We start from the raw sequence: 55861 nt of genomic DNA on the forward strand, positions 1-55861 counted from the left end.
GTCGCATGCCCCGGTTGTGGGGTGTGGGGCGTGTTTTTCGTGTGTTTTGGGGTATTAGCTCAATTGGTAGAGCACCTGCTTTGCAAGCAGGAGGTCAGGAGTTCGATTCTCCTATACTCCACAAAAAACAACACCACAATTGAGGTGCTGTGCCAACGCTGAATTCTTGGATATTGCCACTAGAGTTAGCATCATGCAGAAGTTATATACCGCAGCCGCAGCCTTTGCCGTCCTTGGTTTGGTGGCCGGCGTCTTCTATCGAGAATTCACTCGAGCTAATGACTTTATGGGAGAAACGCAACTCTCCACACTCCACACGCATTTACTAGTGCTTGGCATGTTTTCCTTCCTCATCCAAATGGCTCTCAATGCCGTGTTTAAATTGGACGAGCATAAGCTGTTCAACGCATTCTTTTGGACCTACACCGTAGGTTTGGTGTGGATGACCACGATGATGGTGGTGAAAGGAGTGTTCCAAGTCCTTAAGGAGGGACAAGAATACCCCGCCGCCCTTGCGGGCGTATCGGGGCTGGGGCATATCATTATGGCTGCAGCGATCTTCATGCTCTTCCGAATTTTGCACAAGCAAGTACGGAAGTTTCAGCTACAAAACTAGCAGGTTCAACGGGGTTGCTTTTACTTCCTCAAGACGATCTAGGTACTTCATAAGGCGATTCCATTCATTTTCTGGGATCGTCTTTTTCGCCTTTTTGATGACGGTATTGTCAGGAGTTCCCCACGCGATTGGCATTGGCGAAATTTCATCCCAACGATCCGTGGAAGAAACCGATCGGCGACCGGTCACAGCCACCGCAGGCACGCGTTCTCCGACAACTCTATCGTGCCCTCGCAGATTGCTGATTGTTCGCGTCGCGAGCGCTGGAACCGGCTGTGTGGCTTCGCCGGCGTTGGCGTCGACAAGCGCCAGCAAAACCATGTCTCTAGCGTTTACCTCAGCGATCACCGCAGGAACGAGTTCATACTTGTCAAACATGTCCTGGGCAGTGCCCATCTGTTTGGGCAAGACAAGGACGAGGAAGAAGCAGAAAAGGGCGAAGGCCAACAGACCAATGGAAACAGCTAGTCCCCACGTCGCGCCGTCGGAAAGCCGAAAAACGAAGAACGCGACAAGTAACAGCACTAATCCGAATACCCCGGAGGATACTTGCAGCCGAAAGGCGTCGCGGGAAAACTCATTGTTCTGTTTGTTATGTTCAGAGTCAATAGTGAAGGAAAACGTGCGCATTGGTTTCTTTCTATGAGTCAATGTCTTCAGCATCAATAATTCGATAGGCGTAGCCCTGCTCTGCGAGGAAGCGCTGGCGATGGGCGGCATATTCTGCATCCAAGCTATCCCTGCTCACTACAGTGTAGAAATGCGCCTGACCTCCATCAGCTTTAGGGCGCAGCAGCCGGCCAAGACGCTGAGCTTCCTCCTGCCGCGAACCAAAAGTACCAGAAATCTGGATGGCAACGGCAGCTTCCGGAAGGTCGATAGAGAAGTTGGCAACTTTAGAGACAACAAGAGTCTGTAGCTTTCCGGTGCGAAATTGATCAAACAGTCGTTGGCGTTGTGCATTCGAGGTCTTTCCTTCCACCACCGGAACGCCTAAAGCCTCGCCTACCTCCTCCAGTTGGTCAACGTACGCACCAATAATGAGAGTCGGCGCGCCTGCATGGCGGGAGAGAAGCTTGCGGATCACACTCATTTTTCCGGCCGCGTTTGAGGCGAGGCGGTAACGCTCCGCAGGCTCCGCAGTCGCGCAGGTCATCCGTTCCGCCTCGGTCATAGTCACGCGCACCTCGGTGCACTCGGCGGCCGCGATGAAGCCCTGGGACTCCAAGTCCTTCCAGGGGGCGTCGTAACGCTTCGGCCCAATGAGGGAAAACACGTCTCCCTCGCGGCCATCCTCACGCACCAAGGTTGCCGTGAGGCCGAGCCGTCGACGTGACTGCAGATCAGATGTCATCCGGAACACTGGGGCGGGAAGAAGATGCACTTCGTCGTAGATGATCAACCCCCAATCGCGAGAATCGAAGAGTTCCAAAGCACGAAACTCACCTTTAGTTTTGCGGGTGACAACCTGATAGGTCGCGATGGTGACTGGGCGGATCTCCTTCTTCTCGCCGGAGTACTCACCGATTTCTTCCTCGGTCAAAGTAGTGCGACGAAGCAGTTCATCCCGCCACTGTCGGCCGGCGACGGTATTGGTGACCAAAATCAAGGTCGTGGCTTGTGCCTTTGACATCGCAGCAGCTCCCACCATGGTCTTGCCAGCGCCACAAGGCAGCACGACGACTCCCGAGCCGCCCTCCCAGAAAGACTCTGCCGCCATTTGCTGATAATCGCGCAGCTGCCAGTCCTCGTGCTTCGTAGACAGCGAAATCGGGTGCGCCTCACCATCGACGTATCCTGCAAGATCTTCAGCGGGCCAGCCAACCTTCAGCAATTCCTGCTTGAGCCGACCCCGCTCGGAAGGATGCACCACAATGCTTTCTGCATCCAGCTGTGCCCCCAACATTGGTTTGATCTTCTTGTGACGTTGCAGCTCCGCCAAAATCGGAGGCTCCGAAGATTCCAAGATCAATCCGTGAGCAGGGTGTTTATGCAGCCGAACACGACCATAACGTGACATCGTTTCTGCGATGTCCACCAACAACGGCTGGGGGACAGGGAAACGAGAATACCGCTCCAGCATGTCCACCACTTGCTCGGCGTCGTGTCCTGCTGCGCGCGCGTTCCATAATGCCAGCGGTGTGATGCGATACGTGTGGATGTGTTCTGGGGCTCGCTCTAGTTCTGCGAAAGGAGCGAGCGCCATGCGAGCTTCGCCGGCCTTAGGGTGGTCAATCTCAAGCAAGATTGTCTTATCTGATTGGACAATCATCGGGCCATCAAAATTCACAGGCGCTCTCCTCGCATGAAAAGGTCAAACCACCATTATTGCACTAAAACCTCGGTGATTCGATGTACCTGAAAGCGGTAGACGCTGCCGGTGGTGGTATCGATCGCGTCGACAAGCCCGGCCGCGACAGTTACTGGGCGCACCACTCGGTGCACAGCAACGCCCTGCTTATCGACGAACCCGAGGGTCACCGTTTTTCCTGCGCGAGCGGCAGCCTGCAAGACACTGAGCGTCTCTGAAGCAGGAGCGCGGGTGCCGGTTGCTACTGCGTCGCGTGCCGTTTCACCACGACGAATAGCGTGCACGGCCGCCTCAATACGGCTGTGATCGAGGCTGGCCTTAGGCTGTGCTTCGGGAGGTTGCGGGACTCGCGCGGGTACGGGAGCGAGGTTCAAGCTCGCGCCCAAGGCATCCTCAGCAGTAGGTTGAAAACCCTTGGCTCGCAAAGCCTTAATAACCGTTATGAGTGGGGCCTGGGCTATGGCCACGGTCGGCGCGATTGCTCGCAAAGCGAGGAGATCACCGACCGCCTCGACCGCCTGAATTATTAGTGCGGGGTCATCGCACCGTAGGTAACTCATTGCTGGTCCACCACGCAGGCTACCGTGCTTGCGGGCGACATCATCGACGAGGTATCCAATCGACTGTGGCAAGGGCGTAAGGGAAAGCTCGGTCAACTGGTGCATGATCTCCGAAGCGGACAGCCCGCTGTCCAAGGCCCTGCGTACTGAGCTCTCGGTGATGCGGTAAACGCTTGCCAGGCCAGAGGATTCCAGCTCCGCAAGCACATCCACGAATTGTTGTACCTTCGGGGTGAGTGGTCCGGGGGCGAGCATCGTCATGTCAGCCTGAACAATCAGTTGTTCGACCGGTGGCGGAACTGTGAGTGTGCCTAAGCGGATGGCACTAGTGAGGACACCACCGGAGACCGCCCCGATCCAGACGGCCTCATCGAGCAGTTCCTGCACAGTGTGTTCCGGTATCGCGGCAGCAGCGAGCGGGTGATGGAAGCTGAGTAGTTCGCGGATGCCCGGCACGGATCCGCCCAAGGGCAGCTGTCCGAGAGAATCGATGAGCAGTTCGCGCCATTCGGGGAGGTGAGTTTCCCGCATATGGCTCGCCAACAAGTGGACCTTTGCGCCATTTTGGCTCGTACCGAGCTGCCAAGGTGCCCACACGCTATCGCGCCAGCCGGCAAGGAGTCCGTGCAGCTGCTCTGCTAGGGAGCTGCCGAGCCATTGGTCAGCTAAGGGGGTAGGTGCGTAGTAATCTCCGCCATCGTCATCATCGGGCAATGGTTCCGGGACCCCTCGGGAGATCAACCCGGCGGACACTCCGAGGCACATCAGACGGGCAACTTCGACCTCACTGATGCTCAGGGCTTTGGCTAGCCGAGACGTCATCCGCACCCCGATCGCACCACCCTTGAGCGTAGACACCGGCGCGGCACCGAGCTCCTGGAGCAGCAATCTTAAAGTGCGGCAAACCTCAAGCCCGGCGGAAGTACCGGATTGGTCCGCCTCATCTTGTAAGACTTGGCCTTGTGAACGGACGCTAGGCACGCTGAGCGGTGGACGAAGCCTGCCACTCAACTGATTGTGTACAGCTTGGGGCAGTTGAACTGTGCCTTCGTCGACGCGATGCAGTAGCCCCTTGGCAATGAGCTGCGGGATCGGACGAGTCGGATCTGCGTCCACCGCGGCATCCTTAGTGACGCCAGTGCCACCGGATTGTGCCAAGGTGACGAGGATCTTCTTGGATCGAGCAGACAGATTGGACAACTGCTCGGCAAGGTCAGCTGGAGTAGCTGCGGCATCAGGAAGTAGCTGCCAGCCAGTAGGAAGTGCGGACATCGCCTCTTGCAGCACGAGGAAATGTTCAGCGCCAAAAATGAGGCCGAAGGATCGGAGCCTATCCAGGGACTCCGCAATTTCCGTGGCAGGTGGGCAGGAATCCCCGTGCTGTTGAGTGCGATCCTCGATCAAGCTCACTACTTCGGGGGCAGTAACAGGGGTAAACTCACCGCCAATCGAAGCCGCCGCCTCCAACGCCAGCAAGTCGATGGTATTGAGCGAACGCAGGGCTCTGCTAATCGACGCCCGCAACTGTAACCGCGCAGCTAGAGAGCTGATTCCGGGCGGTAATGGTAGGACAGTGTCCGGTCGGAGCGACAGCAATTCCGACAGTTGCTCGTCGCTTAAGCTTGCAAGCCACTCGCGGAAACTGGGGATGGTATCGCCCGAGGAAGAAGGTTTTTTCATGATGGCTCAAGTTTAACGTCCCGAGAAGTGACTTTTTAGCTCGAGTTTTGAAACAATAGGTGCATGTCAAAAATCGAGAAGAATAGCTACGTCGATCCGGGCTGGCCTGAGCATCTCCCGGAAACCAGCGGTCACCCTGTTACGGAATTGGTTTCTCGTCTGGCTGGCGCATCCAGCCCTTACGGTGATGACATGCCATTTCCGCTTCCGGCAGAGAAGATCGGCTACGTCCACCCATACACCCGCATTAACAAGTAGTTTTTTGCCAAGGAAGGGCCAGCAGGTTGGTGCTGCTGGCCCTTCCTGCTGCTCGGAGTAACTGCGCTTGGGGAACGAGCCGCGCAATGGACGTCGAAAAGCTAAGCAGCAAAAATCTCCCTAGGGTTTCCTAGGGAGATGCGGGGGATTGCTTAGTGCTGAACTGCCTTTTCCACGCCAACACCGGTGAGAGAGCGTACTTCCATTTCTGCCCGCTTGAGCGGGAAGTTGTCTGGCTTGCCGATCAGGGTGCCGATGATACCGAGTAGGAAGCCCGTGGGGATCGCGATGATCGATGGGTTGGTGAGCGGGAACCATGCGAAGTCTGCCCCCGGGATCATCGCTGTCGGTGCACCGGAGACGGCCGGGGAGAAGATGATCAGGATGATCGACGTCAGCAAGCCACCATAGATGGAGAAGAGTGCGCCGGTGGTGTTGAACTTCTTCCAGTACAGGGAGTACAAAATTGTTGGCAGATTAGCTGCGGCAGCAATACCGAAAGCTAGCGCGACCAAGAAGGCAATGTTCTGCCCCATGGCTCCGATGCCCATGACGATAGCCAATACACCGATGACAATCACGGTGATACGGGAAACACGTACCTGCTCTTCTTCTGTTGCTTTGCCGTCACGAAGGACTGAGTTGTAGATATCGTGTGCTACGGAGGCGGAGGCTGTAATGGCGAGGCCAGCGACCACAGCGAGGATCGTCGCGAAGGCTACAGCAGAGATACAAGCCATGAAGATGGTGCCGCCGACCTTGGATGACAGCAGCAGGACTGCAGAGTTCGCGCCACCGGGAGCATTAGCGATCTGGTCAGCGCCGACGAGAGCGGCTGCACCATAACCCATCACTACCGTCATCAGGAAGAAGACCGCGACGATGCCGGTCGTCCAGACGATGGAGCGGCGGGCTTCTTTAGCAGTAGGGACGGTGTAGAAGCGCATCAGGACGTGCGGCAGGCCAGAGGTACCGAACACTAATGCCATGCCCAAGGAGATAAAGTCCAGCTTGGTGAGGGTGTTCTTGCCATATTTGAGTCCCGGGTTAAGGATGGCATCACCCTTAGGATGATTCGCAACCGCAGTTTCAAGCACGGCATTGAAACCGCCCTTGACTGCAACGAAAGTGAGCAAGGTGATGACGATTGAGCCACCGACGAGCAGCACAGCTTTGATCATCTGGACATACGTGGTGCCCTTCATGCCACCGACGAGGACGTAGACGATCATGAGAATACCAACGATACCGACGACGATTGCCTGCGCACCCTTGCCACTGATGCCGAGCAGCAAAGCCACGAGTCCGCCGGCGCCAGCCATCTGAGCAATCAAGTAAAACAGGGAAATCGCGAGAGTAGAAATAGCTGCGGCCATGCGAACTGGTTTCTGATTCAGGCGGAAAGAAAGCACGTCTGCCATGGTGAACTTGCCCGTATTACGCAGCGGCTCCGCAACAAGCACCATCGCGACTAGTAGCGCGATAAGGAAGGCCACGGAATACAGGAAGCCGTCGTAACCACTCAGTGCGATTGCGCCGGTGACACCGAGGAAGGCCGCGGCGGAGAGGTAGTCACCAGAAATGGCGAGTCCGTTTTGCCAGCCAGAAAAGGAAGCGCCACCGGTGTAAAAGTCAGAGCCCTTCTGAGAGGTGGTGCGAGTCGCACGGACAACGATGGTCATGGTCGCGACAATGAACAGGAGGAAAATGGAAATGTTGAGAATCGGATTGCCGGTAGAGACTTGCTCGCCAGCTGCCAAGATCTGGTTCATTACTACACCTTGCTTTCTGGAGAGGTTCGGGTCATCTGCTCGCGCAGTGCAGCGGTGGCTGGATCGAGCTTGTTGTCTGCGAAGCGGACGTAGAGCCAAGTGACTAGGGCTGCGGTCGCAAACTGGGCCAAGCCGAGGACCATGCCGATGTTGATGGCGCCATATAGCTTCTGGGAAACAAAGTCCACCGCGAAAGTCGCGGTAATGATGTAAAACATGAACCACGCCAGAAACGCGACGGAGATGGGGAAGGCAAACTTCCGGAAAGTGCTGCGGAGTTCGTGGAACTCGGCGGATTCGCTTACCGCGAGAAACTCTTCCGGAGTTGGTGTTGCGGATTTCATATTCACCTCAAGTACTAAATGCGGCGTCTGTCACCTTTGTGAAGATCATGTGAGACGCTACACAAACGCCATGTGAATTGCAGGTAAATTGAGGTCAGGGGTGTAGTTGAGTGTAAATGTTCGTCTTCGCAAAATTGTAAAGATGTGAGGATATGTGAGTTTTGCTAATGGCGAATCCGAAATTCGGGGGCGGTTGGGTGTATAAAAGGTGATGCTGTTCCGGCGAAAAGCGGAGCGAGTTCCAATTTTGGGGTTCAGGGGGAGTCGAGAATTTTGCCCGCAATGGGGGTAGGTTGATTGCTGCCAGTCAAGGCAAAAGGCAATTGAAATGCCAAACGGCGCCTACCTGCTTGCCGAGTCGGGCAAGCAGGTAGGCGCCGTGAAAAGCTCAGCGCGCTACAAAATTAAGAGCTGGTAGCGATCTGGTTGATGTCTGCGCCAAGAATAGAGTTGATGTTGCCCTTGTTGGCTTCGAAGTAAGCCTTGACAGTTGCTGGAACTTCCATTCCGCGAGCTGCAAACTGAGCCTCTACCTGTGCGTAAGCGGCATCTGCAGCGGTCTGTGCGGCAGCAGGAGCCTCAGGTGCAGCCTGCTCGGCTGGAGCATCGAAAGGTACTGCTGCTGGGGTAGCTGCAGCGGTGCGAGGGGTGGCGGGGGAGTTCAGTCCGAGGCTGGCGGAACAAGCTGGCCATGCGCCCCAACCCTGGCTGGCAAGCACGCGCTCGGCAACGGCGATCTGCTGCTCGCGGGTGGCCTGGTATGCGTAAGGGGCAAACTCCTGGCCGCCGTTAGCGCTCCAGGTGGATGGGGAGAACTGCAGGCCGCCGTGGTAGCCATTGCCGGTGTTGATGTTCCAGTTGCCACCGGCTTCGCAGCCTGCCAAACGATCCCAGTCGGAGTCGGTAGCAGCGGAGGCGGTAGGGGCGAGCAGGGTAGCTGCAGCGCCGAAAGCGACGGTGGAGGCAGCGAACTTTGCCTTGAAGGATACGGTCTTAGCAGCGTGACGTGCCATGTTAAAAGTTTTCCTCTCATTTACGCCTGCGAGGTTAGCTGTCGGGTTCAGGCGGAGGATATATGTGCCTGGCCACAGAACGTGGCTTCACCCCAAGGGAAGACCCCAGAAAGTGGTTTCCCCGCCCTTGTCTGCAATGAAGTTATGTACGGATGGTGTTCAAGTTTGCACTGACCATATGCTCGAATATCTTTTCCCAGACAAGGTTAGGCGAAAGAAAAGATAGTAACGAGCGCCGTGCTTGTTATCTAACAGTAATGGTTTGTCACGAAAGAGTCACGTTTTGGTGGTGGATTTATGGTTCTTTGGGCGATGTTGGACTAAAACCCCAGCTCGCCTCGAAAGAATTTTTCTTGTGAACTGTGTCACGGCTCGCGTTTGTGTGGAGCAGGTGTTAACGATGTTTCGTGTGGTGACGGCTAACGGGGGTTGGTTAGTAGTCCGAACTGCGGTTACAACTAGGCTATACTTCAAGCTTTATCCTTATCGCGCGCTACCGAACCAGCGGTGGGTAATGGCACGAGAACCCCACAGAGGCTCCCGAGCGCGAACGAGAATCTTTAGGGAAGGATCGATCATGCCTATTGGCAAAGTGAAGTGGTTCGATGTTGAACGCGGATTTGGTTTCGTCTCCAATCCAGGTGATGAAGACGTCTACGTAAATAAACAGGTATTGCCCAAAGGCGTGACTGAATTACATCCTGGTCAACGAATCGAATTCGACTTCGCCGCTGGACGTCGCGGCCCTCAGGCGCTGCGCGTCAAAGTGCTTGATGATGCCCCAGCACGGAAGCCGCAGCACAAGTACAAGCCAGACGAGCTGCACTCAATGGTCTCGGACATGATCACGTTGTTGGAAAATTCCGTCCAATCCCCGCTGTTAGCGGGGCGTTACCCGGATCGTAAGGAAGGACGCCAGGTGGCGGAAATCCTCCGCGCTGTGGCGAAGGAACTCGACGTTTAGGATTCCTTGGCGTTGATGGACCACACCACTGTGTAGGGAGTTTCCGCCCCAGCGGCGTTGCGTCCAATAAGAACTGTAGATACCTCGACCACAACCAAGCGTGGTCGAGGTTCGCCGTCTAGAGATCCGGGAATCTCCATGTCCTTGGCCTCGTTGGCTTTGAAATAGTGCTGGTCATTAGCAGCCGGATCATCGTAAATCTTCAGCACCGACCAATCGTGATCGTAAATGTCCTTGGGAACTTCGATCCGCAGGGAGCCATCTGCAGGCACGCTGATCTGTGGAATCTTCCCCTCGGGGCACTCGACCCCCGGTTCGCACACCGTATAAGGGAGGACTTCCTGCCCATTAGCCTTGATCGCTACGGCTTCTGGGGCCGGGCCAGGCCGGCTATTCCACCAATTTTGAAAGGCGATGGAGCCCGCGATGACCGCGACCACCGCGATGATCAAAATGAGGAATTGAGTCAAATTGCGTTTGCGCACGTTAGCCATGCTCATCAATGCTAGTTAATCAGCCGGCACAAACCGAACTTCGTAAAGATCGGGCCAGCGCTTCCCGGTAACTAAGAATCGGTCAGTGCCAGGGATGTGGGCAATGCCGTTTAATACGTTGTTCGGGTCTTGTGCTGCGTTGTTCGGCAGGCTGCTGGCGTCGATACGCGCGGTAACCTTGCCGGCAGCGTCCAGCCGGACGATTTCTGATGTGAGAAAACGATTGGCATAGATTTGACCGTCTACGCACTCGAGCTCGTTGAGCTTATCGACGCCAGTTGGAATCTCTCCTTGTACCGCGAAGCTGTCCGGATCCAGCACCTGGAGCGTTGCGGAACCGTTCGACATAATGAGATGGTCATCCATGGCGCACAATCCCCAGCCCTCGCCACTAATTGGGGCTTTGTCGATTACTTCGAGCGAGGTGGCATCACGCTTGTAAGCGACGCCACTTTGCCAGGTAAGTTGCCAGATATGGTCCCCGTATTGGGTGATACCCTCGCCGAATTCGCTGGGTTTTAGGTCCTTCGATGCGAGCTCTCCACCGTCGATGGTGCGACGGTAAATCCGGCTCTCGCCATGCCAGCCGGTTCCCACCAAAAGCTGATTCGGATTTGCGCGGTCTACTTCCAGGCCTTGGGCGAAAGCAGCTGTGCTGCCGGGATGAGTAGCGAGGATCTCGGTTCGAAGCTCTTTCGGCATAGCCACCTCAGGGCTGCTGCTACAGCTCAGGAGGAGGCTACTGAGCCCGATGAATCCGAGCAATTTCACGCCGAATGTGTATCTCATAGAATTCAATTTTGCCCTATCGGACATAATGGGGGAGTGGGAACTTCAAGCAAACGATCAAACGGACCGCTCTTTGATGCCCGTGCAGTGAAGCTAGCCCGGCATGCACTCGCGGATATGGGGGAAGACGCCAGTGGTGTGCACTCGGGGATTTCGGTCCTTAACAAGAACGCTGTGACGCATCATTTCGAAGCCCAGATGCCTGGTTACCGTGGCTGGGAGTGGAACGTGGTGCTGGCATGCGCCGAGGGCTCTCGGTTCGTCACAGTTAACGAGGTCGCCCTCATGCCGGGCCGGGATGCTCTGCGCGCCCCGGAGTGGGTTCCCTATGAGGATCGCGTGCAGCCGGGGGATCTCCAACCCGGTCTGTACATTCCGCCGCGTGTCGACGACGAACGCCTGACGGAGCTCGAAGGCGGACACAAACTCACTTCAGTTGGCTTTCAGGGAGCCCTGGAACGATGGCGCGAAGCCTTTGGGCCAACAACGGAAAGTGCGGAGAAATCCCAGCTTAAGTGTGAGACCTGTGCCTTCTATGTCGCCGCTGCAGATGTCGGAAACTTCTTCGGAGTGTGTTTCAATGAGTTCGCGGCTGACGGACATGTAGTGCATGCAGCTTATGGTTGCGGCGCTCACTCTGAGACCCCTCCGGCCCAAAACCTTGCTGCCACGGAGCACGAAGCGTTCGACGACGAACAGTTCTAGACACGTTCAGCGTGGCGCCAAGCCCAGGAATTAAACTCCTGGGCCAACCGATCGTGACCGCGAGTAGTTCGAGCCCCCGAAAACGCGTTGAGCAGCCAGCACCCCTTCTCCAGATCGGCTAGCTCCAAAAGCCGGTGCTGCGTGGGAATGCCACATTCCCGGAAAAACTCCTGCGCCAACCGCGCCGTCGTCGAAGGCAATGCGCGTGGATGTGCGGAGAACACCGCTGAGTTCTCCTCGAAAACCAGCAGCGCCGAAAACACTCCTTCGACGATGGTGCCACGCGCATCTGCAAGGAGACCTTCGTCGTAGCCCCGCAGTTTGCTCAGCTGCTGGCATTGCGCGAGCCAATCCAAGTCAGGCCCTTTCACAGTAGGGTCTGAGCGTTCATCCAGATGCGGTATGGGATCTATCGTGACAGTCATCGGGACCCGCCGATCGGGACGCAGCGTTACATCCCCCGCAGTTGAGACAAGAGGGAAGCATGCGGCTGCTCCTGCTTGGCGTAGTTGGCGTCGGACCTGTTCCACGTGTTCTTCATCAAGCCCTAGACGTTCGAAGTGGTAGGAGAGGCCGCGCACGTGGCCAGAAATCATACGGAAACTGGTGACGCGCATCAAGACTCCAACAACAGGCGGAAGGGTTGCATCTTCACTAACACTTCGTCGTATTCCTCATCAGGATCGCTCAGCGCAGTAATAGCGCCTCCTGCCCCGTAACTGAGCTGGCTGCCATGTTGCACTACAGTGCGGATCAATATAGCCCAGTCTGCTTCACCGGAGGCGGAAATATACCCCATGCAGCCCGAATAATAGCCACGGGGTTGCTCCTCGAGTTCCGCCAAGATGTCCATGGAGCGCTGTTTTGGTGCACCAGTCATCGACCCGCCAGGAAAGGCCGCTCGCATAGCGTTAAGCGGGTCAGCCTCAAGTTGGCCGACGATCGTAGAGACGAGTTGATGAGCCTGCGAAAAGGTATACACCTGGCAGAGCTCGGCCACGTGGATGCTGCCCGGGGCGCAGCTGCGGGATAGATCATTGCGGAGTAAGTCCACGATCATGAGGTTCTCGGCACGATCCTTCACGCTAGCCTTGAGATCATTGACCAGAGCGGTGTCCTCGGCTGCAGAAGCACCACGCCGACGAGTGCCTTTAATCGGGCTGGCGGTGATGGTGCCGTTGCGGATCGAAAGGAAACGCTCCGGGGAGGAAGACAGGACTGAAACTTCGCCCAGAAACAGGCCCGCCATCGGGGCGGGCGCTATTTCACGAAGCCTCAAATAAAGGGCTAAAGGGTCAACCTCGTAGGAAGCCCGCGCACTGGTAGTCAGACACAACTCATAGGAGTCGCCGGCTGCGATAGCTTCTTGGCACTGAGCTATCAAGCGCCGATAGTCCGCTCGACTGTGACGCATTTCGACCTGTGCCGCAATCCGCGCCGGGCTGGGCGCTGATGTTAGCTCCGGTAGCGCAAAATCATCCTGAGAGATTAGCCAGGCAGCATCGTCAATGAGTTGGTACACCATTTTGGGAACGAGCAAGCTGCCGGAAACGAATTCGCCGCCGTCGATACCCGCAGTGGCTTCATAAGGGAGCACTCCCATCGCGCCGGGTACGAAAGTGACCGGGGCGGGATCAGAATCGCTACTCAGGATTCCGACAGGGATCTGGTGCGGGGAAACCAACTCTGAACCAGCGCCGATAAGATGCATGCCGGAGCCGTCGGAGGAGTCGAGCCAGCACACAACTGGATGCTCCCGGCGCATAGCTGCCACCAAGGCCGCAGGATCAACTACCGCACAGCGGCGTCGTCGCCAGGTCGTGATAACACCGGTGGCGTCGATAAGCTGGCGCATCAGCTGTACCCCATGCTCGGTGCCGATGGATTCGGGATGGAACTGCAGACCCCACTGTGGTTTGTCGGTGCGGCGGAGCGCCATGATGGTGCCATCTTCGGCTCGCGCGAGGACCTCGATCCGGCTGGCTTCGGTTTCGCGGACATCGAGGGAGTGGTAACGAATCACCTGCAGTGGTGAAGGAAGTCCAGCGAAGAATCCGCTGCCGTCGTGGGTGATTTCGCTGCTAAGGCCGTGCTTGGGATGCTGCGCACGATCGACTGTGCACCCCGCCGCCAGAGCAATGGCCTGATGCCCTAGGCAGATGCCGATGACGGGAGTGTCCTCGGCAAGGACGGTACGTGAGGAGCCAATATCGGCAGCCTCAGCAGGGTGGCCCGGGCCGGGGGAGATGATGACGAGGTCGGCTTCCGGGCGTGGCTGGTTGTTGCGAACTACCTCGGGCTGGATACCGACGGCTCGAAAAACCAAATCAGCGAGGATATGAGTGAAGGAATCATGGTTATCAATGATGAGGATTTTGGTCACTATCGGGTGCGTCCCATCTGCGAATAGTTTTGTTAATTGTACCGCCGCGGTTGCTAAAGCCCTGCTCTAGGTGCGATTGTGTAACGGGCACTAATCAACAATTGCGGTGCGAAGCAAACTTGGAGTTCTTATGACGGCAACCGCCACTGCGCCTAAGAGCGCGTTAGACAGATTCTTTTCCATCACGGAGCGTGGCTCCACGCTGGGCACTGAGGTGCGTGCAGGCGTAGTCACCTTCTTCGCGATGGCTTACATCATCATCCTTAATCCGCTGATCATCGGCACTATTGAGGACCACACCGGCCATGCGCTGGGGATTCCTCAGGTCGCGGCTGCCACAGCACTGGCCGCAGGTGCGATGACGCTTCTTTTCGGGCTCGTTGCGCGCTATCCCTTTGGTATTGCCACCGGCTTGGGAATCAACACATTGGTAGCGGTAACCATGGTGGCCGGTGAAGGATTGACCTGGGAAGAGGCCATGGGGCTGGTGGTGATCGACGGCATCATCATCGTTTTGTTGGCCATTTCCGGATTCCGTATCGCCGTGTTCAATGCTATCCCTGATGCTCTCAAAGCAGCCATGGGCGTGGGTATCGGCTTGTTCATCGCAATGATTGGCTTGGTTGATTCTGGCTTCGTACGCCGCATCCCAGATGCGGCGGGTACGACGGTTCCGGTTGGCCTGGGAATTAACGGTTCAATCGCTTCGTGGCCAACCTTCGTGTTCGTCATCGGTTTGATTATCTGCGGCATCATGGTCGCCCGAAATGTTCGTGGCGGACTATTTATCGGCATTGTTCTCACCACGCTGATCGCCATGGTCGTTGAGGCTCTCACCGGGGCTGGCCCGTCCTTCGTCGACGGGAAGCCAGTGCCAACCGGTTGGAACCTAGCTGTACCAAAGTGGCCTTCTTCTCTCGGCGGGATGCCAGACTTGTCCATCGTGGGTGCTGTGGACCTCGTGGGGGCCTTCACTCGCGTCGGTGTCCTGGCGGCTACATTGCTGGTCTTTACACTGGTTTTGGCCAACTTCTTCGATGCCATGGGCACCATGACCGCGTTAGGTAAGCAGGCCGGTCTCACCGATGAACATGGCAATCTGCCTGATATGAAGCAGGCGTTGATTGTGGAAGGCTGTGGCGCGATCATCGGTGGTGGAATGTCCGCTTCCTCCAACACGGTTTACGTAGATTCTGCGGCTGGCATTGCCGACGGCGCCCGCACCGGCCTGGCCAATGTTGTGACCGGTATCCTCTTCTTGCTCGCGATGTTCCTAACTCCGCTGTACTCCGTTGTCCCGATCGAAGCGGCTGCGCCAGTGCTGGTCATCGTCGGTGCACTCATGATGGGACAGATTCGCGAGATTGACTTCAATCGCTTTGATATCGCGCTCCCGGCGTTCCTGACCATCGTTGTTATGCCCTTTACTTACTCCATTGCCAACGGCATCGGCGTTGGATTTATTGCCTACGTGCTGATGGCGCTCGCCTCAGGTAAGGGCAAACAAGTCCACTGGCTACTGTGGCTCATTTCGGCATTGTTCTTGGTGTACTTCGCCATTGACCCTGTCATGTCCTTCTTTAGCTAAGCAACGCCCCTCTTAGCCACCTCGCACAGCCGCCTCGCTCAGTCGTCTCACCTGCTTAAACTGGGTGCGGCGGCTGTGGCTTTCCCGGAGCTCCGGATTCCCTAGCAACACACCTAGCATTTAGAATGAGCCTGCTATGACTAACTTCATCCAGATTGATGACCCCACCGATCCACGACTAGACCCTGTTCGGGATCTCAAGAACTCAGACCAAGGGGGCAAGGGGTTGGTTATCGCGGAAGGGCCGCTCATTGTAAGGCGTTTACTGGAGTCGCGTTACCCAGTTAAGACAATCGTCGGTTTTGATGCGAAGATCCGGAGCTTTCTCGAAGAAGAAGGCGTAGCAGAACTCGTGGCGGAGATCCCCATTTACGTGATCTCTCGGGAAACACTCAAGCAAGTGGCTGGGTTTGATATGCACCGTGGTCTCCTAGCTGCCGCAGAACGCGTGGAACCCGCGAGCGTGCAGGAGGCTCTGGATGGCGCGAAGACCATCGCCATCCTGGAAGGCGTCGGCGATCACGAAAATATCGGTTCGCTCTTTCGGAACGCAGCGGGTATGGAAGTAGATGCCGTACTATTTGGCGCCGCCTGCGCGGATCCCCTCTATCGGAGAGCTGTGCGGGTATCCATGGGGCATGTTCTCCGATTGCCGTTTGCGTATCTGGATGGCACTCCGCGCAACTGGCAGCGCAGCCTGTCTCAGCTCGCGGAAGACGGATGGCATCTGGTGTCGCTCACCCCTAACACGGACACCATGCTGAAGGAAGCCCTAGCGGGCAATCCTGACAAAGTCGCGCTGCTCATCGGCGCTGAAGGGCCGGGACTTACCGAGCATGCGATGCGTGCGACTCACGTACGAGCCAAAATCCCGATGGCGCCAGGCACAGATTCTCTCAATCTGGCCACTGCTGCGGCGATCGCCTTCTATGAGCGTCAGCGCACACACCAAGAGCCCTGATAACCCGATCTCGGGTTGGGCTAATTGCGGTCTGTGTGTCGAAGCTTTTCCCGCAGGCTAGCTAGGCTGCGGCCAGCATTCTTGGCTGCGCGAGTGGAGAACTTTAGCACTGCGTCCGCAACTTTGCGGGCTTGCATTCCGGCATCCATCCCGGGCGAACTAGAAGGAAATTCCTCGTAGTCATCGTATTCGGAATGCTGGGGGCCGAGTCCAAGCTTGGCCGATGCATCGTAGACAATGGAACGCACATCTTTGCGGGGACGTGGCGGTTCAATCCTTGGCTCTTTGCGTCCGTCGATGGCGTAGCCAACCACGAAAAGATCAGGGCCATCGGCGGAAATGTCTACGCCGAGCCAGTGGGAGTCGGCTTCCCGCACCAATTCGATAGGATCAAATGGAAGGTCGATGCCGGCACCTGGGGCCCCGCGCTCACCTGCCCAGTAGGGGCTCTCGAAGGGCTCTGGTAGACCAATGTCTTCGTAAACGCGGTCTCTGCGGGCACAGAAGCTGCGACGGATCTTGCCTTCCTGCCAGTGGGCGAGCCCGCCGAAACCCGTGTCGGTGTTTTCAGCAAATGCAAACACATTGCGCGCGGCGATCGAATCCAGCAATTTAGGATCGAGCTCTGATAGCACGGTCATGTCTTGTACGAGGGTTTGAACCACGGTGATGCCGGGATAGCCGGCGATATAAAACTCGCCTTTAGAAACAGGGACGGACCGGTTCAGCGGAAATTCTCCAAAGACACTGATCGGCCACGATGGGTCCATCAACGCGAGGTACTTACGACCGAATCCGCGATCCGCCTTGGGGGAGGCGCTGAGTACTGCAGCAGGGTCATCAGCATTCACAAACCACAGCGTTACTACAGCATCGTGCGGTTGCATTGTCCCTAGCTCCTTGGCCTTTTGGTGTTAGTGCGCACTCCGAGGAGGACATCTTCCCAATGCGGGGTCACAGCTTTGCGACGCCGTTTCTGTGGCTGCTCCGTAGCGTCAGGATGCTGGAGGAACTCGTCCTCAGCTTCTTGGACCTCTTCGACCTCAGCCGGTTCTTGCGAACGCTGTACAGCAGACAAAGTACGTACGGCAGGTTGACCGAAGTCAGGGTCTGTCAGATCGGCGGCAACCGCATTGCGGGCTACAGCCGTCGCGTTGCTCATACCGTGGCTGTGATAAGACCATTCCGCGACGTTATCGGAAAGTCCGGTTTGCCAGGAGACGCGCACAACCCATTGCCCAGCTGGATCTTTATAAGCGTCCCACGTGGATGCCGTGAGGTCATTACCGCGAGCTGCGAAAGCGGTGGCGAGTACTTCCCACAAGGTCAGTTTTGCAGGGCCATCTTCCCGGACAGGGTGGGAGCGCTTGGCCATATCGGCAACTCGGGCGCGTTCCTGCAGGACAGGGTGTGCGAAGGCCTCGATGCGGGCTTCGGTGACATCGTTTTCTGCAGCTACCTCGGCGATGCTCGCACCAGCGCGGATCCTTTCCTGGATATCGCGGGGACGCATCTTAAGTGGGGCGGACAGGCGGGGATCGATCTCGCGAACCTCGCGGGCCGGTTGAGCTGCGGCTACGGGTTCGGCTACGGTTTCTGGTTCCGCCGGTACAATTTCTTCAGTGGTGGCTTCCAGGACTGGTGCAGGTTGTTCGCCGCTGATAAGCGACTGCAAGTCTTGAGTTACTTCGACGAAGAAGTCCTCGCCGTCGGCGCGAAATACCAACGACGATGCGGTGGATTCTTCGACAACCAACTTGAGTTCGCGCACGGGATTCTCCTTCGTGAATGGACGTGTCTTTCACCACTTTAGACCAAAAATGCGCAACAACGTGGGAGTTGCTGCGCATTTGGTGGGGTGTGTTACGCGGTGGCGAGGCCGCCGTCGATCGCCCAGTCGATGGCTTTTGTCAGCTTTGCGACGTCTGCTGAATCGATTGCGGGGAACATACCAATCCGGAGCTGATTCCGTCCGAGCTTTCGGTAAGGCTCGATGTCCACGATGCCGTTGGCGCGCAGTACCTTGGCAATCTTTGCGGCATCGATGTTGTCATCGAAGTCAATCGTACCGACAACTAGGGAACGCTTAGCGGCGTCCTTGACGTAAGGGGTTGCGCCATCGCGGGCCTCAGCCCAGCTGTAAAGAATGTTCGAGGATTCCGTAGTGCGCTGCACCATCCCGTCGAGGCCACCGTTTTCATTCATCCATTTGACCTGGTCATCCATCATCAGCAGGGTGCCCACTGCTGGGGTGTTGTAGGTCTGGTTTTTGCGGGAGTTGTCCACGGCGGTCTGGAGGTTTAGGAAAGCAGGGATGAAGCGATCAGAAGAGTTGATCTTTTCGATGCGTTCGAGGGCAGCTGGGGACATCGCAGCAAACCAGAGGCCGCCATCAGAGGCGAAGCACTTCTGTGGGGAGAAGTAGTACACATCTGCCTGTGACATGTCTACGGGAAGCCCGCCAGCACCGGAGGTGGCGTCGATAGCGATGAGGGCATCGGTGCCTGCTGGGCGCGTGACCGGCACCATTGCGCCTGTCGACGTCTCGTTGTGGGCCCAGCCGATAAGGTCTACGCCCTCCATAGCTTGCGGAGCGGGAGCTTCACCTGGTTCCGACTCTATGACTACCGGGGTGTCAAGCCACGGTGCCTGTTGTGATGCCTTGGCGAATTTGGAGGAAAACTCTCCGAAAGAGAGGTGCCCGGACTTCTGCTCGATTAGGCCAAAGGCTGCTGCGTCCCAAAATGCGGTCGCACCGCCGAGGGAAAGGATAATTTCGTAGCCCTCGGGCAATTGGAAGAGGCTGCTCAGACCCTCGCGAAGTGACCCTACGACATCTTTCACCGCTGGTTGACGGTGAGAAGTGCCGATGATGCTGGTGCTGCCCGCCACTATTGCCTCGATCTGAGATGGGCGGACCTTGGAAGGGCCGCAGCCAAAACGGCCGTCAGCTGGAAGGAGATCTGCGGGCAAGGCGGGGAACTGTTCAGGCATCTGGGGCAACCTTCTCGTCGTTTTGGGGCGTACGGAATGTAAGTATTTTAGCCCCTATCCCCGGCATGAATCAGGCGAATAAACGAACGGGGGTGAGGTATTGCAACTATTGCAGAATTGAGTTTTATTGCAGAGGAATTGGCAAAGGAGTTAACGTTGCGAATTAACTGACCTGCATTGTTAAGCCCGTAAAGGGGTATCGGGTGGGAAAATCTGAAAAAGTGTTGGCGACATCACAATTTTTGCTATGATGTGTGTCATCCCACGGGCCACTGGGTGATCACTGTTGGTCCGTGAGCTTTCGTCGCAGTGGGGAAGAGTCTAACCATGGCGACGACGGTTCAAGGAGCAAGGGATGCTTCATGCTAAAAGCTGCCGCTGCAACGTGAGTGAAACTCTTCTCAAGAAAGTTGTGAAAGAATTACTCATATTGAGTAGGTGTGCCTTAGGTACAATATGATGTGGCTCAAATGCTCGGTGATCCGGTGGCTGCTTTATACGAGCAGCTTGTTGGATAGCTTAAACGCCTGACACATGCGGCAAAAATTCAATAGCATTACCCGCTTAGAGCAGGCTTGAAACCCAGCAGGGAACCTGACCTGTAAATGATTGAAAGGGAAACTGTGGCTTCTGATAACAACGACAAGGCCGTACTCCACTACCCAGGTGGCGAGTACGAAATGGACATCGTCAAGGCCTCTGAAGGTAATGACGGCGTCGTTCTTGGCAAGATGCTTGCCGAAACTGGCCTAGTCACCTTTGATCCAGGCTACGTGAGCACTGGTTCGACCGAATCCAAGATTACTTATATCGACGGCGAACAGGGCATCCTGCGTTACCGTGGCTACGCCATCGAGGATCTCGCGGCTCATGCAACCTTCAATGAGGTTTCTTACCTGCTGATCAACGGTGAACTGCCTGCGCAGGAAGAACTGTCCAAGTTCAATGATGAGATTCGCCACCATACCCTCTTGGATGAAGACTTCAAGGCACAGTTCAGCGTGTTCCCTCGCGACGCACACCCAATGGCAGTGCTCGCCTCCTCGCTTAACATTCTTTCCACTTACTACCAGGACACTCTGGATCCGCTGAACCCGGACCACCTGCATAAGGCCACGATTCGCCTCATGGCTAAGGTGCCAATGCTTGCTGCATATGCACACCGTGCTCGCCATGGTGAGCCTTACATGTACCCAGACAACTCCTTGAATGCGCGCGAAAACTTCCTGCGTATGATGTTCGGCTTCCCAACTGAGCCTTATGAGGTAGACCCGCTTCATGTGAAGGCTCTGGATCAGCTCCTCATCCTCCATGCTGATCACGAGCAGAACTGCTCTACTTCTACTGTCCGCATGGTGGCGTCTGCACAGGCCAACATGTTTGTTTCCGTAGCAGCTGGCATCAATGCGCTCTCCGGCCCACTACATGGTGGCGCAAACCAGGCCGTGCTGGAGATGCTGGATGAGATCAAGGCCAACGGCGGCGACGCAACCGACTTCATGAACCGCGTTAAGAACAAGGAAAAGGGTGTCAAGCTCATGGGCTTCGGACACCGCGTCTACCGCAACTACGATCCTCGTGCCGCCATCATCAAGGAAACCGCACACGAGCTGCTTTCCCAGAACGGTAACGATGAGCTTCTCGAGCTGGCCATGAACCTGGAGCAGATCGCACTGGCAGACGACTACTTCATCAGTCGCAAGCTGTACCCGAACGTAGACTTCTACACCGGTTTGATCTACCGCGCTATGGGCTTCCCAACCGACTTCTTCACGGTTCTGTTCGCTATGGGTCGTCTCCCAGGCTGGATCGCGCAGTATGTCGAGCAGGTTTCCCAGCCTAATGGCAAGATTTACCGCCCACGCCAGATTTACACCGGCGAAACTCTGCGTGAGTACATCCCACGCGACAAGCGATAAATAGCCTTAGTTTTAGCCCTCCTTGAGCCAAACCTCCCCACAATTGCCGTAAGCTCGTGGGAAAGGTTTGGCTCATTGGTTTTTAGCAGCGGGTGAAGTTCGCTCGGCAACGGCTTCAAACCAACTCCGCTACCGAGTTGAACCTAGAGATTTTTCGTCAACCCAAGGAGACTAGCTAGATGGAAAAGCCAGTAATCGCCCCACAGACCGGCCCAGTACCAGAAGACCTGGTTATCGAAGACCTCATCGTCGGTGACGGTCCAGAAGCACAGGCTGGCGGCATGGTTGAGGTTCACTACGTTGGCGTGGACTTCGAAACCGGAGAACAGTTCGACTCTTCTTGGGACCGTGGCCAGACCATTGACTTTCCTCTCGCAGGCCTCATCGCGGGCTGGCAGGAAGGCATCCCAGGTATGAAGGTTGGTGGTCGTCGCCAGCTCACTATCCCGCCAGAGGCTGCTTACGGCCCGGCCGGCGGCGGACACCCTTTGTCCGGTCGTACCTTGGTCTTCGTCATTGACCTGATTAGCACTCACTAAGCTTTTCGACGCCATTGGAAAGAGCGCAGGGAGTATTCCTTGCGCTCTTTATTCGTGTGGGAGTTGTCGTTCACGGCGAGGCGCATGACAATCCCGGCACCCGTTAGCGGTGTCAATACTCATTTGGCCCGGGGCCATTTTCTGTATGCGTACTCCCGTCGCATATGGCTTGGCTCGCTAATACTTGCCGCCCTGGTTGCTAAATGCATTGGTTTGCCTTAAACCGAGTGCTTTCCTCCGTTTGCTGGGAACCAAGGGAGCCCAGGTGCGCTTTAGGCACGCTGCGCCAGTGCGGCAGCCTTCACCGCGGCAGCAACCGCCGGCTCGACTCGAGGATCGAGTGGAGAAGGCACGATATGATCGCGGTCGAGCTCCTCGTGTGCTACTTGGGCAATTGCTCGAGAGGCCGCCAGCTTCATTGTCTGAGAGATTTCGGTGGCACCTGCATCCAGTGCGCCCCGGAAAATGCCTGGGAACGCCAGCACATTGTTGATCTGATTGGGGAGGTCGGAGCGCCCAGTAGCAACCACCGCCCCGTATTTGCGTGCAAGCTCCGGGGCAATCTCCGGGGTGGGATTGGCAAGCGAGAACAGGATCGGATCTGTGGACATGAGTTGGAGCTGCTCTTCGCTGACATGTCCGCGCGAGAGTCCGATGAAAACGTCGGCTCCCATCAATGCAGATTCAATGCCGCCGGATAGTCGTTCCGAGTTGGTAATCCGCGCGAGCTCCTGCTTCACAGAATTGAGCGGGGTGCGGTCGGGGTGGATGATGCCACGGGAATCAACCATCACGATATTTTTCACACCGGCCGCGATCAGCATTTTCGCCGTCGCAACGCCTGCGGCACCCGCGCCGGTGATGACGACCTTGAGGTCAGGCAGTTTGCGTCCTAGTAGTTCAGCGGCGTTGCGCAATCCAGCTGTGATGACTACGGCGGTGCCGTGCTGGTCATCATGCATGATTGGAATATCCAAGGCCTTGATCAAACGACGTTCGAGTTCGAAGCAGCGCGGGGCAGAAATATCCTCGAGGTTGATTGCCCCGAAAGAAGGTGCGAGGCGGACGATGGTGTCAAAAAGCTCGTCGACGTCCAAAGTATCCAACACAATCGGCACGGCGTTGAGACCCGCGAAGCGCTGAAACAGCTGGGCCTTGCCCTCCATAACAGGGAGGGCCGCTTGTGGACCGATATCTCCAAGTCCGAGCACGGCAGTGCCGTCGGAAATGACAGCGACAGTGTTCGCCGTCCAGGTGTATTCGCGAGCTAGGGCTGGATCTTCGTGGATCGCTTCGCAGACCCGAGCGACACCTGGGGTGTACGCAATGGAGAGATCATGGGTGGTTTCGAGTGGGCGAGCCGATGCAACAGTCAGCTTGCCGCCACGATGGGCGTCAAAGATTTCTTGGTCGCTGATCATTTACTTAGGTTACTGCAGTTGAGCTAGCTTTTCGTAGTGTTTAAAGCGCTGTTCGCGGCCTACCCGCTGTGGAAAGTGATCAAGTTCCCACAATGTGTGGCTGATCGTGGTCAGAACGCGGTCAATGAAGGCCTCTGGTTCGTCAGCAGCGTCTGTGACCTCGGGAATTATGCCGTCCACTATGCCCGCCCGCAGCAGTGCAGCTGCGGAGACGTCCTGTTCCTCCATCATTTGTGCCGCGTGTTCCGTGTCACGGTAGATGATGGCGGAAGCCCCTTCCGGGGGCAGGGGAGAGAGCCAGGCATTGCTGGCTGCCAGGACCCGATCAGAAGGGAGCATCGCAAGTGCTCCGCCACCGCAGCCCTGGCCGAGGATGATGGACACGGTGGGAACATCGAGGTCCACGAGCTCGCCAAGCGTTCGTGCGATGGAGCCTGCCATCGCGTGTTCCTCTGCGTACTGGGAAAGCTCAGCCCCAGGCGTGTCGATGATGCTGACAAGTGGGAGCTGTAGTTGGTGCGCTAGATCGATGCCGCGGCGGGCGATTCTTAGTGCTTCGGTTCCGAGGGGAAACTCGCCGATCGGAGGCTGCTCATGACGGTCTTGTCCAATGATGACTACTGGCCGTCCGTCAATTTGCGCGAGCGCAACCGTTACAGCGGGAGAGCGTCGGCCATCACCACTGCCGGATAGCATAATTAACTTGGCACGCAGCTTCTTCACGATGTCTCGCATGCCCGGTCGCTCGGGGCGGCGGGTGCGCACAATTGCTTCCCACGCTGAGTGCATTGCGTGCTTCTCGACGGCGGGCAACTCCGGTTGCGAAGTCGCCACATCGGACAACAGCACCTCATGGATCTTCATCACGGCTTCGCGGAGCTTTTCGGGGGAAACTACCCCGTCGATGACACCACATTTTGCCAGGTTCTCACCGCTTTGCACCCCTTCCGGCATGGGCACACCAGTAGTGAGTTCAACAACGCGCGGACCGAGGAATCCGAGCAGAGCGCCAGGTTCCGCGAAGGTGAAGTGGCCTGCCGACCCCCAGGAGGCCATGACACCACCGGTGGTGGGGTTGCGCAGGTAAACCAAGAACGGCAAGTGCTGATCTTTATGCCGATACACAGCGGTGGTAATAGACACCATGAGCGCAAAAGCAGGGGATCCTTCCTGCATGCGAGTTCCGCCTGAGGATGGGGAAATCAATAACGGGAGACCTTCGGCGGTGGCTCGATGGATGCCGTCGATAATGCGACGGGCTGTGGCCGCGCCAATCGAACCGCCGAGGAAGCCGAATTCGGAGAGGATGGTTGCAACCCGTCGTCCTGCGATCCTGCCCTCACCAGTGATAACCGATTCGTCGCAGCCACTTCTCTCACGTGCCCGGGCGAGGGCAGCGCGGTAATCCTCGGAGATGTCGCCGTACGCGGGTGGAGTGTCCCAGCTGATGAAAGAATCCTGGTCAAGGACTTGAGAAATGAGATCATGTGCGCTCGTGCGGGTCATGGGTTTCAAGTTACCAAACCCACATTCGCCCATGATCGGATTTGGGGCTGCCGGAGCTTCCGGGGGTGGCTAGTCCTCGTCGGACTTGTTCCAGGCGAGAGCGAGTGCCGGATAACCGCCAACGGTCAAAGTGACTAGCAGTAGCAGGTAGCCGAGGGATACCCCCACGCGCGTGGGGGACCAAGAATCGGCAGCGATGCTGTCCCACATCATCGAGCCGAAGATCAAGATAAATGCGATGAGCGATGCGAAGAAGCCGTAGAGCTTGAAAGCGAAAGCTCGGTAGGCTTCCAAGCGGGCGAACTGGTATTCATCGAGCGCCGCGAGGGGGGCCATGTCCTCGGAATCGATGGTGATACGGATGATGGTCCACAAAATTGCGAGTGCGCCGAATCCGGACACAATAGCGAGCAGATACTTGGGGCTGGCTGGGATGAGCAGTGCCGAGATTGCGGTGAGCGCCGCGAGTACGAGGAAGCCTGACACTAGCAGCCGGCGTCGCTTTTGCGTTCGCCATCCACGAAGCATGCGGGAGTTCTGTTCCTGTTGTTTGTGAAAAGTTTCGAGTTTCATTACTGGTCTCCTGCGTAGATTTGGGTTGAGAGGGGGGTGAATTCGGTGCGAGAGAATATTGCTTCGATTGGCAAGCCGAAAGTCTCGGAGAGATTCAGTGCTAGATCGAGGCTGGGGTAGTGGTCGCTGCGCTCGAGGGCGCCGATGGTCTGTACATTGACGCCAATGGCGTCGGCAAGCTGCGCCCTACTGAGGTTGCGCTCGGTACGTAACAGTCGGATTCTATTGAAGATTGGTTTTGTAGGTTTCTTTGCTGGGCTCACGCAAGTAAGTGTTGTATAAACACAACAGTTTGTCAAGGGTTGGAATGTTTAAAGGATGTATATCCATGCTTAGCTGCGGTTTCCCTGCGGGGTGACGGCAAATTGCGTTTAATGGAAGTTATGACTAGCGCCACTGAGAACCCCACCCTTAGCTTTCGAGACGGCACAGAATTTCCACAATTTGGATTAGGTACCTGGCAGCTCCGCGAGGAGGAAGCTGAAGCCGCGGTCCGCGCTGCAATTGAGGTTGGTTATCGCCATATTGATACTGCGGCGATCTACCAAAATGAAGAAGCGGTGGGAAAAGCCATCAGGGACGCTATTAAGGCAGGCGACGTTACCCGAGACGAACTGTTTGTGACTTCGAAACTGTGGCATAACCAGCAAGGAGAGCAAACGAGTGTTGCCTTCAACCAGTCTCTGGAACGTCTGGGGCTGGAGTACTTGGATCTCTATTTGATTCACTGGCCGTGGGCTACTGCAGGGCTCTTCGTTGAGTCTTTCCAAGCCATGGCCAAAATGCAGGGGATGGGGAGGGTGCAATCCATCGGGGTTTCCAACTTTTATCCTGAGGTGCTGGACACTCTTGTACAAGAAACTGGCATCACCCCGGTGTGTAACCAAATTGAGCTACATCCTGGGTTTTCCCAACCGGAACTACGTCAATATCACCAGGAACATGGCATTGTGACTGCCGCCTGGTCTCCGCTCGGTTCTGGAAAAGTGCTCGATTTGCCGGAAATCTCTGAGATTGCACGCACATTGGGCAAGAGCAATGCCCAAGTAATCCTGCGATGGCAGTTGCAGCTAGGAAATATGGTTATTCCGCGCTCAAAGAACGCCGAGCGTATCGCCCAAAATTTTGAGGTCTTTGACTTCCAGCTTTCCCAAGAACAGATGCAGGCGATCACCCAGCTTGATGTCAGCGCTGGAATAGCTCGTATTGGTGGCGATCCGCTACATTTCCCAGAGCCAGTAGGAGAACACTAAATGAGTAGTCTGAGGCAGGAAGCTGATGGGAAGGTTCTCATCCTAACGATTGATCGTGATGAAAAGCGCAACGCCTTAAACACCGAACTATGCATGGCCATTGCTGATGCCGTCAATCACATCACCCTAGAAGATGAAGCCCCAATTCGTGCGGTACTCATCCGAGGCGAGGGGCGTGCCTTTTGCGCCGGCGCCGATCTGAGCGGCGAAGGCGGTGGTGTCTACGGGGATGGTTTCCTTGCCGCACTGCAGCACATGCTGACCTCACTTTTGCACTGCCCAGTGCCGGTGATTGCAGATATTCAAGGCCCTGCAATCGGGGCCGGAGCCCAACTATCCTTGGCGTGTGACCTGCGTGTTGTTGGCCCGGATGCGTGGTTTGCCGTCCCGCCAGCCAAGCTCGGGTTTGCGCTGGACAACTGGACTATTCGCCGAGCTGTGTCTTTGTTAGGAGGCTCTGTGGCCCGCGGCTTGCTGCTTGCCGCACAACGAATTGATGCGCAGCAGGCACACAATGTCGGCTATGTGCACGTGCAGGGAGACTCAGCTGCAGCACTTGATTTTGCGCACGAGGTTTCTGGCAATGCGCCGCTTTCCATGCGCCAGCTCAAGAGTGTCCTCAATGATGAAGGCTTCGGTTTCGATCTCTCTGTGAAGCAACAAGAGGATTATCGGGCTGCCTGGAACAGTGAGGATGCGAAGGAAGCCCGAGCTGCTCGCAGCGAGAAACGGGCTCCGGAATTTAAGGCGCGTTAGCCAACTAGACTAAGCTCCCATGAGCTATGTGACCTCCCCCGACGGCCTGAATCAGGCTGAAGTAGCTGAACGTCTCGCCCGCGGCGCCACTAACAAAGTGGTTCGCAAAACTGGGCGCACCGTAGGGGAAATCGTACGCGCGAACGTGTTTACCAGGATCAATGCCATTTTGGGGATCCTGTTCGGCATCGTAATGTTCACCGGTAGCTGGATCAACGGTGCCTTCGGGCTGCTCATCCTTGCAAACTCTGCGATCGGAATCATTCAAGAGGTGCGGGCAAAGCGTACGCTCGACCGCCTCACAATTCTGAATGAAAGCCAGCCTCGAGTCATCCGGGAAGGGAGTTTGCGTCCCCTTCCGCAGGATAGCTTGGTAATAGATGAATTAGTGGAGCTCGGTGCGGGGGAGCAGCTCGTTGTTGATGGCGTCGTCCGATCCGCCATTGAACTTAAAATCGATGAGTCTATGTTGACCGGCGAATCCAAGCCGGTACTGAAGAAGGTCGGTGATCAGCTACTCTCCGGATCGTTCGTTGTCGCTGGTTCGGGGACATACCAAGCGACCGCGATCGGCTCTGATGCCTATGCGGCGAAGCTCATTGCTGCTGCGGGGGCTTTCTCTCTAACTGATTCGGAGCTGCAGCGAGGCATCGATAGGATTTTGAAGTTCATCGGCTGGCTGATGATTCCCACCGGTGCGCTTACCATTTGGACTCAACTTGGGCGCACCGAGGCGCCGCTCAACGATGCCATCCTGGCCATGGTTGCAGCCCTTGTACCTATGGTCCCAGAAGGGCTGGTGCTGATGACCTCGATTGCCTTCGCAGTCGGCGTTGTGCGGCTCGGCCGCCGTGGGGCTTTGGTCAACGAGCTTGCCGCCATCGAGGCGCTAGCGCGTGTCGACGTCGTTTGCGTAGATAAGACGGGAACGTTGACGGAAAACCGAATGGAGCTGGTGGACGTCGATATGCTCGCTAGTGGTGGGGGAAACGCCGAGCTTGAACAGGTGAAACGGGTGCTGGCCGCGATGGTTTCAGCTGACAAGCATCCCAATGACACGATGCAAGCTATCGGGGAATCCCTTGCCGGATACGCCGCCCCGTCAGTTACTCGTGTCGAGCCCTTCGACTCAACGCGAAAATGGTCGGGTGTCGCGCTCGGGGAGGAAGGCTCCTGGGTAATCGGTGCCCCAGACATGGTCACTACGGCGGAGGATGTGCTGCATAAAGTGCAGTCGTTGTCGGAACAGGGGATGCGTGTACTTTTGCTCGCTAGTGTGGCGGAGCTATCTGCCACTGTGAGTGATCCTCGGCCAGTAGCGCTGATAACGCTGCAACAAAAGGTGCGTGCTGATGCGGCCGAAACCCTGGACTTCTTCGAGCATGAAAATGTGAATGTCAAAGTGATTTCGGGCGATAACGCGGTGTCGGTGGCGGCCGTGGCGCGGCAGGTGGGCATCGATGGCGAGGTGGTGGATGCGCGGTCCTTAACGCCAGAAAATACGATGGAAAAGGTGACCGGCGCCTCCGTGTTTGGTCGCGTTACTCCAGAGCAGAAGAAAGAAATGGTGGAGGCGCTGCAGGTGGCAGGGCACACGGTGGCAATGACGGGGGACGGCGTCAATGATGTGCTGGCTCTTAAGGCTGCGGATATTGGCGTTGCCATGGGGACCGGAGCGCCTGCTAGTCGCTCGGTAGCGCAGGTAGTACTGCTTGACAATAAATTCGCTACTTTGCCACACGTTGTTGTAGAAGGACGACGGGTAATTGGCAACATTGAGCGAGTAGCCAACCTATTTTTGACTAAGACGATTTACTCGGTTCTGGTCGCGGCGTTCATGGCCTGTGCGGGGTTGTCTTATCCCTTCCAGCCCATCCATGTGACCATGATTGGCTGGTTTACGATCGGAATTCCGGCCTTCGTGCTTTCGCTCGGACCGAACGCGGAGCGGGCCCGGACAGGTTTCGTGCGACGTGTGCTGTGGTTGGCCATTCCTTTTGGCCTGCTTATCGCAGTGTTCACCATTGGATTCTGGCTATTGCACTATCCAAGCGAGCTTGGTGGGGTGGAACATCGCCAGGTATCGACGGCCACGCTGGCAGTTCTTCTCATCATGGCGATGTGGGTCCTGGGGGTTGTGGCGCGACCGTGGAATTGGTGGAAGCTAATCCTGCTGGGGACGGGTTGCGCCGCGTATGTGCTCATCTTCTTGCTGCCACAGATCTCTCATTGGTTACTGCTTGATGCCGGGAATAGCACGCTGCTTATCGACGCCGTGGTAGTAGGTGCCATCGGAGCTGGCAGTATCGAAATTATGCGTGTGGTCTTCAGCGCTGTGGAGCGTCGCCGATCGGTTAAGTAGGGCAACGCAAGATTGGCTTTTGTGGCACTTGTGAAGCCAAATTTTGCCATGTCTACAGCATTAACAACCTTTGCAAAACGGAAAACTGTGTGAATGTGGGGGTACTTTTCTTTCACTCATATCCACTGTTGAGGGGCGTTCTTGGGGGTGGGTGTGAAGTTGTGAAGCAAATATTTTTGCCAACTGCTTCGCAATTGCAATGTGAGCTGGGTAACTTTTCATGCATGCGGAAATTGTGACCATACGCACAGTTGCAAACCCTTGCCCTGTGAGTCACGACCGTAGTGACTTTTCAGCAATCAATAGAGAAAGCGAGATGACTTCTTCAATGAGCACAAGTCCTCACGCCCCAATCCGCCGTGAACCGACGGCAGCGGAGTTTCGCGCCATGCAGTCAAGCCCCCAGTTCCAAGAACTGCGCTCGACTTTCCGTAGCTTTACGTTCCCAATGTCCATCGTCTTTTTCGTATGGTTCATCGGTTATGTACTGGTCGCAACGTACATGCCAGACCTCATGGGAAAGATCATCTTCGGCAACGTCAACCTGGGCATCATTCTCGGATTGCTGCAGTTCTTGACTACCTTCTTGATCACCTGGATCTACATCAAGTTTGCCAATAAGAATATCGAGCCGCGCGCTGCCGCGATTCGTCAAGCAATGGAAGGCTAGGTAACGGGATGAACAACTCTTACCTTCTGGCGGCCGAGTCGAATACCGGCAACCCAGTTCTAAACATCATCGTCTTTGTTATCTTCATTGTCGTCACCATGGCAATTGTGATGCGCGTAGGCAAAAAGACGTCTGAAGCTTCCGATTTCTACACCGGTGGTGCTTCCTTTACCGGCACCCAGAATGGCCTCGCTATCGCAGGTGACTACCTGTCAGCAGCTTCCTTCCTGGGAATCGTTGGAGCGATTGCGATAACCGGCTACGACGGATTCTTGTACTCCATCGGATTCTTTGTCGCATGGCTGGTAGCCCTCCTGCTGGTGGCTGAGCCACTGCGAAACGTTGGCAAATTCACCATGGCTGATGTGCTGTCCTTCCGCCTGAAGCAAAAGCCAGTCCGCATGGCTGCAGCAATGGGTACCCTCTTTGTGTCGCTGTTCTACCTCATCGCTCAGATGGCGGGCGCCGGTTCTCTCGTCGCCGTGCTGCTGAACCTGCACGGTAAGACTGAACAGGCGATTATCGTTGTGATTGTTGGCATCATCATGATCGCCTACGTGCTCATCGGTGGCATGAAGGGCACTACTTACGTGCAGATGATCAAGGCAGTTCTTCTTGTTGGAACCGTGGTCATCATGACCGGATTGGTGTTCGTGGCCGTCAAGGGCGGCTTCTCTGAGCTATTCACCAAGGCAGTTGCCGCTCACGACGGCAATGAGGCACTGCTCAAGCCGGGTATGAAGTACGGCAAGACGGAGATTTCTAAGCTCGACTTCGTGTCCTTGGGCCTGGCACTGGTGCTGGGTACTGCAGGCCTGCCACACGTGCTGATGCGCTTCTACACCGTGCCGACCGCTAAGGAAGCCCGTAAGTCTGTGACTTGGGCGATCATCCTCATCGGCGCTTTTTACCTGATGACCCTGGTCCTCGGCTATGGTGCAGCTGCGCTGGTTGGACCTGATCGCATCAAGGCCGCGCCAGGTGGCGCGAACGCGGCAGCGCCGCTGCTGGCGCTGGAACTCGGTGGTTCCTTCTTTATGGCGATCATCTCCGCAATTGCCTTCGCTACTGTTCTCGCAGTGGTCGCCGGCCTGGCAATTACCGCCTCCGCCTCTGTTGCGCATGACGTCTACCACTCCATCATCCGCAACGGTCAATCCACGGAAGAAGAGCAGGTGCGCGTCTCCCGCATCACCGTGGTTGTCATCGGCGTCGTCGCGATTGTCCTCGGTATCCTGGCCATGAGTCAGAACGTGGCCTTCCTGGTTGCCCTCGCCTTCGCTATTGCAGCGTCCGCGAACCTGCCAACCATCTTGTACTCGTTGTACTGGAAGAAGTTCAACACCACTGGTGCAGTGGTTGCGATTTACTCTGGCCTCGTTTCCGCACTGGTGTTGATCGTGTTTTCCCCAGCGGTTTCTGGTTCTGCCACCGCGATGTTCCCGAATGCGGACTTCGCATGGTTCCCATTGGCTAACCCAGGCATCGTTTCCATCCCGATGGGCTTTATCGGCGGCATCATCGGCACGTTGGTAGGCAAGCCAGACAACATGGATGACCTGCAGGCTGAGATGGAAGTTCGTTCCCTCACCGGTGTTGGCGTGGAAGCCCCCGTCGACCACTAAGCAATCGCTACAAGCGTGACAGCCCGGATGCAAGCTATGGCTTGCACCCGGGCTACACTGCTTTCTATGCTTTTTCGCGCTATTGTGCATCCGTTGCCGGTGCTGATGGTATCTGGGGTGGTGGCCTGCTTAGCGGGCTGCGCAGCGTCCGCGGAAGCGCCGGAACGGGCGTCGGCAAGCACTGCAGCGCCTGCGATCGCACTGCCAGAAGCCGATAATGACTACCTTTCGCCCGAACAAGTGGCAGATATTACGGGTTTTCCCGGCGGAGCGCAGTTGAGCTTTGAGCGGCTATCCGACGGCACCCATACCGGCAGTGCCAACGAACGTTTCCCACGTCCCGCACTCAGCCTGATCAAGCTTTACATCGCTGACTTCGTGCTGGCGCAGGATAACGAAGATGATAAAGACCTGGCAAGAATCATGATCTCAGATTCAGACGACTATGCTGCGGACACGCTCTATGCCAAGTATCCGGAGTCTATCGCCACCACGGTAGCGCACTACGGCCTGTGGTCCACCCATGACGCGGAACTGTGGGGAAATAGCGTGACGTCGACCTATGACGCGGTGAAGTTTATCCGGATTAAATTGCAGCGGGATCCGGATTCCCCAATTTTGGCCGCGATGCGGGAGAAGCATGAGGTTGCCGCGGATGGGTATGCGCAAAATTTTGGTACCTCGGTGCTGCCAAGGGCCGAGGGGACAAAATGGGGATGGTCCGATGACCTGATGTTGCATTCCTCCATTAGTTTCGGCGACGACTATGTGGCAGCCGCCGCCGTAATGGGCAGTGCGGAGGACCTCACTGCGCTAGTGGAACGCCAGCTAGGGCCGGCGCTCGCTGCACCCTAGCTAGATGCGATGCCTCGTACTTGGTTGACTAGGGCGATGGCATCGTTGATTTGTTGCTGGCTGGGCAACTGCACGCCCTTTAGATCGGCTGGCAGCAAAGCGGAGAGCTGATCGGTGTTAGGGATGGCTGGGATCGTCTCTGGTGTCGGGGAAGGGCCATAGCCGGGCTTCCATTGGCCCCAGTCGTGCGCGTAGACATTGTTGACGTCCACTTCGATACCGTTGATGGTTTCCTTCCAACCCGATTTTTGATGAATCGTGGTGCGGGGATGGATACGGCCGTCGGAGCCCCAGTCGTGCATCCAGAAGAACTCTCCCAGGCCATCCTGAACTGCCCATTCGATGGTGTTGTAGTTACCGTACACACCGAGCTTTAGGCCTGCGGATTCTAGGGCCGATTTGAATGCCTGCAGGTAGGGACGGATCTGGCCGTCGTACTGCTCACGAGACGGGTTGTCGTCGATAGCGACGTAGATTGGTCGTCCGGTTGCTCCGCCCGCGGCAGAATGAAGTGCTATGGCTTGGGGTGCGTGCAGTGCGGCTCCCGCAGCGCCTTGCAGCCAATCGGCGTTCGATGCGCGCCCGAATTGGTACACGGATGCTACCTCGAGGCCTGCGGCGGCAAAGGCCTTGGTTTCGGCAATTTTTACTGGCTTGCCCTTCATCCAGCTCGCCGCGTCTGGGCGTGCCTCGGAAACGTATCGGACAGCACCTAGGTGGCCCTGCGCTTGCACTGCCTTCGCATCAGGAACGCCACCGGAATAGTCAATAACGGTGCCGATCGGCGCGCTGAGTGCATGAGCTTGCGGCAGCTTTGCGACGGCATTAAGCGCAAGCGGGGCAACAGCGGCAAGCGCGCCAGCTTTGAAGCCAGCTTCCAAGAACGAGCGACGAGACAGTTGGGAAGACATACTACTCCAGAGGTAATTGTGAACTCATGAGTTATTTTGTAAAACAATTGTCACAATAGCAAGGATTTAAGGATTTGGGCGAGGGGGACCGCAATGGGGCACGGGTCACATCGCTAGCGCCTAATGAAAACAAGAAACCCGCCGCCAGTAGATTACTGGTCGGCGGGGTTAAAAGTGCCCCCGAGAGGAATCGAACCTCCGACACCGGCTTTAGGAGAGCCGTGCTCTATCCACTGAGCTACGAGGGCAATTGAATTGACTCCAAAAGTTTAGCCTACGCGTCCGCGAAGCCAAATAACCGGGCAGGGGGACACGTTTGGGGGACAAAAATACGAGTTTGCGAGCGAAAGAGGGGTAATCCCGCCTAGGCTATATAAAGAGACTTATTCGCAACTTAGAAGAGACAGGTGTTCGCCATGGCCGAACTCAAGCCAACCTTTACCGATGTTAACCGTCGCAACATCCAGGTACACGTTGTCACCAAGAACGACGTTCCTGCACTCGCTATTGAGGAGATTTTGGAAGACGGCACCACCAAGCGCCTCTTGCTGCTGAACAAGTATGATTCCAAGCAGCTTTCTGCCGCTTGCGATATGTTCCTGCAGCAGGTTTTCTCTGCGCAGTTCACCAACATGGTTAGCGGTTTGTCGCCACATGAGATGGCGGTGCTCTTCGCTGACGAAGACGAATAGCCTCATCTAGTTAATCGCGGCGCCACCATTTTTGGTGGCGCCTTTTTTGCGTGTTAGATAGGAATCATGCAGCACATTGAAGTCATTGGCATCGGCGCCGGGAATCCGAAACACCTCACCCTGCAAGCTATTGAAGCCTTGCAAAACTCTGATGCGGTGCTTGCTCTGGACAAGGGCGACACCAAATCGGATCTGCTCATGCTGCGGCAGCAGATCATTGATGCTCATGCTCCTGGTACTCCGCTCATCACCGTCGCGGACCCAGAGCGGGATCGAAACCCAGTTGACTACAAAGCTGAGGTGGAACGCTGGCATCAGGCGCGGGCTCAGCTGCTTATTGACGCCATGCCGGCCTCCGGCACCGTTGCTTTTCTGGTCTGGGGGGACCCCTCGTTGTACGACTCAACGCTTCGCATCATCGAGCGGATGCGTGGACTTGGTCTGGAAGCGACGCTAAGAGTCACCCCAGGTATAACGGCCGTACAGTCTCTTTGCGCTGAACATGGATTGCTCATCAACCGGATCGGCGAAGATATCCGAATCACTACGGGAAGAACCCTGCTTGAAGGCCCCATTACTAATGCCGTCGTGATGCTTGACGGGGGAGCCGCCTGGCTCGACGTACCGGAGGCTCACATTTGGTGGGGAGCCTACCTTGGCACCGAGAAACAAGTCCTGCGTTCAGGGCTAGTCTCCGAGATCGGGGAGCAGTTAGCAGCCGAAAAGGCCGCTTTACGCGCCCAAAACGGCTGGATCATGGACATCTATCTGCTGCGGCAATAGGAATTTCTCGGCAGCGTCGCTAGGAGGAGAGTTCCTCAAGCTTCCGGCGGACCTCCGAGGCTGGCGGATTAGTGGCGTAGGTGCCATCGGAATACTTCACGGTTGGCACAACACGGTTACCGTCGTTGACGGACTCTACCCAGGATGCGGCTTCAGCATCTTCCTCAACATCGATCCTCGTGAAGGGCGTCTCGGTACGATTCAAAGCCTTAACAAGACGCTGGCAGAAGGGGCACCATTCGGTGGTGTACAACGTGATGTGTTCCATGGTTTAAGTCCTTTCGTAGTACAAGAAACGATAGCGCACGGATTCCTTGTTTGGATCGCCTAGCAGGTGGCCGGCCTGCGATGTCTGCCAGTCAGTGGCGTCGACAAGCGTGAAGCCCGTGAGCGGAGGCGCGAAAACTGCGTGCGGTATTCCCGCTAACTCAGCATCCACCTCGGTGATCACGGCCCGCTGTACTTGAGACAACGTATCGGCGTAAACCCGACCGCCTCCCATGATCCAGGCATCAATGGCTGGGATTTCCTGGATTACAGTGGCCCCTGCGGACCACTGGCCGGGAGTACGATGGGACAGCACATAGTTCTCGCGGCCAGGCAAGGGACGAAACTTCTCCGGGATTGACTCCCACGTGGCCCGGCCCATAATCACCGGCTGCCCCATAGTCGTGTGCTTGAAATGTGCCAGATCCTCCGGCAGATGCCAAGGCATATCGACGCCATCGCCGATCACACCGTCGCGTGACTGTGCCCAAATGGCCTGCAGCACTAGACTGCCACCGCGCCCTTAATTGCCGGGTGCGGATCGTAGCCCTCCAGCTGACAGTCTGCAAAGGTGTAGTCGAAGAGAGACGCTGCCTTGGACAAACGAAGCTGCGGGTAGGGGCGTGGCTCACGCGAAAGCTGGGTGCGCACCTGCTCGACGTGGTTGTCATAGATGTGGCAATCACCACCCGTCCAAATAAACTCGCCCACCTCTAAGCCTGCTTGCTGCGCGAACATGTGGGTAAGCAGAGAATAAGAAGCGATATTAAACGGCACACCAAGGAACATATCTGCAGAGCGCTGGTACAACTGACAAGACAGTTTGCCCTCTGCCACGTAGAACTGGAACAACAAGTGACACGGTGGCAGAGCCATGTTCTCCAGTTCCGACACATTCCATGCAGAAACAATATTGCGGCGGGAATCCGGATTGCTCTTCAGCATCTCCAAGGCGCCGGAAATCTGGTCCACATGGCCACCATTAGGAGTAGGCCAAGAACGCCACTGGACACCGTATACCGGCCCTAGTTCGCCGTCCGCTGCAGCCCATTCATCCCAAATGCGGATGTTGTTGTCTTGCAGCCATTTCACGTTAGAACTGCCCTGTAAGAACCACAGCAGTTCTCCGACAACTCCCTTCCAGTACACCTTCTTTGTGGTGATCAGTGGGAATTCATCGGCCAGGTTAAAGCGAATCTGCTGTCCGAACAGGCTCGTGGTGCCGGTTCCGGTGCGGTCCGATTTCTTAGAACCTTCGGCGAGGATCTTGGCCAACAAGTCTTCATATGGAGTGGCGATCATGCCTCATAGCGTAACCGAAGGCCTGCAAGTGGGCCTACTTTGGATCCGCGACACTGCAAGGCACTAGAGGTGCTTGAGAGCCTCGCGCTTGGAAAGCGGTTGCAGTTCATGGGAGCTCACAAATTCGCGCACCCACTCTGGGTTTGCCCGCGCGTAGTCGCGCAATGCCCAGCCGATAGCTTTGGCGATGAAAAACTCACGGTCGTGCAGATTCGGCTCAATACACTGCGTAAGTAGTGCTGTATCCAGCGAATCGCGGGCTTGTAATTGGTGGATAATCGCGTACCTGCGCACCCACATGTTCTTATCCACGGCCCAAAGGCGCATTACTCTTGCAGATTCCTCGGGAAACCGAGCACGCAAAAAAGACTGCACTTTCACCACGGCGTCCACTAGGTCCCACCAAGCGCCTTCGGTGACAATCTGCTTGATCAGCGGCATCACAGCCAATGAAAGGGTGCTGCAATACCGGGGGATAGTCAGGGTGAAAATAGCGCTTCGGCGCTCGTCACGAGTTTGGGCTCCAGTCCACAGCGCGCTGACTTCAGCGATCAGTTCCGCCTCCGAGGGGGCAGGGCCCAGCACCGCTAAGGCGTGGATATTGACCAAGCGCCTGAGATCAGCTGTCACCAGCCCGACCATCGCTTCGGTGGTCTTCAAGTAGCGCTGCTGGCCAGCAGCGCGCTCCGGGTCTGCGAGTTCCGCAAACGCCGGGCGCAAAGCCGTCGCTAAGCGGCTAGTAGGAACCATGGCTTTCCAGGTAGGCCGTTGCATGGCTGATGATGTCTTCAGCCAGCTCCGGGCGACAAACCAGCAAATCCGGCATGTAGGTATCGCGGTTGTTGTAGGTCAGCTCATCGCCATTCAAGCGAGAACAGTGCAACCCTGCCGCCCGTGCGACACCCACAGGCGCGGCAGAGTCCCACTCGTATTGACCGCCGGCGTGGACATAAGCATCGGAGTCGCCGAGGAGAACGTGCATTGCCTTGGCTCCAGCAGATCCCATAGGGCTGAGTTCAAAGCCCATAGAATCAGCGATGTGCTGCGCAACCTTTGGGGCGCGGTTACGGGAGACAACGATCTTGTGGGACATCGGCCCCATCACAGCCTTGGTCTCTTCGGTGCTGAAGACAACTCCCAGGTCAGGCAGTCCGACGGCGGCGTGGATCGGCTGGCCGTTTTCCACGAGCGCAATGTGAACAGCCCAGTCCTGGCGACCACCGGCGAACTCCTTGGTGCCATCCAGCGGGTCAATGATCCAGACGCGCTCTTTGCTGAGACGGGATTGATCATCGGCGGCCTCCTCCGACAAGACGCCGTCTTCTGGCCGGTGCTGTGCAATAACACGGGCAATCCAGTTTTGCGCGAGTTCATCGCCAGCGTCGCCGAGCGCGCGGTCGCGCAGTAGTCCCACGCCACGGACACCTTTCAAAATCTCACCTGTTCCCAGGGCGAGTCGGTACGTGAGGCGGGAGTCATCAATCGAAGCAGTCATGCTTTTCATGGTAGTTGTTTGGTTACATGGAAGCATGACATCCACCATCCTTGATCGCTTCTGCCCGCAAGTGAGGACGTGGTTCGAGGACGTATTCGCAGCTCCCACGGCAGTTCAAGAGCAAGCTTGGCAGGAAATCTCCGCAGGATCGCATGCCCTGGTCGTGGCACCGACTGGTTCCGGTAAAACCTTGGCGGCGTTTCTGTGGGCGATTAATGCGCTCGTGGAAGAACCTGAGCAGCCCCCTTTGCCGGCGCTTATCGACGCCCCTTACACATCTTCCCGCAGCAATGCCAAAGTCAAAGTGCTTTATATTTCTCCGCTCAAAGCCCTGGGAGTGGACGTGGAAAACAATCTCCGGGCGCCGCTTGTGGGCATTTCGCGGGTGGCAGCTCGGCTCGGGTTTGCGGAGCCAACAGTGTCGGTTGGTGTGCGCTCAGGAGATACCCCGGCCGCAGAGCGCAACCGACAATTGCGACAGCCACCGGACATCCTCATCACGACGCCGGAATCGCTATATCTGATGCTGACTTCTAAGGCTGCTACGATCCTCGACCAGGTAGACACCGTCATCATTGATGAAATCCATGCCATGGCGGGCACAAAGCGTGGAGTGCATTTGGCACTTTCTTTAGAAAGGCTCGCGGCGCTGGCAGGGGAGTTCCAACGCATCGGTCTTTCAGCTACAGTCCGGCCGCTTGAGCGGGTGGCTGCGTTTCTAGGGGGATCTCGTCCCGTTGCGCTGGTTGCGCCGGAGAGTTCTAAACAATGGCAGCTGGATATTCACGTTCCGGTAGCTGATCTCTCTGATTTACCGACTGCTGAGCAAGGTTCACCGATTGGGGAAGCAGTGCTTGATGACCCATACGGGTTCGGCGGGGCGACTCCAGCGCAGGAATCGGCGTTGCCACAGCAAAAGTCCATTTGGCCTTTCATCGAGGAAGAGCTTTACGCGGAAGTGATGGCGGCGCATTCGACGCTGGTATTCGTCAACTCTCGGCGCACCGCTGAGCGTCTCACCTCTCGCCTTAATGAGTTGTACGCCTTAGAGCAAGATCCGGCAGCCTTGTCTCCTGAACTGCGACGCAACCCGGCCCAGTTGATGAAGTCCGTTGACGTCGCGGGGAAAGCCCCCGCCGTCATCGCGCGAGCCCATCACGGGTCAGTGTCCAAAGAGGAAAGAAGTCGAACTGAAACGGCCCTCAAAGCTGGTGAACTCAAATGCGTTATCGCAACCTCCTCGCTGGAGTTGGGCATCGATATGGGTGCGGTCGATCTGGTTATCCAAGTCGAATCTCCGCCCTCCGTAGCCTCTGGTCTGCAACGAGTAGGCCGCGCAGGGCACTCCGTCGGTGCTGTCTCGCGGGGCAGCTTTTATCCTAAGCATCGCTCAGATCTCGTCCAATCAGCGGTGACCGTTGATCGGATGCGAGCGGGGCTCATTGAAGAGCTGCGAGTTCCGCAGAATGCATTGGATGTCTTACTTCAACAAACCATCGCTGCTACGGTCTTGCAGGATCTCAACGTCGAGGAATGGTTCGATACCGTGCGCCGGGCTTACCCCTATCGTGACCTTGCGCGTGACGTCTTTGATGCGGTCCTCGATCTGGCTTCGGGCAGTTACCCATCTACCGATTTCGCGGAGCTACGCCCGCGGGTAGTGTACGACCGTGCTGCGGGAGTTCTTTCAGCTCGTCCTGGCGCGCAGCGCGTCGCGGTGACCAGTGGTGGCACCATCCCGGATCGTGGGATGTTCGGTGTCTTTTTGACAGGATCAACGCAAGATCGAGCTCCACGCCGGGTGGGTGAGTTAGACGAAGAAATGGTCTACGAATCCCGCGTCGGTGATGTGTTTACCCTGGGCGCCACGAGTTGGCGCATCGAGGACATTACCCGTGACCAGGTCTTGGTTTCTCCCGCGCCGGGCCACACCGGGCGGCTGCCGTTCTGGACTGGTGACCAGGCGGGACGCCCCGCTGAGCTTGGTGTTGCGCTCGGAGAGTTCCGGCGGCAGGTGCGTCGCGACGCCGCGGTGTTGGACCACATCGGGCTGGATGCGCGAGCGCGAAACAACCTCATCCAGTTCCTACAAGAACAAGAAGCAGCGACCGGGCTCGTCCCAGATGAAAAGACCCTGCTCTTAGAGCGCTTCCGTGATGAGATGGGGGACTGGCGGGTAGTGCTGCACACGCCTTTTGGTCGCGGAGTAAATGCGGCTTGGGCACTGGCTGTAGGGGCTCGTATTGCGGCGGACACCGGCATGGATGCCCAAGCAGTTGCCGGAGACGATGGGATTGTACTGCGGTTGCCGGAGTCGGATTCAGAGCCTGGTGCTGCGCTGTTCAGCTTCGACGCGGAGGAGATCCGGGACATCGTCACCGAGCAGGTGGGCAATTCCGCCTTGTTTGCGTCGAGGTTCCGCGAATGCGCTGCCCGTGGTCTGCTGCTGCCACGTCGAAATCCGGGAAAGCGCGCTCCGCTGTGGCAGCAACGGCAACGGGCAGCCCAGCTACTCGACGTCGCTAGGAAGTATCCCTCGTTTCCCATCATCTTGGAAACCGTGCGTGAGTGCTTGCAAGACGTCTATGACTTGCCCGCCCTGCAGCAAGTGCAGCGTGATCTCGGGTTGCGGAACATCCGTATTGCAGAGGTGACCACCGAGCAGCCGAGCCCGTTCGCCTCGACTCTGCTGTTCAACTACACGGGCGCGTTCATGTACGAAGGGGACTCTCCGCTCGCGGAAAAGCGTGCCGCCGCGTTGGCTCTTGATCCGAACCTCTTAGCCAAGCTTCTCGGCACCGTTGAACTGCGAGAACTCCTCGACCAAGAGGTTATCGCGCAGGTGCATGCCGGACTACAACGCATAGCGCCAGAACGACGCGGGCGAACCCCAGAAGAGCTGGCTGACATTTTGCGCCTCATCGGCCCAATTCCCCTTGCAACTTTGGAACAGCATGTGAGCTTTCCTCGTCCCTTGGAATCGGCCCTAGGCAGCCTGGGAAATCGAGTGATGCAGGTGCGTATCGCTGGCCAAGAACACCTTGCCCAGAGCATAGATGCGCCTTTGCTTCGCGATGCGCTAGGAATCCCCGTGCCTGCTGGGGTTTCAGCACAATCCACTCCCATCACTGATGCCTTAGCCCAGTTGGTGCACCGCTTTGCGCGAAGTCGTGGCCCCTTCACAGTGGCAGAATTGGCGAATACTTTCGGCCTAGGGCATTCAACTGCACTAGTAGCTGTACAGACCGCCCTGGCGCAGAAAGTGGTGGTGGAGGGGCACTATCGCACGAGTGTAGTGGAGGTCGAATACTGCGCAGTTGAAGTGCTGAAGCGGATCCGGTCGATCAGCTTGGCCCGGGCTCGTGCCGAATCGGAGCCGGTTTCCGCCAGTACTTTCGGGCGGTTCTTACCCGAATGGTTGGGGGTTGCGGCCGTCGGCAAGCAGCCTGAGCTCAGTGGCGCTGATGGGGTATTTCAAGTGTTGGAGCAGCTAGCAGGGGTGCGACTTCCAGCCAGCGCCTGGGAGACTCTTGTGCTGCCTGCGCGCGTGGCAGATTATGCCCCTGCGCTGCTAGATGAGCTGACATCCTCTGGCGAGATTCGCATTCTGGGCGCGGGTGTTGCGGCAACAAAGGATCCGTGGGTGATGCTTTTGCCTGCAGACTACGCGGCAGAATTGGCCCCGCAGCTGCAGGAACCCGCGCTTTCTCCGCTCGAAGAACAAATACTAGAAATACTTCGGCGCGGTGGTGGTTTCTACTTTGCGGACTTGGTCACGGAGATCCAGGTGCCAGTCGCGGAACTGCGGGACGCGTTGTGGTCGCTGGTCGACCAAGGCTTAGCGACGCCGGATAGCTTCGCTGCACTACGCGCCAGGCTTTCCGGGGCAGGAAGCAAGGGAACTGCACATCGTGCACAGCGACGCCCTACCCGGGGACGACTAAGAATGGGGCGCACCTCCTTTGCCCAGAGCCAACAACAGGGAGTACCGCCAGACATGCTGGGCAGGTGGAGCCTGAGTGTTCAGCCTTCCAACGAGGCGACGGCGCGGTCTGTTGCCCACGGTGAAGCCTGGTTGGATCGTTATGGTGTGGTGACGCGCGGCTCGATTGTCGCGGAGGATGTCCTCGGGGGCTTCGCCTTGGCGTATAAGGTGTTGTCTCGTTTCGAAGAAAACGGCAAAGCACTGCGGGGTTATGTTATCGAGGGCCTGGGAGCCGCGCAGTTTTCCACGCCAGCCATCGTCGATAGGCTGCGTGGCCTTGGCGATAGTGCAGACCTGAGTGGTTGGCCCTCAGGGACGAAGGATCCCTTGATGTATGTGCTCGCCGCCACTGACCCCGCGAATCCTTATGGCGCAGCATTGCCGTGGCCGGACGTTGAGTTGCGGCCCAGTCGGTCTGCGGGCGCGCTCGTGTTGCTTGTCGACGGCCTCCTCCTTGCACAGCTCAGCCGCGGTGGCCGCACTCTCAACCTGTTTTTTGAAAGCTTGCCGGATGGGATTGGCGAAAGCACCGTGCAACTGGTGGAACGAGTGGTGATTGCGCTGTCGAGCAGCATCGCTAGCGGCAGGCTCCAGCGCATCGTCGTCGAAAAAATCAACGGTGAGTCTGTTTTCGAATCCGATCTTGTTGCAGAGTTCAAACAGGCCGGTGCCACCATCACCCCCAAAGGCCTGAAAATCGGTGGGAGACCCGCAGATCGCGGTGCTGCTAGGAAAGCACCGCAGCGTGGCCGCTCGCTGAAAGATGCCGTGTCCTTTGATGATAATGAAGAAGACCGTTCCGAATGGTCTGAGGACCCACCGCCACTGAGCTTTGGGAACCCATTCAATCGAAAGGGGCAATAGGTGCCTGAGGGAGATTCCGTTTACCAACTCTCCAAACGCTTGCAGTTCTTGCGAGGCAGGGAGGTGCTCGCTACGTCTCTACGCGTACCGAGCGTGGCACTGACACGCTTCGACGGCGAGCGGGTACAGCGACTCTGGCCTTATGGCAAACACTTATTCATGCAGTTCAGCGGCGGGAATATTTTGCACACGCACCTGAAGATGGAAGGAACCTGGGCAATCCATCGCCTGGGGGATAAGTGGCCGAAACAGGGACACCTCGCCCGCGTAGTGCTGCAGTTCCGGGACGAGCCCCGGCCCATCGAAGTCATTGGTTTCGAACTAGGACTGGTCGAAGTATTTCCGGCCAGTAGCTACGCCGAAAAAATGGGGTATCTCGGCCCCGATGTCCTCTATCCCGACTGGGAAGAATACGGGAAAATGGCAGCGCTACGTCGAATTGCTGCGCGGCCCGAACGCCCCATCGGATCGGCGCTGTTAGATCAGAAGAACCTTGCTGGGGTGGGTAACGAGTACCGAGCAGAAATCTGCTTCCTTGCTGGCATTCATCCCGGTACACCAGTAGCTCATGTGGACGTGCCGCGAGTCCTAGCTATCACCCGGCGCGTCATGTGGGAGAACCGAAACTCGCCGATCCGGGTGACTACCGGAGTGAAACGCGCTGGGGAAAACGGCTACGTCTTTGGGCGGCACGGCCAACCATGTCGGCGTTGCGGTACTCCGATATTGAAAGACTCATTGCAGTGGGATCCGGATGAACTCGAAAGAATTGTGTGGTGGTGCCCCAACTGCCAGCTGCGTGGCTAGCCTTCGAGTTCGCGGAGGCGCTTTTCGGCGTCGATAAGCCGCTGCTGTTTTGCTTTCGTCTCTGCCTTTTCGAGCGACTCAAAAGCCTTTTCTTCGTGTTCGTCGAAGCGAAGCAGCGCACGGGATCCCACCATGCCTGCGCCGGCAGCCAACATGGCTACCCAAAAATAAGACCAGTCAAGAGCCATCCCGACGAAAAATACAGTCAGCCCCACGGCAGTGAAAACTAAATCGAGGACCTGGATCTTCCTGCCACGCGCCTTCAGATCATTCAGTTCTGCCACGTCAGGGGCAATGTCCGCTAGGGGAGTAGCTGCCGGAAGCTGAGCTTGCAGCCCGGTGGCTCCCACTGTGAAGGGGACGCCGCCGGGTAAGTCTTCGAACAGTTCCTTCAACTCGCTGAACGTTCGTGCGGTAGCTGCCTTCTCTGTGCGCTCGTTGAACTCAGTCATGTCGATGCGTCCCTCGGCGAAGTGAGTGCCAAGAGCCTGTAGCGCAACAGAACGCTCGGAATCAGAAAGTCGAATGTCATCGGTAGCCACAGACATATTCTAGATCACCCGTGTCGCCTAAGAGCGCGAAGCCATATGCTGGAGGCATGAAAACCATCCTGAACATCATTTGGGTCATCACCGGCGGAATCTGGCTGTCCTTGAGCTACTACTTGGCTGGCATCATTGCTTGCATTTTTGTGGTCACAATCCCGGCCGGGGTAGCAGCCTTCCGCATCGCAAATTACGTCTTGTGGCCATTTGGCCGCACTGTTGTGCAACCAACCTCGGGTAGCTCTCCGCTTGGTGCGCTGTCGAACGTCGTGTGGTTCCTTGTGGCTGGGCTGTGGTTAGCTCTTGGCCACGTCACCACAGCGGTCGCGCAAGCAGTCACGATTATTGGGATCCCGCTAGCCTGGGCAAATCTCAAGATGATACCGGTCACTTGCTTCCCATTCGGCAAAACTATTGTTGCCTCCGACCGCATCCCCTACGGTTACGAACCGATGGTGAAGATGTAAGCGACGAATGCAGCGCGTTCAGTCTTCCCGCCGCGGTCGGCGTGCGTGACGGCCCAGCCGCTAGGCTTTGTTTTCCGCCGCGCGCTTTGATTTGAGGTCGCGACGAATCAGATGCACCAGCAGCCATACGAGCACAACGGCGACGATGGCGTACACCACGCTGGAGTACTTGTCGATGACATCAGCGACGACGGTGTAGCGGTCTCCAAGCCAGAAGCCCAAGGCTACGAGGATCGCGTTCCAAATGGCCGAACCGATCGTGGTGTACAGACCGAACATGAACAGATTCATGCGGTCAATACCTGCCGGAATGGAAATCAGGGAACGAATGCCTGGAATCAATCGACCGAAAAAGATGGACCAAGGGCCATACTTGTCAAACCATTCCAGAGATTTGTCCACGTCTTCCCGAGTGGTCAGCCACATCCAGTCCGCGATCTTGCGTAGTCTCTCAGCACCAATAGCAGCGCCCACACCGTACAGGATGTAGGCGCCGACGACGGAACCGATGGTTGCGAAGACAAATGCCAGGTAGACATTCATCTTTCCTTGCGCGGCTGTAAAGCCGGCCAGCGGCAAAACAACTTCGGATGGGATTGGAGGAAAGAGATTCTCCAGCAGAATTGCGATGCCTACGCCGGGGGCACCGAGCGTGGCCATGAGGGAAACTACCCAGTCAACAATGGAAGAAAAAATTGCTCTAGTCCTTTGTGCAGTTCGATCAGAAAACGCTGGTCAAAGCTAAAGCGTATCATCCACGGGGCTGGGGATGAGGTTGACCACGCAGGGATTGCTACCCCTTGATACGAGGGCTGTTGAGAATAGCAAGCTCAAAAACGGCGTCGAAACGCGCATTGATCTGCTTGCGGAGCATCCCGAGCTTTTGGCGTTGCTCGCGCCCATGCAGCGACCTAGAAATCTGGATGCCGCGCTTAAAGGTTTCGCATTCCTGCAGCACCGTTTCACGATCCTTAAGGGGCAGGCGCTGGCCTTGTTCACTGTGAACCAACTCCGCCATAGCATCGAGTTTGGCTTCGAGGTCATCAAAGGGATCCCGCGTTTTCGCGGCTGCCAGAATTCGATTCGCTGCGTTCCCACCGGCGTGAACCAGGCGGTCCGCAACGTCCTTGACTTTGTCGTTTGCGGCGGCATCAGCCAAAACCTTCACCACCTCGGCCGCGATTTGAGCATTGCTTTGAATGCTTCTTCTCTTTTCGGCCATGAGCTACCTTCCGTTAGCTTGCTCGGGATAACCCGCCAGCTGGAGCCATCTTCGAAAATCAAGCATCCAACTGGCGGCTGACTCGCGTGGTGCCTACTTCTGGGATCGGTACCAGCCGATCAAGCTGTCAGTGGAGGAGTCTCCGGAGTCAGCCTTTGCCTCGCCAGTCACGGCGGGGAGCAGATCGCCGGCCTGCTTTTTGCCAAGCTCAACTCCCCACTGGTCGAAGGAGTTGATGTCCCAGATAACGCCCTGCACAAAGGTGATGTGTTCGTAGAGCGCGATGAGTGCGCCGAGCACAGCCGGGGTGAGCTCTGGTGCAAGGATTGTGGTGGTAGGGCGGTTGCCAGGCATGACCTTGTGGTTCACCAACTCTGCGGGGACGCCTTCGGCAGCGATCTCGGCAGCGTCCTTACCAAAGGCGAGCACCTTGGTCTGTGCGAAGAAGTTGGACATGAGTAGGTCATGCATGGAGCCTTCGCCGGAAGCGGTTGGCAGGTCTTCCTTCGGGCGGGCAAAGCCGATGAAGTCTGCTGGGATCATCCGGGTGCCCTGGTGAATCAACTGGAAGAAAGCGTGCTGGCCATTGGTGCCGGGCTCGCCCCAGTAGATCTCCCCGGTGCCGGTGGTGACCGCGGTGCCGTCTCGACGGACCGACTTGCCGTTGGACTCCATAGTGAGCTGCTGTAGATAAGCAGGGAAGCGGGCCAGATCTTGGGAATAAGGCAACACTGCGTGGGTGTCGGCGCCGTAGAAGTTGGAGTACCAGATGCCGAGCAGAGCCATGAGCACTGGGACGTTCTTCTCAAATGGGGTGGTGCGGAAGTGCTCGTCCATCGCATGGAAGCCTTCCAGGAAACGCATGAAGTCCATCGGACCGATGACAGCCATGAGAGATAAGCCGATGGCGGAATCTACGGAGTAGCGACCTCCTACCCAATCCCAGAAACCGAACATGTTCTTGGTATCGATGCCAAATTCTGCGACTTTTTCAGCGTTAGTGGAAACCGCCACGAAGTGCTTCGCGATGGCAGACTCGTCGCCTTCGAAAGCTTCCAGCAGCCAGCGCTTGGCGGCGTGAGCGTTTGCCAGCGTCTCTTGGGTGGTGAAGGTCTTGGATGCGATGACGAAGAGGGTGGAGCCTGGGTCGAGGACCTCCAGGGTGGCCACCATGTCAGCTGGGTCAACGTTGGAGACGAACATGGCGTCGATGCCGGCGACTGCGTAGTGACGCAGTGCCTTCGTTGCCATGGCTGGGCCGAGATCAGAGCCACCGATGCCGATGTTCACGATGGTCTTGATGGTGTGGCCGGTGTGTCCGAGCCATTCGCCGGAACGCAGGTCGTGGGCGAAGTCGCGCATCCGACCGAGGATCTCGTGGACATCTGCTGCCACGTCTTGGCCGTCGACCTCCAGAGAGTCTTCCACCGGCATACGCAGTGCAGTGTGTAGCACCGCGCGATCCTCGGTGTTGTTGATGTGCGCGCCCTTGAACATGTCCGCGGTGCGCTCTTTCAGCTTGACGGCCTCTGCGACTGCTACCAGGCGATTGATGACATCCTGGTCGATCAGGTTCTTGGACAGGTCGACGCGCAGGCCTGCGGCATCGAAAGTGAGCTTTTCAGCGCGAGATGGGTCGGCAGCGAAGAGGTCGCGCAGGCTGGAATTCTTGAAGGCTGCGTGCTGCGTGGCCAGTTCGTTCCACGAGGTGGTGCTAGTGATATCCATGGCGGTTGTGCTCCCAAATTGTCGCGGGTAAGTAACTTCCCTCCACAGTAGTTGGGGTTTGAGCTTCCCGCTTTTAACCCAGTTTTCCGCGCCCCATTCGGAGCAAGATTGCGGCTAGAGCTGGGCCTTCTTCGCCGATTTCCTCACGGAAGCGATTGATGATTGCTACTTCGCGGGTGTGGACGAGTCGTGTACCGCCAGCGCCCATTCTAGTGCGGCCGATAGCCTTGGATACTTCAGTTCGGCGTTTCACAGCATCGAGGATTACATTGTCCAGACGGTTTATTTCCTCCCGGCATTTTTGGATCTCCGCGTCTGAAAGGGGATCATCGGTGCCGGAAGGCATCCGGATTTCAAAGTCTTCGCTCATAGCTTTCTATTCTGCCACGTCACAGTCTGTGTCCGGGCCTAGCAGTAGGCTGTAGAGCATTATGAACAATAGCTTTGGACAATCCCATCCGTTTGGTGCGCGTCGGCCGTCGATAAGCGGCGCAGATGCGTTCGGTTCTACTTCGGATCTGCTGGAGGGGCTCAATCCCGAACAGCGCGCAGCGGTCGAACACCGTGGGGTGCCGCTGCTGATCGTTGCTGGCGCTGGTTCCGGTAAGACTGCTGTGCTGACGCGTCGCATTGCCTATCTGCTGCAACACGGGGTGCATCCAGGTCAGATTCTGGCGATCACCTTCACCAACAAAGCGGCCGCTGAGATGAGAGAGCGCGTGATGGGGCTAGTCGGCCCGGCTGCGGAACGAATGTGGGTTTCCACCTTCCACTCGACGTGTGTGCGAATTCTGCGGCAGCAGGCGGGGCTTGTCGACGGCCTGAACACCAACTTCACGATCTATGACGGCGACGATTCGAAGCGTCTGCTCACGATGATTGCTAAGGACATGGAACTAGACGCAAAGCGATTCAGCGCGCGCGGACTGGCGACGTCAATTTCTAACCACAAGAACGAGCTCCTCACTCCAGCAGAGGCGCTGGAGCAAGCAGGGGGAGAGCCCTATGCGATGACCGTGGCCCGGGTATACACCGAGTACCAGCGGCGACTTCGCAGCTCAAATGCGGTGGACTTTGATGACCTGATTGGCGAGGTAGTCGGTGTATTCAAGCGGCATCCAGAGGTGGCGGAGCACTATCGGCGTCGCTTCCGACATGTACTGATCGACGAGTATCAGGACACCAACCACGCTCAATACGTCCTGGTAGCGACGCTAGTGGGACGCCCTTCATCCGAACCGCATGCGGTCCCGCCGGCAGAGTTGGCAGTGGTCGGTGACGCGGATCAGTCCATTTACGCTTTCCGTGGCGCGACGATTCGCAACATTGAGGAATTTGAAAAGGACTACCCCGAAGCGCGCACTATCGTGTTGGAGCAGAACTACCGCTCCACCCAGACGATTCTGTCTGCTGCAAATGCGGTCATTGCACAGAATGAGAATCGCCGGGAGAAGAAGCTGTGGACGGCGTTGGGTTCTGGCGAGCCCATCGTCGGCTACGTGGCCGATAACGAGCACGATGAAGCACGATTTGTGGCCACAGAAATAGACCGTCTTGTCGATGGTGGCCTGAACTTTGGCGATATCGCAGTTATGTACCGCACGAATAACTCCTCGCGTGCACTGGAAGACGTGTTCATGCGCACGGGTATCCCGTACAAGGTGGTGGGTGGTACACGCTTCTACGAGCGCAAAGAAATCCGCGACATTGTCGCCTACTTGCGTGTACTTGAGAACCCTGATGACACCGTCTCGTTGCGGCGGATCATTAACACTCCACGACGCGGCATCGGTGACAGGGCGATTGCCTTCATTGGTCTGCATGCGGAGCAGCACAGCATTCCGTTTTCGCAGGCGTTGGCAGACGCGGCTGCTGGGGAAGTCAACCTGCTTGGTGGGCGAGGCCGGAACGCAGTGGCCAAATTTAACGACATGATGGCTGAACTGCGCAGTTCAGCGCTTGCCGACGTCGATGAGACTACCGGGTTGCCCAACATCGGCAATGTTGTTTCGGCAGTTTTAGACGTGACCGGATACAAGGCAGAGCTCGAAGTGTCCAATGATCCGCAGGATGGTGCGCGACTCGACAACCTTAACGAGCTAGTTTCCATTGCCCGCGAGTTCTCCTCCGAGGCCGCCAACGTTGTGGCCTTCGCTGAAGAAGAAGGCGTGGAACCTGCGGAAGGCGAGCCGGATCCCGGTTCGTTGCAAGCCTTCCTAGAACGGGTCTCTCTGGTCGCCGATGCGGATCAGATCCCGGATGGTGAACAAGGCGTGGTCACCCTCATGACGCTGCATACAGCGAAGGGGCTCGAGTTTCCGGTCGTATTTGTCACTGGTTGGGAAGACGGCCAGTTTCCGCACCTGCGGGCGCTGGGGGATCCGAAGGAACTCGCGGAGGAACGACGACTTGCATACGTTGGCATCACTCGCGCCCGGAAGCGTCTGTACCTCTCGCGTGCGATGCTGCGAAGCTCCTGGGGCAATCCGTTGACGAATCCTGCATCGCGGTTCTTAGCGGAAATCCCCACCGATCTCATTGACTGGAAGCGTACCGAGCCGGAGCGAGGCTTCGGCGGCTCGTCCTGGGGTTCCTCGGGGTCCTACTCGGGTGGCTCTGACTGGGGCGGCCAGAGCTATCGGACGCCGCCAAGCAGGTCGACGATTCCGGCAGCGCCGAAGCGCTCGCTCAACAACAATCTCCAGCTTGCAGTCGGAGATCGCGTCAACCATGAGAAGTACGGCTTAGGAAAGGTACTTTCGGTGGATGGCTCTGGGCCTCGCGCAACTGTGATGATCGATTTCGGGTCTGCCGGGAAGGTGCGACTCATGCTGATCGGCGGAGTGCCGATGGAGAAGCTGTAGGGCGTTGCGGTATTAGCTCACGCACGACCATGATTTCAGGATCATGATTGTCAGCGTTGTGCTGCGTTGCGGAAAGCAGAAATTGCGATGTTACTCGCACAATCATGATCCTGAAATCACGGTCGTGCTGGGGTTCCTAAAAACACAATGGCCTCCTGCAATTGCAGGAGGCCTAGGCGTCTTTTAGACAGAAGTTTTAGGAAATGTTCACACCGCGGGCTGCGAACCAAGGGATTGGATCCACGGGGGTCTTGCCGTCTGGGTGAATTTCGAAGTGCAGGTGGGAACCGGTGGAGAAGCCGCGGCTTCCCATGCCGGCAATCTTCTGGCCAGCGGTAACATGCTGTCCAGCGGTGACATCGAGGGTCTCCATGTGGCCGTAGATGGAGATAGAGCCGTCTTCATGCTGGATGCGAATCCAGTTTCCGTAGCCGGAGGCTGGGCCAGCTTCGAGGACGGTGCCGTCCATTGCAGCAACGATTGGAGTGCCGATGGAGTTAGCAATGTCGATGCCGTTGTGCGTGGTTCCCCAGCGTGCGCCGAAGCCAGAGGTGAATGCGCCTTCAGCTGGGCGAACTACCTGTGGTGCGCGGGCGGCGAGGTCAGCGGCAATGCGCTCCTGGCTGTACTGGATCGCTTTGTTGACCTGCTCATCAAGGTTCGCCAATGGCTTGAACTCGGCGATTGCGAGGATCTGCGGCGTCGCATTGGTAAAAGCAGCGTTGGTGTCTGCAGCGAGCTCGATAGCAGGCTGGGACTGGGCTTCAGTATGAGTAGCTTCTGCTACTGCAACTCCACCGGCACCTGCAGTGGAAACTGCGCCTGTGGCGACTGCGACAAGAGCGACGCGTCCTTTGGTCGTAGGCGAAACGCTTTGCTTGCGGTGGCGTCCGACGCCGTTCCGCGTTGCGCGCTGTTGCATGTAGCCTTCTTCCATCGTTACTCACAAAATCATTTTGTGACCGTCTTGTTACCTAACGAGAGATTACGATAGCGCTTCGTTACATTCGAGGCAAGCGCATTCGAAGAATTTCTAACAAAACCTTCTTCTGAGATTGAAAAAGTCTAAAGGTGCTGTTGAGGGTTCTAAATGAGGGACTCTCAAGTGGGGTGATAGGTCACACTACGCGTTTGGATACAAGCGCAATTTTTCCTTAGTTCAGACGTGCCTTTCCGCGCTTGCTAGGTTTTGCGTGGCACAGTGGTTGTGATGAGTAAAAACACAAGCCCACAGGCCCGCCCGGACCGAAAGTATCGCAGCCGAAGCCGGTCTTTAATTCGAAGCGCCGTGCAGCAGCGGGCACGGGCGACGCCGGTTCAACCGCGCGAGCGGCACAGTAATAGGGACCGGCTGCGGGAATTTCTTCCGCTCATCTTGATCGCTAATGTGATCATCATCTCATTAGTGGTTGTGATGGCAATTGCGGCGATTTTGGTCTCCAGCTCCAGCTTTGTCGCTCTTCCTGCCACGGTTGCTCAGCTGTGGTTGGTGGCTAATGCTGCGCCGGTGGCTAGCAAAGGTACAGAGCTCGGTTATGTGCCGTTGCTGCCCGCTTGTTTCTTGATCGCCGTTATTGCCTGGCGGGTATATGCAGTGGTTAAAGACAAGGTCTCTCTTGCTGACCTTTATGTGCTGGCGGGTTGCGTGCTGGGCGTTCCTTTTTTGCTCACGCTCACGGCGTCGGCAATGCTTCTCGACGCCGGATCGGTCTATCCAGTTGCGGTGGCCTCCGTGCCAGGAATGCTGGGGCGGACTGTGCTTGTGCACCTCCTCGCTTTGCTGATCGGGATGGGGCCTCGGCTGTGGCGCGCACTGGAGCGTCGCTATGCGCCTGATGCGGACCTATTCGATACCGCAGTTCTCGCGCTCAAATATTGGGCCGGCTTGTTAGTTGCTGCGGGTCTGATCTTCCTCGCGTTGCTTGTTGCGCATTGGTCGACTGCGGCGGATTTGTATCGCAGTATGTCGCAGCCTGGCGCAGCGCTTGGGCTCAGCGGACTGAGCTTGCTGTATCTGCCGAATGTTCTCCTCGGCGTTGTTTTCGTTCTCACGGGCGGTGAGTTCACGCTCGGCGAGGGGGCACTAAGTCTATTTGGCGCTTACCTCGTGCCACTGCCACCTTTGCCGATACTCGCGGCAATCCCGGGGCATGTATGGCCCTATGCATGGGCACTACTTGTGCTGCCACTCTTCATTGCCGCATTTGTGTCCTATCGGCACCTGCGGTCTGCGCGTCGACCGTTTCGGACTGTGGGTTTGGCAGGCTTGTGGTCGGCAGGAATTTCTCTGATTGCTTGGATTTTTGCCTCCGGCACACTCGGCGGCTATGGGTTCATCGGTCCGGTGTGGTGGATGGCATTGTTGTCGGTTCCGCTGTGGCTGTGGGGGGCTGGCGCGCTCATCGCTGGCGTCGGATGGCTGCTGGACAGTCGGATGCCGGAGCTTGCCGATGACGACCTAAACGCTGCCACGGTAGTAGCGGACGATGCTGAGGAGTCCTCTGAAAGTGAGGCTGCCGATGATTCTGAACAAGACGCCGTGGCCGATATGCACTTGACCAGGGTCGTACCGGATGACGCACCTTCCGAGGCTGAGGCTGCGGTAGAAGAGGTCGGATATGACCCCGCGGTTGAAGCTGAAACAGAGACAGAACTGCAAGCCGAGGAGAAAGCGCAACCTGATGAAACATAAGAGCGTAGTGGTGCTGGCTTCTGGTACGGGGAGCTTGCTGGAATCGATCATCCGCAGTAGTGGTGATGGCTATGAGGTTGTCGGGGTAGTGGTTGATCGAGACTGCCGCGCAACAACTGTTGCTTCTGATGAAGGTGTTGCAGTTGAGGCTGTTATATATAAGGAATACTCCAATCGCGAAGATTGGGATCAAGCGCTGACGGCAGCGGTCGCGAAATTCGACGCTGACTTGATCGTGTCCGCGGGTTTCATGCGCATCCTCGGTTCGGCTTTCCTGTGCAGATTTGAAGGCTCAGTAATCAATACCCATCCTGCTTTGCTGCCATCTTTCAAGGGAGCACATGCTGTGCGTGACGCTTTAGAGTACGGCGTCAAAATCACTGGTTCCACCGTGCATTTGGTGGACGCCGGCGTCGATACGGGGCGGATCATTGCGCAGGTTGCGGTCCCTGTCGAACCAGGGGACACAGAGGGGAGTTTGCATGAGCGCATCAAGGTAGCCGAACGCGATCTCATAGTGCGCGTGCTGAATTCGTCTAATCCATGTGAAGCGCAATAGTATCGATATCAATCGGAAAATTTCCATTGAAAGGGTTGCTTTTTACATGAGCGAAGACCGTAAGGACATCAAGCGCGCCCTCGTCAGCGTCTATGACAAGACCGGACTCGAGGATTTGGCACGAGCACTGAACGAGGCGGGCGTGGAAATCGTGTCCACCGGCTCCACCGCGGCGAAGATCGCAGATCTCGGCATCCCGGTAACCCCCGTTGAGCAGCTCACCGGCTTCCCAGAGTGTCTGGAAGGCCGCGTGAAGACCCTGCATCCTCGTGTGCATGCTGGCATCCTCGCGGATACCCGCAAAGAGGATCATCTCAACCAGCTCCATGACCTAGGCATTGACGCATTCCAGCTCGTGGTGGTCAATCTGTACCCATTCCGCGAGACCGTGGCATCCGGTGCTGGCTTCGATGACTGTGTTGAGCAGATCGACATCGGAGGCCCTTCGATGGTTCGCGCTGCGGCCAAGAACCACCCATCCGTGTCCATCGTGGTAGACCCAGCTCGGTACGGCGACGTTATCGAGGCTCTGGGAGCCGGTGGTTTCACCCTGCAGCGGCGCCGCGAACTAGCTCGTGACGCGTTTTTGCACACCGCCGACTACGATGCCGCTGTTTCCAGTTGGCTCGTTGGCCAGCTTTCCGACCAGGAAGCAACCACTTCGTTGCGCTACGGCGAGAACTCTCACCAGTCCGCAACGGTTACCCGCATCGGTACCAAGGGCCTCGCCAACGCCAAGCAGCTGCACGGCAAGGAAATGTCCTACAACAACTACCAAGACGCTGAGGCTGCGTGGCGAGCTGCATGGGACCACAAGCGTCCTTGCGTTGCCATCATCAAGCACGCCAACCCTTGTGGTGTCGCGGTCTCCGAAGAATCCATCGCTGACGCGCATCTCAAGGCACACGCTTGCGATCCAGTTTCCGCTTACGGTGGAGTGATCGCAGTCAACCGCGAGGTTAGCGTGGAGATGGCAAACCAGGTAAAGGACATCTTCACTGAAGTTATCCTTGCGCCTTCCTATGAAGACGGGGCGGTGGAAATCCTGGCCACCAAGAAGAACATTCGTATCCTGGTCGCGGAATATGAGGCACCGACTACCGAGAAAAAGTTCATTTCCGGCGGTATCCTCACCCAGGAGCCAGATCTTTACCAGGCTGAGGGTGATGATCCGGCCAATTGGCAGCTTGTTTCCGGCGCCGCACTTTCGGATGCTGACCTGGCCGAACTCGAGTTCGCATGGCGTTCTGTGCGTGCAGTCAAGTCCAATGCCATCCTGCTTGCTAAGAACAACGCTTCTGTAGGCGTCGGCATGGGGCAGGTCAACCGTGTCGACTCCGCCAAGCTCGCCGTCGAGCGCGCCAACACGCTTGCCGACGGCGAGGAGCGCGCACGCGGTTCCTACGCGGCCTCTGATGCGTTCTTCCCATTTGCAGACGGTCTAGAAGTGTTGCTGAATGCTGGTGTAAAGGCCGTGGTACAGCCGGGCGGTTCGATCCGTGATGCTGAAGTCATTGAAGCCGCCAACAACGCTGGTGTGACGATGTACCTCACAGGCGTGCGTCACTTCTCGCACTAATTCGAGGTTATGGAGGGGGTGTCCCTATGTTTTTCAAGTGCTTGGTCGATGCTGACGAGTACGGGCATGGGGGTGATGCCTAGGAGCTGGCCAGCGTTTGCTCGTCGGTTTCGTCTTTAGACGTTATGCTGCGATGTGGCGTGGCGGTATTTCGCGAAAGAACTCCTTGTTTTTCAGCATTGCGTAGA

Annotated in this window: 52 protein-coding genes, 2 tRNA genes, 1 pseudogene and 1 riboswitch (1 of these 56 cut by a window edge); of the genes and pseudogenes, 24 read left to right on the plus strand and 31 right to left on the minus strand. The window is 57.0% G+C overall.

Annotated elements, in window-relative coordinates:
- Nucleotides 1-48 precede the first annotated feature (48 nt).
- A tRNA-Ala gene (locus WG936_RS07370) sits at nt 49-121 on the plus strand.
- Nucleotides 122-193: 72 nt separating this feature from the next.
- Complete coding sequence (locus WG936_RS07375) at nt 194-616, plus strand: DUF2871 domain-containing protein (RefSeq protein ID WP_339572513.1); 423 nt, start codon at nt 194-196, stop codon at nt 614-616.
- On the opposite strand, the gene WG936_RS07380 is transcribed toward WG936_RS07375, so the two are convergent.
- From WG936_RS07380 to WG936_RS07390, 3 genes are read right to left on the minus strand one after another with little or no spacing between them, the layout of a single operon-like run.
- Complete coding sequence (locus WG936_RS07380; protein ID WP_339572514.1) at nt 605-1246, minus strand: DUF3239 domain-containing protein; 642 nt, start codon at nt 1244-1246, stop codon at nt 605-607. The two genes, WG936_RS07375 and WG936_RS07380, sit on opposite strands and share 12 nt — an antisense overlap.
- Before the next feature lie 10 nt (nt 1247-1256).
- Nucleotides 1257-2888, minus strand: a complete 1632-nt coding sequence (locus tag WG936_RS07385) for a DNA repair helicase XPB (RefSeq protein WP_445227946.1) — start codon at nt 2886-2888, stop codon at nt 1257-1259.
- Between the two features lie 53 nt (nt 2889-2941).
- Nucleotides 2942-5167: a helicase-associated domain-containing protein gene (locus tag WG936_RS07390; protein ID WP_339572516.1), complete on the minus strand. Its 2226-nt coding sequence runs from the start codon at nt 5165-5167 to the stop codon at nt 2942-2944.
- Between the two features lie 63 nt (nt 5168-5230).
- Between WG936_RS07390 and WG936_RS07395 the strand changes: the two genes are divergently transcribed.
- The gene (locus WG936_RS07395) at nt 5231-5425 is read left to right on the plus strand and encodes a hypothetical protein (protein WP_339563946.1); all 195 of its coding nucleotides are present in this window, start codon (nt 5231-5233) and stop codon (nt 5423-5425) included.
- A gap of 152 nt (nt 5426-5577) precedes the next feature.
- On the opposite strand, the gene WG936_RS07400 is transcribed toward WG936_RS07395, so the two are convergent.
- From WG936_RS07400 to WG936_RS07410, 3 genes are all read right to left on the minus strand, one after another.
- A complete protein-coding gene (locus tag WG936_RS07400; RefSeq protein WP_339563945.1) occupies nt 5578-7197 on the minus strand; it encodes a solute symporter family protein in 1620 nt (539 codons plus the stop codon).
- Between the two features lie 2 nt (nt 7198-7199).
- Nucleotides 7200-7541: a DUF485 domain-containing protein gene (locus WG936_RS07405; RefSeq protein ID WP_339563944.1), complete on the minus strand. Its 342-nt coding sequence runs from the start codon at nt 7539-7541 to the stop codon at nt 7200-7202.
- 404 nt (nt 7542-7945) lie between these two features.
- Nucleotides 7946-8554 carry a transglycosylase family protein gene (locus tag WG936_RS07410; RefSeq protein ID WP_339563943.1) on the minus strand — a complete coding sequence of 203 codons (609 nt, stop codon included), beginning with the start codon at nt 8552-8554 and terminating at the stop codon, nt 7946-7948.
- Between the two features lie 8 nt (nt 8555-8562).
- Nucleotides 8563-8713: riboswitch (cyclic di-AMP (ydaO/yuaA leader) on the minus strand.
- A 418-nt stretch (nt 8714-9131) separates the two neighbouring features.
- On the opposite strand from WG936_RS07410, the gene WG936_RS07415 reads away from it, so the two are divergent.
- Nucleotides 9132-9518 (plus strand): cold-shock protein, encoded by a 387-nt coding sequence (locus WG936_RS07415; protein WP_339563942.1) that lies wholly within the window; start codon nt 9132-9134, stop codon nt 9516-9518.
- Here the strand turns inward: WG936_RS07415 and WG936_RS07420 are convergent.
- Entirely contained in the window at nt 9515-10018 is a 504-nt protein-coding gene (locus WG936_RS07420; protein WP_339563941.1) for a DUF2771 domain-containing protein, read from the minus strand. The two genes, WG936_RS07415 and WG936_RS07420, sit on opposite strands and share 4 nt — an antisense overlap.
- A 9-nt stretch (nt 10019-10027) precedes the next feature.
- On the minus strand, nt 10028-10801 hold the full coding sequence (locus WG936_RS07425; protein WP_339572517.1) for a glutaminyl-peptide cyclotransferase: 774 nt from the start codon (nt 10799-10801) through the stop codon (nt 10028-10030).
- A gap of 117 nt (nt 10802-10918) precedes the next feature.
- On the opposite strand from WG936_RS07425, the gene WG936_RS07430 reads away from it, so the two are divergent.
- Entirely contained in the window at nt 10919-11506 is a 588-nt protein-coding gene (locus tag WG936_RS07430) for a DUF3027 domain-containing protein (protein WP_445227774.1), read from the plus strand.
- On the opposite strand, the gene WG936_RS07435 is transcribed toward WG936_RS07430, so the two are convergent.
- Together WG936_RS07435 and WG936_RS07440 are read right to left on the minus strand one after the other, a co-directional pair.
- Nucleotides 11503-12123 carry an aminotransferase class IV gene (locus WG936_RS07435; RefSeq protein ID WP_339572518.1) on the minus strand — a complete coding sequence of 207 codons (621 nt, stop codon included), beginning with the start codon at nt 12121-12123 and terminating at the stop codon, nt 11503-11505. The two genes, WG936_RS07430 and WG936_RS07435, sit on opposite strands and share 4 nt — an antisense overlap.
- Entirely contained in the window at nt 12123-13889 is a 1767-nt protein-coding gene (locus WG936_RS07440; protein ID WP_339572519.1) for a chorismate-binding protein, read from the minus strand. Before WG936_RS07440 ends, WG936_RS07435 begins: the two co-directional genes overlap by 1 nt.
- 130 nt (nt 13890-14019) lie before the next feature.
- Here WG936_RS07440 and WG936_RS07445 point away from each other — a divergent pair, with 130 nt between their 5' ends.
- The gene (locus WG936_RS07445; protein ID WP_339572520.1) at nt 14020-15477 is read left to right on the plus strand and encodes an NCS2 family permease; all 1458 of its coding nucleotides are present in this window, start codon (nt 14020-14022) and stop codon (nt 15475-15477) included.
- Between the two features lie 136 nt (nt 15478-15613).
- Nucleotides 15614-16438, plus strand: coding sequence for a TrmH family RNA methyltransferase (locus WG936_RS07450; RefSeq protein ID WP_339563935.1), 825 nt, complete (start codon nt 15614-15616; stop codon nt 16436-16438).
- 20 nt (nt 16439-16458) lie between these two features.
- Here the strand turns inward: WG936_RS07450 and WG936_RS07455 are convergent, their stop codons facing one another.
- The 3 genes from WG936_RS07455 to serC form a co-directional block, all read right to left on the minus strand.
- A complete protein-coding gene (locus WG936_RS07455) occupies nt 16459-17325 on the minus strand; it encodes a DUF6928 family protein (protein WP_339572521.1) in 867 nt (288 codons plus the stop codon).
- A 5-nt stretch (nt 17326-17330) separates the two neighbouring features.
- Nucleotides 17331-18209, minus strand: coding sequence for a septation protein SepH (gene sepH / locus WG936_RS07460; protein ID WP_339563933.1), 879 nt, complete (start codon nt 18207-18209; stop codon nt 17331-17333).
- Nucleotides 18210-18301: 92 nt separating this feature from the next.
- Nucleotides 18302-19432 carry a phosphoserine transaminase gene (gene serC, locus WG936_RS07465; protein WP_339572522.1) on the minus strand — a complete coding sequence of 377 codons (1131 nt, stop codon included), beginning with the start codon at nt 19430-19432 and terminating at the stop codon, nt 18302-18304.
- Nucleotides 19433-20037: 605 nt separating this feature from the next.
- On the opposite strand from serC, the gene WG936_RS07470 reads away from it, so the two are divergent.
- A complete protein-coding gene (locus tag WG936_RS07470) occupies nt 20038-21351 on the plus strand; it encodes a citrate synthase (protein ID WP_339563931.1) in 1314 nt (437 codons plus the stop codon).
- Nucleotides 21352-21530: 179 nt separating this feature from the next.
- Nucleotides 21531-21890: an FKBP-type peptidyl-prolyl cis-trans isomerase FkpA gene (fkpA, locus tag WG936_RS07475; RefSeq protein ID WP_339563930.1), complete on the plus strand. Its 360-nt coding sequence runs from the start codon at nt 21531-21533 to the stop codon at nt 21888-21890.
- Between the two features lie 272 nt (nt 21891-22162).
- Here the strand turns inward: fkpA and WG936_RS07480 are convergent, their stop codons facing one another.
- The 4 genes from WG936_RS07480 to WG936_RS07495 form a co-directional block, all read right to left on the minus strand.
- Nucleotides 22163-23311, minus strand: coding sequence for an NAD(P)-dependent malic enzyme (locus WG936_RS07480; RefSeq protein WP_339563929.1), 1149 nt, complete (start codon nt 23309-23311; stop codon nt 22163-22165).
- A 9-nt stretch (nt 23312-23320) separates the two neighbouring features.
- Nucleotides 23321-24817, minus strand: a complete 1497-nt coding sequence (locus WG936_RS07485) for a carboxyl transferase domain-containing protein (protein ID WP_339563928.1) — start codon at nt 24815-24817, stop codon at nt 23321-23323.
- Between the two features lie 69 nt (nt 24818-24886).
- On the minus strand, nt 24887-25390 hold the full coding sequence (locus WG936_RS07490) for a hypothetical protein (protein ID WP_339563927.1): 504 nt from the start codon (nt 25388-25390) through the stop codon (nt 24887-24889).
- Nucleotides 25390-25653: a helix-turn-helix transcriptional regulator gene (locus WG936_RS07495; protein ID WP_339563926.1), complete on the minus strand. Its 264-nt coding sequence runs from the start codon at nt 25651-25653 to the stop codon at nt 25390-25392. Before WG936_RS07495 ends, WG936_RS07490 begins: the two co-directional genes overlap by 1 nt.
- A 120-nt stretch (nt 25654-25773) precedes the next feature.
- Between WG936_RS07495 and WG936_RS07500 the strand changes: the two genes are divergently transcribed.
- The 6 genes from WG936_RS07500 to WG936_RS07525 all read left to right on the plus strand — a co-directional run bounded on the left by WG936_RS07500 (nt 25774) and on the right by WG936_RS07525 (nt 32911).
- Nucleotides 25774-26643, plus strand: coding sequence for an aldo/keto reductase (locus WG936_RS07500; RefSeq protein ID WP_339572523.1), 870 nt, complete (start codon nt 25774-25776; stop codon nt 26641-26643).
- Nucleotides 26644-27399 carry an enoyl-CoA hydratase gene (locus WG936_RS07505; protein ID WP_339563924.1) on the plus strand — a complete coding sequence of 252 codons (756 nt, stop codon included), beginning with the start codon at nt 26644-26646 and terminating at the stop codon, nt 27397-27399.
- 19 nt (nt 27400-27418) lie between these two features.
- A complete protein-coding gene (locus WG936_RS07510) occupies nt 27419-29761 on the plus strand; it encodes an HAD-IC family P-type ATPase (RefSeq protein WP_339572524.1) in 2343 nt (780 codons plus the stop codon).
- 328 nt (nt 29762-30089) lie between these two features.
- Nucleotides 30090-30431, plus strand: a complete 342-nt coding sequence (locus tag WG936_RS07515) for a DUF485 domain-containing protein (RefSeq protein WP_339563922.1) — start codon at nt 30090-30092, stop codon at nt 30429-30431.
- Between the two features lie 8 nt (nt 30432-30439).
- The gene (locus WG936_RS07520; RefSeq protein WP_339572525.1) at nt 30440-32056 is read left to right on the plus strand and encodes a solute symporter family protein; all 1617 of its coding nucleotides are present in this window, start codon (nt 30440-30442) and stop codon (nt 32054-32056) included.
- A 66-nt stretch (nt 32057-32122) separates the two neighbouring features.
- Nucleotides 32123-32911 (plus strand): hypothetical protein, encoded by a 789-nt coding sequence (locus WG936_RS07525; RefSeq protein WP_339563920.1) that lies wholly within the window; start codon nt 32123-32125, stop codon nt 32909-32911.
- Here WG936_RS07525 and WG936_RS07530 read toward each other — a convergent pair.
- Nucleotides 32908-33822, minus strand: a complete 915-nt coding sequence (locus WG936_RS07530; protein WP_339563919.1) for a DUF1906 domain-containing protein — start codon at nt 33820-33822, stop codon at nt 32908-32910. The genes WG936_RS07525 and WG936_RS07530 overlap by 4 nt on opposite strands.
- A 175-nt stretch (nt 33823-33997) precedes the next feature.
- Nucleotides 33998-34070 (minus strand) — tRNA-Arg (locus tag WG936_RS07535).
- Nucleotides 34071-34238: 168 nt separating this feature from the next.
- Here WG936_RS07535 and WG936_RS07540 point away from each other — a divergent pair.
- Both WG936_RS07540 and cobF read left to right on the plus strand, forming a co-directional pair.
- Nucleotides 34239-34514: a hypothetical protein gene (locus WG936_RS07540; RefSeq protein WP_339563918.1), complete on the plus strand. Its 276-nt coding sequence runs from the start codon at nt 34239-34241 to the stop codon at nt 34512-34514.
- A gap of 66 nt (nt 34515-34580) precedes the next feature.
- A complete protein-coding gene (gene cobF, locus WG936_RS07545; RefSeq protein ID WP_339572526.1) occupies nt 34581-35297 on the plus strand; it encodes a precorrin-6A synthase (deacetylating) in 717 nt (238 codons plus the stop codon).
- Nucleotides 35298-35316: 19 nt separating this feature from the next.
- Here the strand turns inward: cobF and WG936_RS07550 are convergent, their stop codons facing one another.
- The 5 genes from WG936_RS07550 to WG936_RS07570 form a co-directional block, all read right to left on the minus strand.
- Nucleotides 35317-35565 (minus strand): mycoredoxin, encoded by a 249-nt coding sequence (locus WG936_RS07550; RefSeq protein ID WP_339563916.1) that lies wholly within the window; start codon nt 35563-35565, stop codon nt 35317-35319.
- Nucleotides 35566-35568: 3 nt separating this feature from the next.
- Nucleotides 35569-36069 (minus strand): dihydrofolate reductase, encoded by a 501-nt coding sequence (locus WG936_RS07555; RefSeq protein ID WP_339572527.1) that lies wholly within the window; start codon nt 36067-36069, stop codon nt 35569-35571.
- Nucleotides 36069-36866, minus strand: coding sequence for a thymidylate synthase (locus WG936_RS07560; RefSeq protein WP_339563914.1), 798 nt, complete (start codon nt 36864-36866; stop codon nt 36069-36071). Before WG936_RS07560 ends, WG936_RS07555 begins: the two co-directional genes overlap by 1 nt.
- Before the next feature lie 63 nt (nt 36867-36929).
- On the minus strand, nt 36930-37616 hold the full coding sequence (locus tag WG936_RS07565; protein WP_339572528.1) for a DNA alkylation repair protein: 687 nt from the start codon (nt 37614-37616) through the stop codon (nt 36930-36932).
- Nucleotides 37603-38361 carry a 3'(2'),5'-bisphosphate nucleotidase CysQ gene (locus tag WG936_RS07570; RefSeq protein WP_339572529.1) on the minus strand — a complete coding sequence of 253 codons (759 nt, stop codon included), beginning with the start codon at nt 38359-38361 and terminating at the stop codon, nt 37603-37605. The genes WG936_RS07565 and WG936_RS07570 overlap by 14 nt, the downstream gene beginning before the upstream one ends.
- A 34-nt stretch (nt 38362-38395) precedes the next feature.
- Between WG936_RS07570 and WG936_RS07575 the strand changes: the two genes are divergently transcribed.
- Entirely contained in the window at nt 38396-43210 is a 4815-nt protein-coding gene (locus WG936_RS07575) for an ATP-dependent helicase (RefSeq protein WP_339572530.1), read from the plus strand.
- Entirely contained in the window at nt 43211-44017 is an 807-nt protein-coding gene (locus WG936_RS07580) for a DNA-formamidopyrimidine glycosylase family protein (protein ID WP_339572531.1), read from the plus strand. It abuts the gene before it with no gap.
- Here WG936_RS07580 and WG936_RS07585 read toward each other — a convergent pair.
- The gene (locus WG936_RS07585; protein ID WP_339572532.1) at nt 44014-44559 is read right to left on the minus strand and encodes a DUF1707 SHOCT-like domain-containing protein; all 546 of its coding nucleotides are present in this window, start codon (nt 44557-44559) and stop codon (nt 44014-44016) included. The two genes, WG936_RS07580 and WG936_RS07585, sit on opposite strands and share 4 nt — an antisense overlap.
- A 56-nt stretch (nt 44560-44615) precedes the next feature.
- On the opposite strand from WG936_RS07585, the gene WG936_RS07590 reads away from it, so the two are divergent.
- Nucleotides 44616-45029, plus strand: a complete 414-nt coding sequence (locus WG936_RS07590; protein WP_339563908.1) for a YccF domain-containing protein — start codon at nt 44616-44618, stop codon at nt 45027-45029.
- Between the two features lie 60 nt (nt 45030-45089).
- Here WG936_RS07590 and WG936_RS07595 read toward each other — a convergent pair whose 3' ends face one another.
- The 4 genes from WG936_RS07595 to WG936_RS07610 all read right to left on the minus strand — a co-directional run bounded on the left by WG936_RS07595 (nt 45090) and on the right by WG936_RS07610 (nt 48349).
- Complete coding sequence (locus WG936_RS07595; protein WP_339563907.1) at nt 45090-45689, minus strand: DedA family protein; 600 nt, start codon at nt 45687-45689, stop codon at nt 45090-45092.
- A gap of 133 nt (nt 45690-45822) precedes the next feature.
- The gene (locus WG936_RS07600) at nt 45823-46251 is read right to left on the minus strand and encodes a hypothetical protein (protein ID WP_339572533.1); all 429 of its coding nucleotides are present in this window, start codon (nt 46249-46251) and stop codon (nt 45823-45825) included.
- 93 nt (nt 46252-46344) lie between these two features.
- Entirely contained in the window at nt 46345-47979 is a 1635-nt protein-coding gene (pgi, locus tag WG936_RS07605) for a glucose-6-phosphate isomerase (protein WP_339563905.1), read from the minus strand.
- A 73-nt stretch (nt 47980-48052) separates the two neighbouring features.
- The gene (locus WG936_RS07610; RefSeq protein WP_339563904.1) at nt 48053-48349 is read right to left on the minus strand and encodes a chorismate mutase; all 297 of its coding nucleotides are present in this window, start codon (nt 48347-48349) and stop codon (nt 48053-48055) included.
- Nucleotides 48350-48410: 61 nt separating this feature from the next.
- Between WG936_RS07610 and WG936_RS07615 the strand changes: the two genes are divergently transcribed.
- Nucleotides 48411-50843 (plus strand): UvrD-helicase domain-containing protein, encoded by a 2433-nt coding sequence (locus WG936_RS07615; RefSeq protein WP_339572534.1) that lies wholly within the window; start codon nt 48411-48413, stop codon nt 50841-50843.
- A gap of 196 nt (nt 50844-51039) precedes the next feature.
- Here the strand turns inward: WG936_RS07615 and WG936_RS07620 are convergent, their stop codons facing one another.
- Complete coding sequence (locus WG936_RS07620) at nt 51040-51765, minus strand: M23 family metallopeptidase (RefSeq protein WP_339563902.1); 726 nt, start codon at nt 51763-51765, stop codon at nt 51040-51042.
- Nucleotides 51766-52053: 288 nt separating this feature from the next.
- Between WG936_RS07620 and WG936_RS07625 the strand changes: the two genes are divergently transcribed.
- Genes WG936_RS07625 through purH form a run of 3 tightly spaced genes read left to right on the plus strand, consistent with a single transcriptional unit; the run spans nt 52054 to nt 55673 of the window.
- Nucleotides 52054-53535, plus strand: a complete 1482-nt coding sequence (locus tag WG936_RS07625) for a cell division protein PerM (protein WP_339572535.1) — start codon at nt 52054-52056, stop codon at nt 53533-53535.
- On the plus strand, nt 53525-54094 hold the full coding sequence (gene purN, locus WG936_RS07630) for a phosphoribosylglycinamide formyltransferase (protein ID WP_339563900.1): 570 nt from the start codon (nt 53525-53527) through the stop codon (nt 54092-54094). The genes WG936_RS07625 and purN overlap by 11 nt, the downstream gene beginning before the upstream one ends.
- 46 nt (nt 54095-54140) lie before the next feature.
- Entirely contained in the window at nt 54141-55673 is a 1533-nt protein-coding gene (purH, locus tag WG936_RS07635; RefSeq protein ID WP_339572536.1) for a bifunctional phosphoribosylaminoimidazolecarboxamide formyltransferase/IMP cyclohydrolase, read from the plus strand.
- Between the two features lie 123 nt (nt 55674-55796).
- On the opposite strand, the pseudogene WG936_RS07640 reads toward purH, so the two are convergent.
- A pseudogene (locus WG936_RS07640) lies at nt 55797-55861 on the minus strand (IS110 family transposase); it runs 1146 nt beyond the window's last position.

The sequence above is a fragment of the Corynebacterium sp. H127 genome, assembly GCF_037482665.1.
Taxonomy (GTDB): Bacteria; Actinomycetota; Actinomycetes; order Mycobacteriales; family Mycobacteriaceae; genus Corynebacterium.

What these genes read in the sequence shown, in the direction of transcription:
- WG936_RS07375 (WP_339572513.1), top strand. Translation starts at nt 194, where the DNA reads ATGCAGAAGTTATATACCGCAGCCGCAGCCTTTGCCGTCCTTGGTTTG.
- WG936_RS07380 (WP_339572514.1), bottom strand. Translation starts at nt 1,246, where the DNA reads ATGCGCACGTTTTCCTTCACTATTGACTCTGAACATAACAAACAGAAC.
- WG936_RS07385 (WP_445227946.1), bottom strand. Translation starts at nt 2,888, where the DNA reads ATGATTGTCCAATCAGATAAGACAATCTTGCTTGAGATTGACCACCCT.
- WG936_RS07390 (WP_339572516.1), bottom strand. Translation starts at nt 5,167, where the DNA reads ATGAAAAAACCTTCTTCCTCGGGCGATACCATCCCCAGTTTCCGCGAG.
- WG936_RS07395 (WP_339563946.1), top strand. Translation starts at nt 5,231, where the DNA reads ATGTCAAAAATCGAGAAGAATAGCTACGTCGATCCGGGCTGGCCTGAG.
- WG936_RS07400 (WP_339563945.1), bottom strand. Translation starts at nt 7,197, where the DNA reads ATGAACCAGATCTTGGCAGCTGGCGAGCAAGTCTCTACCGGCAATCCG.
- WG936_RS07405 (WP_339563944.1), bottom strand. Translation starts at nt 7,541, where the DNA reads ATGAAATCCGCAACACCAACTCCGGAAGAGTTTCTCGCGGTAAGCGAA.
- WG936_RS07410 (WP_339563943.1), bottom strand. Translation starts at nt 8,554, where the DNA reads ATGGCACGTCACGCTGCTAAGACCGTATCCTTCAAGGCAAAGTTCGCT.
- WG936_RS07415 (WP_339563942.1), top strand. Translation starts at nt 9,132, where the DNA reads ATGCCTATTGGCAAAGTGAAGTGGTTCGATGTTGAACGCGGATTTGGT.
- WG936_RS07420 (WP_339563941.1), bottom strand. Translation starts at nt 10,018, where the DNA reads ATGAGCATGGCTAACGTGCGCAAACGCAATTTGACTCAATTCCTCATT.
- WG936_RS07425 (WP_339572517.1), bottom strand. Translation starts at nt 10,801, where the DNA reads ATGAGATACACATTCGGCGTGAAATTGCTCGGATTCATCGGGCTCAGT.
- WG936_RS07430 (WP_445227774.1), top strand. Translation starts at nt 10,919, where the DNA reads ATGGGGGAAGACGCCAGTGGTGTGCACTCGGGGATTTCGGTCCTTAAC.
- WG936_RS07435 (WP_339572518.1), bottom strand. Translation starts at nt 12,123, where the DNA reads ATGCGCGTCACCAGTTTCCGTATGATTTCTGGCCACGTGCGCGGCCTC.
- WG936_RS07445 (WP_339572520.1), top strand. Translation starts at nt 14,020, where the DNA reads ATGACGGCAACCGCCACTGCGCCTAAGAGCGCGTTAGACAGATTCTTT.
- WG936_RS07450 (WP_339563935.1), top strand. Translation starts at nt 15,614, where the DNA reads ATGACTAACTTCATCCAGATTGATGACCCCACCGATCCACGACTAGAC.
- WG936_RS07455 (WP_339572521.1), bottom strand. Translation starts at nt 17,325, where the DNA reads ATGCAACCGCACGATGCTGTAGTAACGCTGTGGTTTGTGAATGCTGAT.
- serC (WP_339572522.1), bottom strand. Translation starts at nt 19,432, where the DNA reads ATGCCTGAACAGTTCCCCGCCTTGCCCGCAGATCTCCTTCCAGCTGAC.
- WG936_RS07470 (WP_339563931.1), top strand. Translation starts at nt 20,038, where the DNA reads ATGATTGAAAGGGAAACTGTGGCTTCTGATAACAACGACAAGGCCGTA.
- fkpA (WP_339563930.1), top strand. Translation starts at nt 21,531, where the DNA reads ATGGAAAAGCCAGTAATCGCCCCACAGACCGGCCCAGTACCAGAAGAC.
- WG936_RS07480 (WP_339563929.1), bottom strand. Translation starts at nt 23,311, where the DNA reads ATGATCAGCGACCAAGAAATCTTTGACGCCCATCGTGGCGGCAAGCTG.
- WG936_RS07485 (WP_339563928.1), bottom strand. Translation starts at nt 24,817, where the DNA reads ATGACCCGCACGAGCGCACATGATCTCATTTCTCAAGTCCTTGACCAG.
- WG936_RS07490 (WP_339563927.1), bottom strand. Translation starts at nt 25,390, where the DNA reads ATGAAACTCGAAACTTTTCACAAACAACAGGAACAGAACTCCCGCATG.
- WG936_RS07500 (WP_339572523.1), top strand. Translation starts at nt 25,774, where the DNA reads ATGACTAGCGCCACTGAGAACCCCACCCTTAGCTTTCGAGACGGCACA.
- WG936_RS07505 (WP_339563924.1), top strand. Translation starts at nt 26,644, where the DNA reads ATGAGTAGTCTGAGGCAGGAAGCTGATGGGAAGGTTCTCATCCTAACG.
- WG936_RS07510 (WP_339572524.1), top strand. Translation starts at nt 27,419, where the DNA reads ATGAGCTATGTGACCTCCCCCGACGGCCTGAATCAGGCTGAAGTAGCT.
- WG936_RS07515 (WP_339563922.1), top strand. Translation starts at nt 30,090, where the DNA reads ATGAGCACAAGTCCTCACGCCCCAATCCGCCGTGAACCGACGGCAGCG.
- WG936_RS07520 (WP_339572525.1), top strand. Translation starts at nt 30,440, where the DNA reads ATGAACAACTCTTACCTTCTGGCGGCCGAGTCGAATACCGGCAACCCA.
- WG936_RS07525 (WP_339563920.1), top strand. Translation starts at nt 32,123, where the DNA reads ATGCTTTTTCGCGCTATTGTGCATCCGTTGCCGGTGCTGATGGTATCT.
- WG936_RS07530 (WP_339563919.1), bottom strand. Translation starts at nt 33,822, where the DNA reads ATGTCTTCCCAACTGTCTCGTCGCTCGTTCTTGGAAGCTGGCTTCAAA.
- WG936_RS07540 (WP_339563918.1), top strand. Translation starts at nt 34,239, where the DNA reads ATGGCCGAACTCAAGCCAACCTTTACCGATGTTAACCGTCGCAACATC.
- cobF (WP_339572526.1), top strand. Translation starts at nt 34,581, where the DNA reads ATGCAGCACATTGAAGTCATTGGCATCGGCGCCGGGAATCCGAAACAC.
- WG936_RS07550 (WP_339563916.1), bottom strand. Translation starts at nt 35,565, where the DNA reads ATGGAACACATCACGTTGTACACCACCGAATGGTGCCCCTTCTGCCAG.
- WG936_RS07560 (WP_339563914.1), bottom strand. Translation starts at nt 36,866, where the DNA reads ATGATCGCCACTCCATATGAAGACTTGTTGGCCAAGATCCTCGCCGAA.
- WG936_RS07565 (WP_339572528.1), bottom strand. Translation starts at nt 37,616, where the DNA reads ATGGTTCCTACTAGCCGCTTAGCGACGGCTTTGCGCCCGGCGTTTGCG.
- WG936_RS07570 (WP_339572529.1), bottom strand. Translation starts at nt 38,361, where the DNA reads ATGACTGCTTCGATTGATGACTCCCGCCTCACGTACCGACTCGCCCTG.
- WG936_RS07575 (WP_339572530.1), top strand. Translation starts at nt 38,396, where the DNA reads ATGACATCCACCATCCTTGATCGCTTCTGCCCGCAAGTGAGGACGTGG.
- WG936_RS07590 (WP_339563908.1), top strand. Translation starts at nt 44,616, where the DNA reads ATGAAAACCATCCTGAACATCATTTGGGTCATCACCGGCGGAATCTGG.
- WG936_RS07595 (WP_339563907.1), bottom strand. Translation starts at nt 45,689, where the DNA reads ATGGCCACGCTCGGTGCCCCCGGCGTAGGCATCGCAATTCTGCTGGAG.
- WG936_RS07600 (WP_339572533.1), bottom strand. Translation starts at nt 46,251, where the DNA reads ATGGCCGAAAAGAGAAGAAGCATTCAAAGCAATGCTCAAATCGCGGCC.
- pgi (WP_339563905.1), bottom strand. Translation starts at nt 47,979, where the DNA reads ATGGATATCACTAGCACCACCTCGTGGAACGAACTGGCCACGCAGCAC.
- WG936_RS07610 (WP_339563904.1), bottom strand. Translation starts at nt 48,349, where the DNA reads ATGAGCGAAGACTTTGAAATCCGGATGCCTTCCGGCACCGATGATCCC.
- WG936_RS07615 (WP_339572534.1), top strand. Translation starts at nt 48,411, where the DNA reads ATGAACAATAGCTTTGGACAATCCCATCCGTTTGGTGCGCGTCGGCCG.
- WG936_RS07620 (WP_339563902.1), bottom strand. Translation starts at nt 51,765, where the DNA reads ATGCAACAGCGCGCAACGCGGAACGGCGTCGGACGCCACCGCAAGCAA.
- WG936_RS07625 (WP_339572535.1), top strand. Translation starts at nt 52,054, where the DNA reads ATGAGTAAAAACACAAGCCCACAGGCCCGCCCGGACCGAAAGTATCGC.
- purN (WP_339563900.1), top strand. Translation starts at nt 53,525, where the DNA reads ATGAAACATAAGAGCGTAGTGGTGCTGGCTTCTGGTACGGGGAGCTTG.
- purH (WP_339572536.1), top strand. Translation starts at nt 54,141, where the DNA reads ATGAGCGAAGACCGTAAGGACATCAAGCGCGCCCTCGTCAGCGTCTAT.